51 protein-coding genes and 2 pseudogenes (2 of these 53 cut by a window edge) are annotated in these 57,671 nt (G+C 37.2%); 48 read left to right on the forward strand and 5 right to left on the reverse strand.

Annotated features, from left to right (window positions below; all coding sequences use genetic code 11):
- The 4 genes and pseudogenes from F4694_RS27840 to F4694_RS27855 all read left to right on the forward strand — a co-directional run.
- A protein-coding gene (locus tag F4694_RS27840; RefSeq protein ID WP_179603174.1) for a spore germination protein crosses the window boundary here: on the forward strand, positions 1-734 show its 3' portion. The gene continues 847 nt to the left of window position 1, outside the view; only the last 734 of its 1,581 coding nucleotides appear in the window; the start codon falls outside the window, past its left edge; it ends in the stop codon at positions 732-734.
- Between the two features lie 13 nt (positions 735-747).
- Complete coding sequence (locus F4694_RS27845) at positions 748-1,851, forward strand: GerAB/ArcD/ProY family transporter (RefSeq protein WP_218895873.1); 1,104 nt, start codon at positions 748-750, stop codon at positions 1,849-1,851.
- Positions 1,848-3,023 (forward strand): Ger(x)C family spore germination protein, encoded by a 1,176-nt coding sequence (locus F4694_RS27850; protein WP_179603176.1) that lies wholly within the window; start codon positions 1,848-1,850, stop codon positions 3,021-3,023. The genes F4694_RS27845 and F4694_RS27850 overlap by 4 nt, the downstream gene beginning before the upstream one ends.
- A 429-nt stretch (positions 3,024-3,452) precedes the next feature.
- Positions 3,453-3,824, forward strand: a pseudogene (locus F4694_RS27855) (thiamine biosynthesis protein MoeB); the annotation flags it as partial.
- A 446-nt stretch (positions 3,825-4,270) separates the two neighbouring features.
- On the opposite strand, the gene F4694_RS27860 reads toward F4694_RS27855, so the two are convergent.
- Positions 4,271-5,053, reverse strand: coding sequence for a hypothetical protein (locus tag F4694_RS27860; protein ID WP_218895874.1), 783 nt, complete (start codon positions 5,051-5,053; stop codon positions 4,271-4,273).
- A gap of 54 nt (positions 5,054-5,107) precedes the next feature.
- Positions 5,108-5,341, reverse strand: coding sequence for a hypothetical protein (locus tag F4694_RS27865; RefSeq protein WP_179603179.1), 234 nt, complete (start codon positions 5,339-5,341; stop codon positions 5,108-5,110).
- 473 nt (positions 5,342-5,814) lie between these two features.
- Here F4694_RS27865 and F4694_RS27870 point away from each other — a divergent pair, with 473 nt between their 5' ends.
- From F4694_RS27870 to F4694_RS27940, 15 genes are all read left to right on the forward strand, one after another.
- Positions 5,815-6,705 (forward strand): AraC family transcriptional regulator, encoded by an 891-nt coding sequence (locus F4694_RS27870; RefSeq protein WP_257029435.1) that lies wholly within the window; start codon positions 5,815-5,817, stop codon positions 6,703-6,705.
- Between the two features lie 320 nt (positions 6,706-7,025).
- Complete coding sequence (locus tag F4694_RS27875) at positions 7,026-7,976, forward strand: carbohydrate ABC transporter permease (RefSeq protein ID WP_257029436.1); 951 nt, start codon at positions 7,026-7,028, stop codon at positions 7,974-7,976.
- A gap of 20 nt (positions 7,977-7,996) precedes the next feature.
- Positions 7,997-8,851 carry a carbohydrate ABC transporter permease gene (locus F4694_RS27880; protein ID WP_306458550.1) on the forward strand — a complete coding sequence of 285 codons (855 nt, stop codon included), beginning with the start codon at positions 7,997-7,999 and terminating at the stop codon, positions 8,849-8,851.
- Positions 8,852-8,892: 41 nt separating this feature from the next.
- Positions 8,893-10,263, forward strand: a complete 1,371-nt coding sequence (locus F4694_RS27885) for an extracellular solute-binding protein (RefSeq protein ID WP_179603180.1) — start codon at positions 8,893-8,895, stop codon at positions 10,261-10,263.
- A 185-nt stretch (positions 10,264-10,448) separates the two neighbouring features.
- Positions 10,449-11,468, forward strand: a complete 1,020-nt coding sequence (locus F4694_RS27890; protein ID WP_179603181.1) for a Gfo/Idh/MocA family protein — start codon at positions 10,449-10,451, stop codon at positions 11,466-11,468.
- Positions 11,469-11,570: 102 nt separating this feature from the next.
- Positions 11,571-12,764 carry a Gfo/Idh/MocA family protein gene (locus tag F4694_RS27895; protein WP_179603182.1) on the forward strand — a complete coding sequence of 398 codons (1,194 nt, stop codon included), beginning with the start codon at positions 11,571-11,573 and terminating at the stop codon, positions 12,762-12,764.
- Complete coding sequence (locus tag F4694_RS27900; protein ID WP_179603183.1) at positions 12,733-13,896, forward strand: dihydrodipicolinate synthase family protein; 1,164 nt, start codon at positions 12,733-12,735, stop codon at positions 13,894-13,896. The genes F4694_RS27895 and F4694_RS27900 overlap by 32 nt, the downstream gene beginning before the upstream one ends.
- 9 nt (positions 13,897-13,905) lie before the next feature.
- Positions 13,906-14,727: a sugar phosphate isomerase/epimerase family protein gene (locus F4694_RS27905; RefSeq protein ID WP_179603184.1), complete on the forward strand. Its 822-nt coding sequence runs from the start codon at positions 13,906-13,908 to the stop codon at positions 14,725-14,727.
- A 145-nt stretch (positions 14,728-14,872) separates the two neighbouring features.
- Complete coding sequence (locus F4694_RS27910; protein WP_179603185.1) at positions 14,873-15,631, forward strand: sugar phosphate isomerase/epimerase family protein; 759 nt, start codon at positions 14,873-14,875, stop codon at positions 15,629-15,631.
- Between the two features lie 54 nt (positions 15,632-15,685).
- A complete protein-coding gene (locus F4694_RS27915; RefSeq protein ID WP_179603186.1) occupies positions 15,686-16,849 on the forward strand; it encodes a Gfo/Idh/MocA family protein in 1,164 nt (387 codons plus the stop codon).
- 80 nt (positions 16,850-16,929) lie between these two features.
- Positions 16,930-18,777 (forward strand): hypothetical protein, encoded by a 1,848-nt coding sequence (locus tag F4694_RS27920; protein ID WP_179603187.1) that lies wholly within the window; start codon positions 16,930-16,932, stop codon positions 18,775-18,777.
- A 3-nt stretch (positions 18,778-18,780) separates the two neighbouring features.
- A complete protein-coding gene (locus F4694_RS27925) occupies positions 18,781-19,599 on the forward strand; it encodes a sugar phosphate isomerase/epimerase family protein (RefSeq protein ID WP_179603188.1) in 819 nt (272 codons plus the stop codon).
- A gap of 12 nt (positions 19,600-19,611) precedes the next feature.
- A complete protein-coding gene (locus F4694_RS27930) occupies positions 19,612-20,382 on the forward strand; it encodes a sugar phosphate isomerase/epimerase family protein (protein ID WP_179603189.1) in 771 nt (256 codons plus the stop codon).
- A 28-nt stretch (positions 20,383-20,410) separates the two neighbouring features.
- The gene (locus F4694_RS27935; RefSeq protein WP_179603190.1) at positions 20,411-21,394 is read left to right on the forward strand and encodes a hydroxyacid dehydrogenase; all 984 of its coding nucleotides are present in this window, start codon (positions 20,411-20,413) and stop codon (positions 21,392-21,394) included.
- 111 nt (positions 21,395-21,505) lie between these two features.
- The gene (locus tag F4694_RS27940) at positions 21,506-22,603 is read left to right on the forward strand and encodes a Gfo/Idh/MocA family protein (protein ID WP_179603191.1); all 1,098 of its coding nucleotides are present in this window, start codon (positions 21,506-21,508) and stop codon (positions 22,601-22,603) included.
- A gap of 139 nt (positions 22,604-22,742) precedes the next feature.
- On the opposite strand, the gene F4694_RS27945 is transcribed toward F4694_RS27940, so the two are convergent.
- The gene (locus F4694_RS27945; protein WP_179603192.1) at positions 22,743-22,982 is read right to left on the reverse strand and encodes an Imm59 family immunity protein; all 240 of its coding nucleotides are present in this window, start codon (positions 22,980-22,982) and stop codon (positions 22,743-22,745) included.
- A gap of 760 nt (positions 22,983-23,742) precedes the next feature.
- Here F4694_RS27945 and F4694_RS27950 point away from each other — a divergent pair.
- From F4694_RS27950 to F4694_RS27960, 3 genes are all read left to right on the forward strand, one after another.
- A complete protein-coding gene (locus F4694_RS27950) occupies positions 23,743-24,033 on the forward strand; it encodes a hypothetical protein (RefSeq protein ID WP_179603193.1) in 291 nt (96 codons plus the stop codon).
- Positions 24,034-24,037: 4 nt separating this feature from the next.
- Positions 24,038-24,271: a hypothetical protein gene (locus F4694_RS27955; protein ID WP_179603194.1), complete on the forward strand. Its 234-nt coding sequence runs from the start codon at positions 24,038-24,040 to the stop codon at positions 24,269-24,271.
- 102 nt (positions 24,272-24,373) lie between these two features.
- Positions 24,374-24,652, forward strand: a complete 279-nt coding sequence (locus F4694_RS27960) for a hypothetical protein (RefSeq protein WP_179603195.1) — start codon at positions 24,374-24,376, stop codon at positions 24,650-24,652.
- A 3-nt stretch (positions 24,653-24,655) separates the two neighbouring features.
- Here F4694_RS27960 and F4694_RS33060 read toward each other — a convergent pair whose 3' ends face one another.
- Positions 24,656-24,814 (reverse strand): IS3 family transposase, encoded by a 159-nt coding sequence (locus tag F4694_RS33060; RefSeq protein ID WP_374757450.1) that lies wholly within the window; start codon positions 24,812-24,814, stop codon positions 24,656-24,658.
- Positions 24,815-25,628: 814 nt separating this feature from the next.
- Between F4694_RS33060 and F4694_RS27965 the strand changes: the two genes are divergently transcribed.
- A complete protein-coding gene (locus tag F4694_RS27965) occupies positions 25,629-26,594 on the forward strand; it encodes a hypothetical protein (protein ID WP_179603196.1) in 966 nt (321 codons plus the stop codon).
- A gap of 37 nt (positions 26,595-26,631) precedes the next feature.
- Here the strand turns inward: F4694_RS27965 and F4694_RS27970 are convergent, their stop codons facing one another.
- Positions 26,632-26,889: a hypothetical protein gene (locus F4694_RS27970; protein ID WP_179603197.1), complete on the reverse strand. Its 258-nt coding sequence runs from the start codon at positions 26,887-26,889 to the stop codon at positions 26,632-26,634.
- 226 nt (positions 26,890-27,115) lie between these two features.
- Between F4694_RS27970 and F4694_RS27975 the strand changes: the two genes are divergently transcribed.
- The 25 genes and pseudogenes from F4694_RS27975 to F4694_RS28095 form a co-directional block, all read left to right on the forward strand.
- Entirely contained in the window at positions 27,116-29,023 is a 1,908-nt protein-coding gene (locus F4694_RS27975) for a 3'-5' exonuclease (protein ID WP_179603198.1), read from the forward strand.
- 503 nt (positions 29,024-29,526) lie between these two features.
- Positions 29,527-31,614 (forward strand): BglG family transcription antiterminator, encoded by a 2,088-nt coding sequence (locus F4694_RS27980; RefSeq protein ID WP_179603199.1) that lies wholly within the window; start codon positions 29,527-29,529, stop codon positions 31,612-31,614.
- Positions 31,611-31,889, forward strand: coding sequence for a PTS sugar transporter subunit IIB (locus F4694_RS27985; RefSeq protein WP_179603200.1), 279 nt, complete (start codon positions 31,611-31,613; stop codon positions 31,887-31,889). Before F4694_RS27980 ends, F4694_RS27985 begins: the two co-directional genes overlap by 4 nt.
- A gap of 133 nt (positions 31,890-32,022) precedes the next feature.
- Positions 32,023-33,232: pseudogene (locus F4694_RS27990) on the forward strand (PTS ascorbate transporter subunit IIC).
- A 44-nt stretch (positions 33,233-33,276) separates the two neighbouring features.
- Positions 33,277-35,274, forward strand: a complete 1,998-nt coding sequence (gene tkt, locus F4694_RS27995; RefSeq protein WP_179603239.1) for a transketolase — start codon at positions 33,277-33,279, stop codon at positions 35,272-35,274.
- A 357-nt stretch (positions 35,275-35,631) separates the two neighbouring features.
- Positions 35,632-37,464 (forward strand): cache domain-containing sensor histidine kinase, encoded by a 1,833-nt coding sequence (locus tag F4694_RS28000; protein ID WP_179603201.1) that lies wholly within the window; start codon positions 35,632-35,634, stop codon positions 37,462-37,464.
- Positions 37,439-38,143, forward strand: coding sequence for a response regulator transcription factor (locus F4694_RS28005; protein WP_179603202.1), 705 nt, complete (start codon positions 37,439-37,441; stop codon positions 38,141-38,143). The genes F4694_RS28000 and F4694_RS28005 overlap by 26 nt, the downstream gene beginning before the upstream one ends.
- A gap of 99 nt (positions 38,144-38,242) precedes the next feature.
- Positions 38,243-39,523 carry an ABC transporter substrate-binding protein gene (locus F4694_RS28010; protein WP_179603203.1) on the forward strand — a complete coding sequence of 427 codons (1,281 nt, stop codon included), beginning with the start codon at positions 38,243-38,245 and terminating at the stop codon, positions 39,521-39,523.
- Between the two features lie 63 nt (positions 39,524-39,586).
- Complete coding sequence (locus F4694_RS28015) at positions 39,587-40,279, forward strand: beta/alpha barrel domain-containing protein (protein ID WP_308806810.1); 693 nt, start codon at positions 39,587-39,589, stop codon at positions 40,277-40,279.
- A 13-nt stretch (positions 40,280-40,292) separates the two neighbouring features.
- Positions 40,293-41,228, forward strand: coding sequence for a carbohydrate ABC transporter permease (locus F4694_RS28020; protein ID WP_374757451.1), 936 nt, complete (start codon positions 40,293-40,295; stop codon positions 41,226-41,228).
- Positions 41,218-42,054 (forward strand): carbohydrate ABC transporter permease, encoded by an 837-nt coding sequence (locus F4694_RS28025; RefSeq protein ID WP_374757452.1) that lies wholly within the window; start codon positions 41,218-41,220, stop codon positions 42,052-42,054. Before F4694_RS28020 ends, F4694_RS28025 begins: the two co-directional genes overlap by 11 nt.
- A gap of 13 nt (positions 42,055-42,067) precedes the next feature.
- Complete coding sequence (locus F4694_RS28030) at positions 42,068-43,420, forward strand: FAD-dependent oxidoreductase (RefSeq protein WP_179603204.1); 1,353 nt, start codon at positions 42,068-42,070, stop codon at positions 43,418-43,420.
- Positions 43,421-43,443: 23 nt separating this feature from the next.
- The gene (locus tag F4694_RS28035) at positions 43,444-45,093 is read left to right on the forward strand and encodes a DUF4127 family protein (protein WP_179603205.1); all 1,650 of its coding nucleotides are present in this window, start codon (positions 43,444-43,446) and stop codon (positions 45,091-45,093) included.
- A 532-nt stretch (positions 45,094-45,625) separates the two neighbouring features.
- A complete protein-coding gene (locus F4694_RS28040; protein ID WP_179603206.1) occupies positions 45,626-46,327 on the forward strand; it encodes an N-acetylmannosamine-6-phosphate 2-epimerase in 702 nt (233 codons plus the stop codon).
- A gap of 66 nt (positions 46,328-46,393) precedes the next feature.
- The gene (locus F4694_RS28045) at positions 46,394-47,257 is read left to right on the forward strand and encodes a sugar phosphate isomerase/epimerase family protein (protein ID WP_179603207.1); all 864 of its coding nucleotides are present in this window, start codon (positions 46,394-46,396) and stop codon (positions 47,255-47,257) included.
- Between the two features lie 170 nt (positions 47,258-47,427).
- Positions 47,428-48,714, forward strand: a complete 1,287-nt coding sequence (locus tag F4694_RS28050; RefSeq protein ID WP_179603208.1) for an ABC transporter substrate-binding protein — start codon at positions 47,428-47,430, stop codon at positions 48,712-48,714.
- A gap of 245 nt (positions 48,715-48,959) precedes the next feature.
- The gene (locus F4694_RS28055; RefSeq protein ID WP_257029446.1) at positions 48,960-49,838 is read left to right on the forward strand and encodes a carbohydrate ABC transporter permease; all 879 of its coding nucleotides are present in this window, start codon (positions 48,960-48,962) and stop codon (positions 49,836-49,838) included.
- A gap of 65 nt (positions 49,839-49,903) precedes the next feature.
- A complete protein-coding gene (locus tag F4694_RS28060) occupies positions 49,904-50,731 on the forward strand; it encodes a carbohydrate ABC transporter permease (protein ID WP_179603243.1) in 828 nt (275 codons plus the stop codon).
- A gap of 45 nt (positions 50,732-50,776) precedes the next feature.
- The gene (locus tag F4694_RS28065; RefSeq protein ID WP_179603210.1) at positions 50,777-52,330 is read left to right on the forward strand and encodes a DUF4127 family protein; all 1,554 of its coding nucleotides are present in this window, start codon (positions 50,777-50,779) and stop codon (positions 52,328-52,330) included.
- Between the two features lie 23 nt (positions 52,331-52,353).
- Positions 52,354-53,109 carry an AAC(3) family N-acetyltransferase gene (locus F4694_RS28070; RefSeq protein WP_179603211.1) on the forward strand — a complete coding sequence of 252 codons (756 nt, stop codon included), beginning with the start codon at positions 52,354-52,356 and terminating at the stop codon, positions 53,107-53,109.
- A gap of 44 nt (positions 53,110-53,153) precedes the next feature.
- A complete protein-coding gene (locus F4694_RS28075; RefSeq protein WP_179603212.1) occupies positions 53,154-54,227 on the forward strand; it encodes a Gfo/Idh/MocA family protein in 1,074 nt (357 codons plus the stop codon).
- Positions 54,228-54,343: 116 nt separating this feature from the next.
- Positions 54,344-55,324 carry an ROK family protein gene (locus F4694_RS28080; protein ID WP_179603213.1) on the forward strand — a complete coding sequence of 327 codons (981 nt, stop codon included), beginning with the start codon at positions 54,344-54,346 and terminating at the stop codon, positions 55,322-55,324.
- Positions 55,325-55,418: 94 nt separating this feature from the next.
- The gene (locus F4694_RS28085; RefSeq protein ID WP_179603214.1) at positions 55,419-56,276 is read left to right on the forward strand and encodes a MurR/RpiR family transcriptional regulator; all 858 of its coding nucleotides are present in this window, start codon (positions 55,419-55,421) and stop codon (positions 56,274-56,276) included.
- 36 nt (positions 56,277-56,312) lie between these two features.
- A complete protein-coding gene (locus F4694_RS28090) occupies positions 56,313-57,143 on the forward strand; it encodes a sugar phosphate isomerase/epimerase family protein (protein ID WP_179603215.1) in 831 nt (276 codons plus the stop codon).
- Positions 57,137-57,671: the 5' portion of a Gfo/Idh/MocA family protein gene (locus tag F4694_RS28095; protein WP_179603216.1), read on the forward strand. 464 nt of this gene lie beyond the right edge of the window; 535 of the gene's 999 nt are visible here — the first part of the coding sequence; it begins with the start codon at positions 57,137-57,139; its stop codon lies beyond the right edge, outside the window. Before F4694_RS28090 ends, F4694_RS28095 begins: the two co-directional genes overlap by 7 nt.

Raw genomic sequence — 57,671 nt, forward strand, 5'->3', positions numbered from 1 at the left:
CCTTTTCTTTAATCGCACCAGTCAGTTTTTTTAGTTTATTTCAATCACAAGAGGACTATTATGAGCGGTTTTGGATAGGGACGTTTATTCGGGTTCTTCGTTTTCTTTTCTTAGCAATATCCTTATTCCTCCCTTCTGTATATGTGGCCATTACAACGTTTCATCAGGAAATGGTTCCACCAGATCTGCTCATCAGTATCGCTTCCGCTAGAGAGGGGATTCCTTTTCCTGCTATTGTGGAAGCTTTACTAATGGAAATTGCCTTTGAAGCATTAAGGGAAGCTGGAATCCGTCTTCCAAAACAGGTGGGGTCAGCAGTCAGTATTGTCGGAGCACTTGTCATAGGTCAGGCAGCGGTTCAAGCAGGAATTGTTGGTGCACCCATGATTATTGTGGTGAGTATTACGGGGATTGCTTCCTTTATGGTTCCCCGCTATTCGATTGGTCTAGCGATTCGATTGCTAAGGTTTCCGATCATTATTTTAGGAGGCACATTAGGATTAATTGGCGTGATGCTAGCTCTAATCATACTCATTATCCATTTATCATCACTAAAATCTTTTGGGCTCCCCTATTTGAGTCCAGTCTCTACTGTAGAAAAAAATTCATTAAAGGATACGCTCATTCGTGCTCCATTATGGAAGATGAATCATCGTCCTCAGTTGACAGGAGAATACAAAGCCGTAAGACAAGGACCGAATTTAAAGCCTGGAAGAAATAAAGGCGGTGAATGAGACTAGCTTGGTGGTGAATATAGATATGCTGGAAAAAGGGAAAATTTCAACCATACAAATGGAATTTATGATGGTTCCAACTATTATTGCTACAGGTATCCTTTCCGTCCCATCGATAGCAGGAAGATTTGCTAAGCATGATATGTGGATGACACCCATAATAGGCTCTATCATCGGTTTTATCACGGTATTCATTGTCTGGAAGCTGCATCAATTGTTTCCGAAATTAACACCTATTGAATATAGTGAAAAAATCCTTGGAAAGGCAGTCGGCAAGATTTTTAGTCTTTTTCTTGTTTCCTTTTATATTGATAACACTGCGATTGTGGTTAGACAATATGTTAATTTCATTTCCGGTAATGTCATGTTTGAAACTTCTTCGGTTGTATTTACCATCGGCATCCTTTTTGTTAGCGCACTCGCGGTCCGTGGCGGGATAGAAGTGATTGCTCGATCTGCTGTTATTTGCACAACCATCTACATGAGTACATCATTATTTCTCCTCCTTTCAATAAAGGACATTAATATGGGATTCATGCTTCCCATTCTAGAGAATGGGCTGCTTCCTGTCATAAAGGGGGGATTGGTACATAGTGCATGGTTCAGTGAGTTTTTTCTTTTGTCCTTCTTTTTTCCTTTTCTCCATCATCCAAAAAAGGGGTTAAAGTCTGGGATGAAAGCCTCTCTTTACGTAATGCTAATTTTCACCTATGTTAACTTTTTTGTCCTTACCATATTGGGTGTTTCGTCCGTCAATCAATTTTACCCTGTGTATTCCATTATCCGTGGAATATCGGTCATGGGATTTTTCGAGAACTTTGAAATTATCATTACCGCTTCCTGGGTTTTGGGGAATTTCATTAAAATCTCTGTTTTTTTATATGTAGCGAGTTTGGGTTTAGCGCAGGTGTTTAGGCTCTCTACTTACCGAATTGTTGTGTTTCCTTTAAGTCTTCTTCTGGTCTTACTAAGTTATTGGGACATCCCTAATATTGTGGTCTTGATAGACTACTTAACAAGAATTCAGCCTTTCTACTCCATCCTTGTTCAGACTGTACTGCCATTATTTTTACTCTTCATTGCCCTAGCACGCAGGAAAAGGAGTGGGAGCACTTGAAGAAAATCCTTCCTTTCATCTTGTGCTTATGTTTATTGGCTCTTTCTGGATGCTCAGATCGAGTAGAATTGCAAGATCTAGCCATTATTACAGCTGCAGCGATAGACCGATTAGAGGATGGTAAAACAAGAATCTCCATCCAGATATTTATCCCTCGCTCCATTACAAGTGGACAATCGGGAGAGGACCCAAGTTTAGGGTCTACTTTTGTTCGTGAAGGAATAGGAGATAATCTTGCAAATGCCGTTTCGATGTTACAAATTAATGTTCCAAGAAAACTGTTTTGGGGCCAATGTAAAATCTATATATTTGGAAATAAACAGGCTAAAAGCGGGATACGAGATGCCATCGATTTTTTGGCCCGCCATCCAAGTCCAAGGGGGACTTCCTTTTTATATGTAAGTGAAGGGGAAGCGAAGCAGATTTTGACGTTAGTTCCACCATTAGAACGATATTCAGGGGAAGCGCTGAGAAAATTAACAGTAGATGAGAGGGGATTGATCACTACCTTAAGAGATGTCGATATGGGCCTAATGGGAGAGAGTGAAAGTGTGTCTATGCCCTATATAAAAACATTAGTTTCAAAAGAAAAAGGAAGGAAGCCCCATGAAACGATCCCTGTTATTAATGGGACAGCCATTTTTAAAAAGGATCGAATGGTCGGAGTATTGAATCTAAAAGATACTCGCGGCTTATTGTGGTTAAAGGATGATGTAAGAAGAAGCACCATCTCCATTAAACCTAAAGGTGAGGACGGAGCCATTACCTTGACACCGACGTTAGGAGAAATGAAGGTTAGTCCCCAAATTAAAGATGGTCGTTGGATGATGAATGTAAGTATTGACATTGAAGGCGATATTGTCCAAAACGAAACGCATTTAAATCTAATGAATGTGGAAGTCATGATGAAATTGACGAAAGAATACGAAGCAGCCCTAAAGGAAAGAGTGACACAAACCATTGAAAAGCTCCAACAAGAATTCAAAACGGATGTCATTGATTTCGGGAGGAGATTTCATCAAAAATACCCAAAGGAGTGGAGGAAAGTAAGCGGCAAATGGGATGAAAAATTTCCAGAGATAGAAGTCAAATTCACGGTTAATGCGAAAGTAAGGAGACCCGGTTATATTGGCCCGCCGGCAGCACTTCCAAGAGATGAGGTGAAGAATTAATGCAATGGAATTGGGATACGGTACTTTTAGTGCAACTCCTTATTTGGTTCATTGTTCTTTTCGAGCGGAAGCAGCTAAAAAACGCCTCGAAGGCTGACAGGATAACATTTGCTGTTATCCTGTTTTTGTCGACCTTGTCGTCCTTTCATAACCTAGAAAACTTACAAGGTCCTATTACTTTTCTCAAATACATTCTTGGTCCCTTAGGGAGAATGATGGAGTAACATTCTTAGCGTACTTGCTTTAAATAAAGTGGCTGTCATTAGCCAATTTTAAAAATTAAATTGGACCGGAGTCCCAGGTTCCTCTAAAATTGGTCTTTTTCACTCTTAAGCAGAATTTCAAGAATCGCTGCAACTCCTGCACGATCATTAACACCAAGAATCCCCTCTAGCTTTGAAGAATGGAGTTATCTTCTATTTAAATGGAATCGTAATTTTTGATTTATGGAAAAACCATTATACTTCCATAAATGTAGATAAATTAAAAAATGAGGATTGCCCTACTTGTGGAGTAAAACCCTCTTATCCATTTTTATCCTTTGAAAATCAAACAAAGTCAGCTGTACTTTGTGGAAGAGATTCTGTCCAGATACGACCTTCCGTTCCTGTTGTACGTAATTTGGAAGCTTTAGAAAAACTATTCATGAATCAAGGGGGAACGGTGCAGCGAAATCCTTACCTATTATCGTATACAGTGAATACTCACCGATTAGTCATTTTTAAAGACGGAAGGGTATTAGTGCACGGAACAAAGGATATTACAGAAGCAAAGTCGCTATACCATAAATACTTGGGTTAATTAGAATGAACAACCGCTGACTTTAGATTCGTAGTCCTAAAGGTGCCTGTCACTTGTCAAATGCGACAAATTTCGAATATGACAGGAATTTTTATATAGACTTCCTATTTATAATCAGTGCTATTTTGTTTGTTTGATTTTGGCAAGAGACACTTTTAGATCAAAACTTTTTAGAAGAAAATAAACATAACATTATAAATAGACTGCTAAAGCTTCCAATGCTTTAGCACTCTATTTTTGTTGTTTTATACTATTATACAAGAATTAGCAACGGCATGAGCTTTCCAGAGCCCAAAAATCTCAATAGCACCAACGTTGAATGGATAATTTTGAAAAAACCACATTAATCGTAAAGAACTATTCCTATGTGGGTACTCCAAAAGAGAAAAGCTTAGTTTTAGATAAATGTTTTACGTTTCTTTGAGAATTGGATGACATCAGTGACTTCACTCAGATGAAGCTTCAGAAGACTTTTTAAGAGATTGAATGAGGCTTCTTACAGCCTCTTTGTCTTTATAACGATCTAATTCCACTAACGATAAGTCGTCTCCCGCCGCTGAAATTTCAATATTATCTATATTTAATGGCAAAGACCTAACATAATTTATCAGTTCAAAAATATCATCTATGTCACTTTCCTCAAAATACTCAATGGTTTGGTGTCTATATAAGGAAAATGTATAAGATAAACATTCAGAGTAATCTAATTCACTAATTTCTATTGACTCAGGGAAAGGAGTACATTCTAAAGAAGGACTGCCAAAAAATTCAAAATGAAGTGCTTTTAATCTTTCCTCTTCAACCTTTATTGAATCCCTTGTAGAATAATAATTTAATAGAGCATTATTTTTATTATTAATTTCATTCATTTCTTTATTGAGATATTCTGTTGTTAACACTTCATTTATATTCTTAAATTCAATATCGTTATAATGTTTATCATGCTCGTAATCTTCAAGAATATATTCATCATAATTTTCCAGGCTGCCTATTTTCATATTATGAATGTGATAACCATTGTTTTTAAATTCTTTTAGCCCTTGGTTAATCTTTTCTAAGGAGGCATTCAATTCAGCAAAATCCTTATTTAATAAAAATCCATTTTCCTTCGCTAGATATAGACTTAAATTTTTTTCGTTATCCTCCGGTGAGAATTGTACATGAGATTTGGTATAACCTAAATCTAGCAAAGTCTTATGAAGACTTGATTTTTTATATGTAGCATTCAACTCATACCGTTTCAAATCTTTTTCATAACTATCACCAGTTATTTTAATCGAGGACTAACCCTTTACAAATATTGCGAATTCGACCTTTGGTTCGTCAGCTCTTTGAACTAAATAAGGTGTATTTAGTCCTGTACTCACTTGCGCTTCACTTAATATGTTAATTTCAAAGCCATATTTGTCTCTTATATAATTTTTAACGTCTTCATTTGATTTGACGGTACCTTTACTTGAAATACAACCACCTAACATGATATTAATTAAAAACATGAGACCAAATTTAATTATCATATTATCCCCCTATACAAATAACAAAAAACTGAATAACTTACTATTCTATTATTCCACTTGTAAAATGTTAAATTCATCCTTTCAAGTTTAATCATCCAAAAATTCTAGAAAAATAACAGATTTTAATGGCTCTAAATTGCTTAAGTTTCACTATGATGAAATCAATAACCCGCTGACTGATTTCTGCATCTGTCTAAACATATAATCTATAAATGTCTAGGGCCAGGGGTCCCTGGGCTATTTTTTATTCCTATATTTATCCGTCTATTATCCCGTTTGATAGCTGGAAGAATGTGAGTATAGTCTTAACTTTTTGAATTTTGGGAATTTAAGGAGGTAATTATAAGAAGTTAAGAGAATAAAATTTTAGCTTAACAAGAACGAAGGGCAGTTATATTTTAATGAAATAAGAGAAGTACGCTGCTTTTAAAGTAAAGGAGACCTAATTGTCGTAAAAAGAGGAGGAAGCAGGTTTGGATGAGAAAATAAATGCAAACTATCGGTTGGTCGACACCGTCAACTCGCATGAAGCTTTTAGTTACCACTCACACGAACAATATGAAATTTATTATTTCCATGGTGGTAACTGTAAGTTTTTAATTGGTGACCATATTTATCCTTTACAAGAAGACGATATTATTATCATGAATGGTTTAACATTGCACAGAGCATACCCAGAACCAGGTATCCCATATGAAAGAAGCGTCATTGAGTTTTCATCTGAATGGTTACGGCCAATTTTAATTAACTTAAACGTTCCTGAATTATTAAATCCGTTTAACCAGCTCAGTAATACTTTATTCCGGGGAACAGACAAAGAGAAATTAGTAGAGATTAAGGAGCTAATTAGAAAAATCGCCTGCAAAGATCAGACTACATTGCTTGATAAAGAAAATAGTGTAGAAAGTCGTTTGCGAAATGGTGAAATATCCACTTTATTCGTACAACTTCTATTTAAAATCTATGAATTAAGTAATCAACAGCTCGTAAAAATACCTCCAATCGAAACGGAAAAGAATACTCACGTAAAACGGATTATACCCTGGATTGAAAAGAATTTTAACAGTTCGATTACGTTAGACAGTATTGCAGCCAATTTAAATTTAAGTAAATACCATATGGCTAGGATATTTAAAGAGGTAACAGGTTTTACCATCATGCAGTACTTAATGACTTGTCGGATTAACCGGGCAAAATACTTGCTGGAGATCCACCCGGGAAAATCTATACATGAAGTAGCCTTAGAATCCGGTTTTGAAGATTCATCTCATTTTAGTCGTTTTTTTCGAAAACAAATGAATATTACCCCATCAGAATATCGAAATAGTAGAGCAATCCGGAAACATTCAGCGTATTCAAAATAAAGCATTGCCCCTAAAAAAATAGCAAAACAGCAACAAATGACAAATTAAAGTCAAAATATCACAATTACAAACAAGCGAAATATTCTAAATTTTTATACTATTTAATCAGAAGTTGAAAGTGTATCCGCTAGATTTACTAGAATGATACTTAACAGAAACAGGAGGGCGTTGTTAAAAGGAGATAAAAAAGGCATTGGTAAAAAGCAACGCCTACATATGAAAAAATTTTTTAGGTTAATTTGAAAGCGTTGTCATTCATGAGCGGTTAAATGACCAAAATCAAAACGGTGAAGGAATTTTAATCAAGAAAGGAGATATTTATGGCGAATAACAGCATGGAAGCGGCCAATACAGCCACTCAAAGTGTGAATACAAACACTCACACAGAGTCTAAAACGATGAAACAGAAAAAAAGAAGTTCCCAATGGACATGGTATATTTTCTTAATCCCAAGTTTTCTAGGTATTTTACTGTTCATGGTCTATCCAATCGCAGAATCTCTAAGATTGAGTTTTTTTAAATCAAATGGGACGATTGAGACCTTTACGGGACTGGCTAACTTTCGTACGGTATTAACTTCAGGTCCTTTTTGGAATTCCGTTTGGAATACCTTTTATATCGGTATCTTTCAAATCATTATCACCATTCCACTAGGATTTATTTTTGCAACACTTATCAACTCTGTGTCAAAAGGGAAAAACTTTTTTAAGGTCTTATACTTTCTGCCAAATGTCACTTCCATTGTTGCGGCAGCCATGATCTTTCAATTTGTTTTACACCCTGAAATGGGGATTCTAAATTATATTCTTGGTTCTTTAGGATTACCAACACCAGGCTGGTTTTCAGATCCTGCCACTTCTAAATGGGGTGTAATATTGCTAGCGGTTTGGCATTGGATTGGTTTTGTTATTATTATCTGTCTTGCCAATCTTCAAGCCATTTCATCGGAAATGTATGAGGCGGCTAAAATCGACGGGGCAAGTGGAATCCAACAATGGTTTTTTATCACCATTCCAAACATGACTGGAACGTTTGCCTTCTTATTAATCACTGGTTGGATTGGTGCTCTTCAGCGTTTCAATGAGGTTTACGTCGTTGGCGGACCAAATGGAAGTCCTGCTCGTTCAATCCAAACCATGGGAGCCTTTATTTATGAGCGTGGTTTTACAGGGTTTGAATTTGGTATCGCATCCGCTGCCACATATATCATGTTTATAATCATCTTGATTTTTACCTTTATTAATCTCAAAGTCTCGAAAATGAAAATATAACCTAGAGAGGAGGGACTGTATTGAATAACACCATGTCTATGAAGAAAATGGAAAAGATTACATCTATTATTAAGTTTCTTATTCTATTAATTTTCGGTGTCGTGCTTATGGCTCCATTTATATGGATGGTTAGCGTAGGTTTTGATAGAACAGCCAATATTTCAATGCCTTTTCCACCTCGATTAATACCAGAGGAACCTTCAAAATTCAACTATGGAATCGTATTTGAGAATGGAAGACTTATTAAATCGTATATAAACTCTACCATTGTAACAGTGAGTTCTGTGATTTTGGGAGTTTCTGCCTCCCTTCTGTCAGGATATGCGTTCTCTAAGGGTAAATTCAAGGGAAAGAAAATCTTGTTCATTGTTGTCCTTTGTACGCTCATGATCCCAATGGAGCCGAGGTTAATCCCCTTATATACCTTGTTTAATAAAATGAATCTATTGAACACATATTATCCATTGGTTCTTCCCTCTATTATTAGCGGCATGTTGATTTTCCTTTGTAAACAGTTTTTTGATCAGCTGCCAGATACGCTTCGGGAGGCGGCCCAAATTGATGGAGCCGGTGAGTTTAGAATTTTCTTCACTGTCTATTTGCCGCTTGCCGGACCGATCGCTGCAACAATGGTGATTTTAGCCTTTATTTGGAGCTGGAATGACTTCATGTGGCCATTAGTTGTGCTGAACGATTTAGAACTACAAACCGTTCCTCTTTATCTAGCGAGTTTTTCGCTAGAGAATGGTTCAAGTTTAGGTGGCTTAACGATGGCTCTCGCAACCGTTAGTATTCTACCAATCATCATCTTGTATCTTTTTTTACAACGATACATTATCCAAAGTATTGCACTAAGCGGGGTAAAGGGAGAATAGTTTATTAGTTTTAATTAAAGGAATTAATAGGGGGTAATGAAATGCGTAGAGGTATTTACAAGAAGAAGATCACTTTATTTATTACGATGATGTTGTTATTGAGTTTTGCACTTGTGGGCTGTGTTCCGAAATCAAATAGTTCTTCTTCAACTAGTAAAACAGAAGGAAAATGGGCTGGACAAAAAATTAAGGTCCAGATGATTGGTGACTTTGCGATGGAAGACAAGACAGATCCCGTTACTGGTGAGACAGCAAAAGGCATGAAAGTAGTAAAGGAGGAGTTCGAAAAGCAGCACCCTGGAGCAACGGTTGACTTTGTTTTAATGCCATGGGAAGGATATACAGAGAAAACGCAGGCGATGATCACTTCTGGTGAAGCCGACGTGTACCAAATGCCTGGTGTCGCAGATTTTGCTCCACAAGGTGTACTAGAACCATTACAGCCGTGGATTGAAAAGGACAAAGAATTCAGTCTAGATATCTTCATTGATAACCAAGTAGATGGATGGAAGGCTTTGGGCACAGACAGTAAGGAATTGGATATTTTTGGACTTCCGTTTTTGGGAGATACCCGTTTTATTGCTTACGATAAGAAGATATTTGACGACTGGGGTGTAGAATATCCATCTGAAAACCCAACAATGGAAGAAATTGCAGAAAAAGCAAAACAAATGACAGGAAAGAATCCAAAAACCGGTGAACAAAACTATGGAATTTGGTTCCGTGGGGATTGGTCTTCTGCTTTCACACTTGTGGATCTTGCTGAAGGACAAAACGGTACATGGGGAACAGGTTTTGCATGGGATGAAGTTAAGTTTAACCTTGATTCACCAGAAATGCTCAATGGGTTAAATTGGCTGTTGGAAATGCAAAAATATGCACCAAAGGGAATCGTTAGTAACCAAGGGAATGAAAAATGGTTATCAAAGGATAACAATATTGCCATTATGTTAAACCAAGGACCTGGGGATACCGTTAAACCAGCTTATGCCCAAGGACTTGGAGACCGAATCGGAATTGTTAATGAGTTTAAAAATGATGAAGGTCGTGGAGGATTATTTGCAGGTAGTCCGATTACCATTGCGAAAAGTAGTAAAAATAAAGAATTGGCTTGGGAATGGGTAAAATTTGCTACGAGCGATTTCGTCCAAAAATTTGTTTTTGAAGAATATGGAGCAATCCCAGCAGTGAAATCCGCAACTGAATGGGAAAGTGTGAAAGAAATGCCGTTAATGCTTCCAGTTTTTAAAGCAATGGAAACACCGATGACTCCTAGATACCCATGGGGATCTTCACAGCCGCGCTTTATCTTAACCTCTGAAATTGAGGCTGCATTAACTGGAAATAGAAGTGCGGAAGATGCACTTAAAAAAGCTCAAAAAGAGAGCACGGAATGGGTTGAAAATCGTTAATCTTCGGGGCATAAAACTTGAGAAGACCAGATGATAAACTAGAAGATTGCTAGAGCGGTAGATTGATGAAGAAGTAACTGTAGAGAAATAGTATACAGTTACTTCTTTTCATAATGGTTGTTCATTATTTTCATAGATAGAAAGTATACGCTGTAAAATACGAAAAGGATAAGGGAGTGTGACTTATGCTAAAGGTTGCCGTGATTGGACTTGGAGATGTTTCGAGTGTTCATCTATCCGCAATAAAGGGAAATACGCGTGCAGAGTTGGTGGCAGTTTGTGATATCGATGAAACAAGGAAAGATATCGTGCCAGGTGTGAATTTTTATACTGATTTTCAAGAGATGCTGGAAAAAGAAGTGTTGGATTGCGTACATATTTGTTTGCCGCACTATCTTCATTATCCCGTAACAAAAGCATGTGTTGAAAAGGGTGTGCACGTATTTCAAGAAAAGCCGCTATCATTGAATTCGGAAGAAGGATCTGACCTCGTCAAACTAGAGGAAAAGCATAAAGATAGTAAAATATGTGTTTGCTTCCAAAACCGTTTCAATGAAACCTTTGAAGTGCTGCAGAAAATAGTTGAAAGCGAACAATATGGAAAGGTGTTGGGTATCAAGGGGTTAGTGACATGGGCGAGACCCAAATCTTATTATGACAATAAACCATGGCGGGGGAAATTGGAATTTGCAGGTGGTGGAGTGATGATCAACCAATCCATTCATACTTTGGATCAAATGCAGCTGCTTGGCGGCGAAATTAAATCCATTCGAGGGTCCGTCGATCAGCTTCTAGACTATGGGGTAGAAATCGAAGATACTGCCACAGCGTCTATTCAATTTGAAAATGGGGTGAAAGGATTCTTTTTTGCGACCATTGCCAATGCAAATAATTCCAGTGTCGAGCTTCAGGTTGTTTTTGAAAAACAGAAATTCACCATTAAGGATAGTATTCTAACGAAGCTGGATGAAGAGGGTAAAAAAGTAGAAATGATCGAAGACAGCAAGATGCCAGGCTCAAAATTCTATTACGGTGCAAGTCATATGAAATTAATCAATAAATTCTATGAGTGTATTGTAGAGAATACGGATGAGTACGTACACGTCAAAGATGCCCTTCCGTCAATGAAAATGATTGACAGTATTGTTAAATCATCTGAACAAAAAAGAGAAGTCAAGATGCAAAGTTTAGAAGCTAGCATATAAAACGAGGAAAGCGGAATAAACATACTGTTAGCGAAGAAATACTTGAGGAATGCTTACCCTATATGATCTCAAATAGTAGTTTTTAAGTGAAAGGAGCAAATTATGTCTATTGTTAATGTTGGAATTATTATGAACGGTGTTACCGGCCGTATGGGGACCAATCAACATCTTATTCGATCCATTGTTGCCATTCGGGAACAGGGAGGAGTCGCTTGTAAAAACGGTGTTATCATTATGCCTGATCCCATTTTAGTAGGAAGAAATGAAGAAAAATTAAAAACATTAGCGAGTAAACACAATATTACTCGTTGGAGTACCAATTTAGATGAATGTCTTACCGATGAACAAAATATCATTTATTTTGATGCTCAAAAAACGGTTAGACGTGCTGAGGCGATTCGCAAGGCCATAAAGGCCGGGAAACATATTTATTGTGAAAAGCCAACAGCTGTAGGACTAGAAGAGTCTTTAGAACTTGCGACCTTAGCCTATAAAGCGGGAGTCAAAAATGGAGTAGTCCAGGATAAATTATTTCTCCCAGGGATTTTAAAGTTAAAAAGATTAGTTGATTCTGGTTTCTTTGGTAAAATTCTCTCTGTCCGAATGGAATTTGGTTACTGGGTATTTGAAGGAGATTGGCAGCAAGCACAGCGTCCATCTTGGAACTATCGAAAAGAAGACGGCGGCGGCATAATTTCCGACATGTTTGCCCATTGGCGCTATGTCCTGGACAATCTATTTGGAAACGTCCGTGCTGTTTCTTGTATCGGTGCCACACATATCCAAAAGCGGGTGGATGAAAAAGATGAAATATATACAGCCACTGCAGAGGATGCAGCCTACGCTACATTCGAATTAGATGGAGGGATTATCGTACAAGCAAATTCTTCTTGGGCAGTACGCGTAAACCGAGATGACCTTTTAACCATCCAAGTCGATGGAACGGAAGGCAGTGCAGTTGCGGGATTAAGAGATTGTAAGACACAGCATCGTGTTAACACGCCAAAGCCTGTTTGGAACCCGGATATAGCGAATCCAATCTCTTTCCTAGACCAATGGCAGGAGATGCCGACGAACGATATCTATGATAATGGCTTTAAGGTACAGTGGGAATTATTCCTGAAGCACATTGTTCTTGATGAAGAATTTCCATGGGATTTATTAGAAGGTGCAAAAGGAACACAATTATCTGACCTTGGTCTTCAATCGTGGAAGGAAAGACGATGGGTGGATGTACCGGAACTGACCATTGGAGGGACACTGAATGGTGAAAAAGTTAAAGCTGCTAAGAGCTAATGGGTCTTTTGAATACTATGAACCGGGTAATACTGCTAGTTTTGAAATCCCTGCAAAGAAATTCCATAGCAGGACTGCTTTTTCCGCTGCTCATGTTGTTTGTGACCCATTGGCTGTTGCATGTCCGTTAGGAAATCCCCAGATTCATTGGGAAGATACGTTATCTTATCGGCGTTATCTTTGGTCAATGGGTCTTTCGGTTGCGGAAGCCATGGATACCGCCCAAAGAGGTATGGGCCTTAGCTGGGATGGTGCGAAGGAATTAATCAGACGTTCCAGTGTGGAAGCAAATGCAGTTGGCGGAAGGATAGCCTGTGGTGCAGGAACTGATCATTTGATACCCAATAATAAATACTCTATGGAACAAATCATTGAAGCCTATGAAGAACAGTGTGCTTTTATCGAGGAGCAGGGTAGTCAAATTATTTTAATGGCAAGCCGGGCATTGGCGGCAAATGCGAAGGGCCCGGAGGATTATGCTCGCGTTTATAGACATATCCTGTCCCAAATTTCTCAACCTGTTATCTTACATTGGTTAGGTGATATGTTTGACCCATCCTTAACAGGGTACTGGGGACATAAAAATCTGGATGATGCAATGGAAGTTTGTTTAAACATCATTTGGGAAAATCAGGATAAGGTGGACGGGATTAAAATCTCTCTTCTGGATGCTGATAAGGAAATTGAGATGAGACAGCGATTACCAGAAACTGTCAAGATGTACACGGGCGATGATTTTAACTACCCTGAATTAATTCGAGGAGATCATCACGGGTTTAGCCATGCCCTATTGGGTATTTTTGACGCAATCGCCCCGGCAGCCGCCGCAGCACTAAATGCCCTTGATCAGGATGACGTGAATACCTATGAGTCCATATTAGATAAAACAGTTCCATTATCTAGACATATTTTTCAAACTCCTACTTACTCGTATAAAACTGGAATTGTATTCATGGCATACTTGAATGGTCATCAGAATCATTTTCGAATGATTAACGGTGCTGAGAGTGCCAGATCGATTGCACATTTATCAGAACTTTTTGTACTGGCTGATCAAGCTGGTTTACTTAGGGAGCCAGATTTAGCTGCAGAAAGAATGAAGCTAGTCCTCAAACTGGCCGGGATCGAATAGGAGGAGCAAATGGAACAGTTAACAACCATTGACCGATTAAGCTTAAATCAAATTACGACAGGTAACTGGAATCTACGTCAAGCCGTTGATGGCTGCGTCCGGCAGGAAATTCCTTGGATTGCCCTATGGCGGCACAAAGTTGAGGAAATCGGCCTGGCAGACAGTAAGCGGTTGGTGAAAAATGCTGGACTTAAGGTATCAAGCCTTTGTCGAGGCGGTATGTTTCCGGCAGCAACAGAAAGTGAACGTCAAAAACGAATCGATGATAATAAGCGGGCGATTGAAGAAGCAGCTGAACTGGGGACGGATACCTTGGTACTTGTATGCGGACCTTCATCAGATAAGGATATTGCAACAGCAAGAAAAATGGTTGCAGACGGTATCGAGCAGATTGTCCCATTTGCTGCAGACTATGGGATTAAATTAGGAATTGAACCATTGCACCCGATGTATGCGGCAGAAAGATGTGTCATTGTTACCCTGAATGAAGCAAATACCATTGCCGAACAATATCAGCCTGAACAGGTTGGAGTAGTCGTGGATGTTTTCCATGTGTGGTGGGATCCTGATTTGTACAATCAAATTGCACGTGCAAAGGGACGGATTCTCGGGTTCCATATGTCTGACTGGATTGTACCGACACCCGATTTATTGATGGGGCGAGGGATGATGGGTGATGGGGTCATTGACATAAGAAAAATTAGATATGCCGTTGAGCAGACTGGCTATAAAGGTCCGATAGAAGTAGAGATTTTTAATGAAACGATTTGGAATCAGCCTGGAGATGAAGTATTAAGAGTAATGAAGTCCCGCTATTTAGAACATGTTTAATAGTTGAGTACAAATTTCCTCTTAATATAGCAATATGGGAAAAAAATCAGCCTATACTGAACAACTTTAACCAAGTTTATTCTGAATATTCCGTTTAATATAGACATAAAGCTATTACACTGTAATAAGAAAAGGAGCTAGTGATATGAGAAATAAGTTTGCAGCCCAATTGTATACGCTAAGAGAAGAATTAAAAAGAGGAATTGTACCAGTTTTTAAAGAATTGAAGGAAATGGGCTGGGCCGGAGTTCAGTTGTCGGCGTTACCGCCTGGCTATGATCCAGAAGAAGTCGCAGCAGCTCTAAAGGAAAATCAACTGGGTACGGCCGGGATACATATATCCATTGACAGGCTGGAAAACGATCTTGATAATCTTCTAGATGAAGTCAGCTTATATCAAACAAAAGATATTGTTTGTCCATTCCTTCCTGAGAATTTAAGAAACAGAGAAGGCTATCAAAAAGTAAAGACCTTCTTAAATGAAGTGGCTGAGAAAGCACCCGGATATCGGATTAGCTATCATAACCATGCTTTTGAATTTGACACTGAAATAGAAGGGAAATCTTCTTTAGAATACTTGTTAGAACCAACAGCAGAGAATAAAATTTTGGCGGAAATTGACGTGTTTTGGGTAAAAAAAGGCGGAAGAGACCCGCTGCAATTTCTACAAGCATATGCACAAAGAATGCCTATTATCCATTTAAAAGACATGACAAAGGATGAAAGAAAAACCTTTGCGGAAGTTGGAACAGGCTTGATTGATTTTGCTCCAATCCTAGATTGGTGTGAAAAATCAGGAGTTGAATGGTATGCAGTGGAACAAGATATCTGTCCTGGTAACCCAATGGATAGTCTTCAAACAAGCTTAGAAAACCTAAAAGTACTTGCAAAGCAATTTCAATAAAACAAATCTGAAGCGCTTACTGCAAACCAATTATGAAATAAGGAGAGGGAAAATTTGGAGAATGTCAAAATAGGAATTATCGGTATTGGCAATATGGGAAGTTCCCATTCACTCTATCTTAATAATGGTGAAGTACCAGGGGCAGTATTAACAGCCGTATGTGATCAGAACCCCGAGAGATTAAAATGGACAAAAGAAACATTAGGTGAAAATATACAAATGTTTGACAATACCGAAGCATTTTTCGAATTCGGTGATATTGATGCGGTGATTGTAGCAACCCCGCATTATGATCATCCGCCTTTAGCGATAAAAGCCCTTCAAAAAGGTCTACATGTTTTGGTAGAAAAGCCGGTTGGTGTTTTTACCAAAAACGTTCGTGAATTGAATGAGGTGGCTAAAAAAAGTGGAAAAGTTTTTGGGATTATGTTTAACCAACGAACCAATCCTTTGTATCAAAAGCTAAGAGATCTTGTACAAAGCGGAGAATTAGGAGAAATCAAACGAACAAATTGGATTATAACAGATTGGTATCGGTCTCAAAGCTATTATGATTCAGGCGGTTGGAGAGCAACATGGGCAGGTGAAGGCGGCGGGGTCCTCGCAAATCAAGACCCACACCAGCTTGATTTATGGCAATGGACGAGCGGATTGATGCCGAAACGAGTTCGGGCATTTTGTGGGTTTGGTAAGTTTCATAATATTGAAGTAGAAGATGACGTAACGGCTTATGTTGAATACGAAAATGGTGCAACAGGTGTATTCGTTACTTCAACAGGTGATGCTCCTGGAACCAATCGCTACGAAATATCCGGGGATCGTGGAAAATTGGTAGTCGAAGATGGAAAATTGACATTTTGGAGATTAAGACAATCCGAAAGGGAATTTAACAGAGAATATAAAGGTGGATTTGGAGAACCAGAATGCTGGAAAATTGATATCCCAATTAAAGGAGTAGCAACACAGCATAAAGGAATTACCACCAACTGGGTGAATGCGATTCTTCATGGCACAGAATTATTAGGGCCAGGCGTAGAAGGAATCAAAGGGCTAGAAATTTCGAATGCTATGCATTTATCTGCCTGGACAGACGATTGGGTAGACCTTCCCATAAATGAAGATCTCTTCTATTCAAAATTGCAAGAGAGAATCAAAACCTCTACATTCAAAAAGGAAATCGTTGCTGATCGAACACTTAATATTCAAGGAACACATTAAAGGATTAGCTAAATAACACTTGAAAAGCAGAATATCCCCTATATTCTGCTTTCTTCTTACGATTTGAGAGGAGTAAAGCCTTGTTAGAAAAACCATTTCCGCTTGAAGGTGCAGTATCGAAGTATGTTGAACAATTTGATGAATCACAAATACGTGATTCACAGTACAAAAAAAGCTCATATCTAGACATCATTGAACCTCTTGTTCATTATTTTTATACCTGTATGGATGACGAAGGTCGAATTATCGACCCTTGTATGCATCGTGAGACACAATATTCTACCCCAGCTTTCGCTGCTGCCACAGCACTCTTATATACGCAGCGAATGGAAAATTGGATGTTAGTAAGTGCTAGTAAAGCGTTAGATTCTTCGCTTAAACAAATGGTGGAAGAGAATTGTGCAGATGATCATAGTAATTTTTATACCACCATGGTCACTTTTGCTTATATGAAACTGAAACCTTATGTATCTGACACAAAAGCCAAACAATGGGAAATGTCATTTTCTAGAATGAATCCTGCAAGTTTATATCGAAAAACCATTAACAATTGGAAAGTGGTGGCACTTGCAGGAGAATACTTGCGGGGAGCACATGGGCTTGGAAATCCTATGGATTTAGAAGAGATTGATCAGGAATTAGCCCCCCAAATGGAGCTTTTAACAGAGTATGGTCTCTATGTAGATCCAAATGGCCCAATGGCATATGCCATGTTTACACGAAACTATTTTCGATTAATGTTGCTTGAAGGGTATGACGGCAGGCACAAAGAGAGATTGGTAGAATGCTGTAAGCGTGGAGACTTAACGTCACTGTTTATGCAAAGTCCAACAGGCGAAATGCCGACGGGAGGCCGAAGCTCCCAGCATCAGTGGAATGAAGCCCAACAAGCTTTTCAGTTTGAAGTGGCAGCAAATGAATATGCCAATCGTGGAGATTATATCATGGCAGCGGCCTTTAAACGGGGAGCAGCGTTATCGCTAGAATCTATCAAAAGATGGAAGAGGCCGACAGGCGAGCTGAATGTGGTCAGAAATTATGCTGACCCTATGGCTCGTACCGGTTACGAAACCTACACCTATCATTCTCAATACAATTTGCTTGCAGCGTATTTTTTAGCGCTGGCATTCGAACAGGGTGACGATGAAATAGGAGAACTTCCATGTCCAGCACAAACAGGTGGATTCTATCTTTTGATGGAACCGTATTTTCATAAATTGATTATTAATGCAGGCGGGCATTACATTGAGTATCAGACCAAAGGGGATAAAAACTACACTCCTACAGGAATTGTCCGGATCCAGCGAAAAAATGTATGGCCCACCATTGGTCCAGCAGATGGAACACCATTAACAAGTAATAGAGCTCTATCATTTGCTCCAGCTTGGATCAATGTAAACAATGTGATGACACGATTAAGTGAGATGACATCAAAAGAATCTCCCAATCTGGATGTCTCTGTAATATCCTGTGACCCTAAAAAAGTCGAGGTGAAACTTGTTTTTAGAGGACCTATGAATGGGGCTTTTCTGATTGAGCAAACGCTTACCGTTACACCAGAAATCCTACTTGTGCAAGATTCTATTATAGGTGAGATAGAAAGTGTGGTACAGGAATTTCCTCTGTTTTTATCTGATGGCGAAACCAGCACGAAAATTAGCTGTACAGAAAACAGGATTGACGTTGATTATAAAGGAAATAAGGTTTGTATTAAAGTGCTTGATGATAAGGCTTTTACGGGCATAGAAATGGGACCCCAGGTTGTCCGATACCGTAATGGATTACTGACAAGTGCATCCTATCAGACAAAGCAAACCGTTTCTCACTATATGGTTCATCTCTATCAAGATGATGAATACATTGAGGAGAATACTTTACTAGAAATGATGGAAGTCAGTAAAATTGATTCTTTAGTTGGAAGGAGTTAAAGGATGAAATTAGCTTTTACGACATTAGGTTGTCCCAATTGGGATTTAGATAAAATCATCTCAAATGCAGTGGAAAACGGCTATGATGGAGTTGATTTCCGAGGTTACCTAGGTGAATTGGATCTATTTAAATTTCCAGAGTTCTCAAGTAACGTACGTGAGACTGTTCGCAGATTTCAAGAAGCATCCCTAGAAGTGCCCTGTTTTTCAAGCTCGGTAAGGCTGTTTACAAACTCAAGAGAAGAATTTGAAATTTATCGAGAAGAATTAACGAACTATGCGGCGCTTTGTCAAGAATTTCACACGCCATACATTCGGGTATTTGGCGGTTCCATTAGAGATACAAGCAGAGAAGAAGCATTTTCAATTGTAGAGAGTACCGTCTTAGAATATCTCAAAATTGCGGAGGAGTACGACGTTCACCTCCTTTTTGAAACACATGATGATTGGACCAGCAGCGAATATATGAAAGAAATTTTTACTAGAATTCACTCCTCACATTTTCATGTCCTATGGGATGTGCATCATCCTTATCGAACGATAGGAGAAGAACCTGCCTTCACTTGGGAGACTCTTGGAGACTATGTTAAATATACACACTGGAAGGATTCTTATGTAAAGGAAGGTACACAAAGAGGGTACCAGCTTTGTCTTCTTGGGGAGGGTGATGTCCCCTTAAAAGAAATATACACTCTTTTAAAGAGTAATGGATACGAAGGCTATTGCACATTAGAATGGGAAAAAAAATGGTGTCCTGAGATAGAAGAACCAGAAATTGCATTTAAACAATATAGTTCTTTTATGAAAGAAATACTTAAATAAGGTGGGATTTATATGAAACTAGGTTGTTGTGCAGGTATAGAGAAAGCGTCCATTCTCTATCAAGCTGGTTATGATTTTATTGAATGTACGGTTGTTTCATTACAACCTGAGGCAAGCGAAGCGGAGTTTACATCCATCCTAAGAACTTATGAAGAATCGCCCATTCCGGTTGAAGCCTGTAATATTCTTCTTCCCGGAGATTTAAAAATTGTCGGCGAACAGGTTAATACCGAACGGATAAAAAAATATTTGGCGTCTGCCTTAGAACGAGTAAAACGAATAGGTGCTGACACCATTGTGTTTGGAAGCGGGGGTGCTAGAGCATTGCCAGATGGTTTTTCAAGGATGAAAGGTGAAGAACAAATTGTCCAGTTTTTGCATCTGGCAGCTGACGTGGCGGATCCACTCGATTTGACCATTGTCATAGAGCCTCTTAATAGAAAGGAATCAAATATTATTAACAGTGTTCCAGAAGCAGTCAAATTTGCTGAAATAGTAAACCGTAAATCGATTAAGGCCTTGGCAGATTTTTACCATATGGATGAAGATTCTGAGCCTTTAACTCATATTTACGAACATAAAGATTTTATTAAACATATCCATGTTGCAGACTCTGGCAGACTATCACCTGGTACAGGAAGTTACCCATATTCGGACTTTGTCAACTTGGTGCAGCAATCTAGTTATAATGGCCGGATTTCAATCGAATGTAAGTGGAATGACTTTGAAACAGAGGTTAAACAATCACTACTTTATTTAAAAGAGCAGTTTCGTATTGCATAGTAGTCTCTTATAGGAAAGAAGGGAAAGCATGCTTCGAGGGATTTACTTACTAGACAATTTTGATCTCATATACGGAAGCGCATATAAAGAAATTAACAACCAGGTACACATCTATGCAGAACCACAAACAAAAATATCCATCAAAGAGAATCCCTCCATTTTGTCAGCAGCGGATATTATATTGTCTGGATGGGGTTGTCCAGTCATGGATCAATCTTTTCTAGAATTATCTCCTAATTTGAAAGCTGTATTTTATGGTGCAGGATCTATTAAGAATATTGTAACAGATGAGTTTTGGGATAAAAACATCGTCATAACAAGTGCGTATGAAGCAAATGCGGTACCTGTTGTGGAATATACGTTATCTCAAATTCTCTTTTCATTGAAACGGGGCTGGTACTTTTTCCAACAAGTAAAAAAGAAAGCTTCCTTTCCAGCTAGAGAAAATGTTCCAGGAGCTTATGGATCGACTGTTGGGCTTGTGTCCTTAGGAATGATTGGCCGGAAAGTAGCTGAAATGTTAAAGCAGTTTGATTGTAAGGTCATCGCATATGATCCTTTGGTTTCCGAAATGGAAGAAAAAGCTCTAAATGTTGAAATGTGTTCATTAGAGGATGTGTTTCGAAGAGCAGATGTCGTTTCCTTACATACTCCTTGGATTAAAGAAACGGAAGGTTTAATTACCGGTAGCCATATTTCTTCCATGAAACCTAATGCGACACTTATCAATACAGCAAGAGGTGCTGTGATACGGGAGCAGGAGATGATTGAAACACTGCAGCAACGTCAAGACCTTTATGCGATACTAGATGTAACATACCCAGAACCGCCAGTAAAGGACTCACCATTATACTTCTTAGAAAATGTCATATTGACTCCGCATATCGCTGGGTCCATGTCAGCTGAATGTCAGAGAATGGGTAAATACATGGCACAAGAGCTTGGACGTTATCTAAGGGGTGAACCATTGAAATGGAATATAACGAAAGAAGAATCTATCATAATGGCATAGAAATAGATTACTAAATTAGATGTGTACAGGGATTGCGATGTGATCCTGACGTATAGATTTGTAAAAAAAGCTTAAGAACAATCAAGTCATTTAATGAATGGAGTTTTTACGATGGATAAACAAGATGGAATGAACTACGCACCAAAAGGACTGGTAAATCATATTGTAGAGAAAGGAGAATTCCCTTTTGCTGCCATTGGTTTAGATCATGGTCATATCTATGGAATGTGTAACGGATTAATAGAAGCTGGCGGCGAACTTGTTGCAGTGTATGATCCTGATCCAAATAAGCTTGAAAAATTTTGCACTACTTATCCGAATGTAATCCCTGCTGCATCAGAAGAAGAGATCTTGAAAAATCCTTCCATCAAGCTAATTGCTGCAGCAAATATTCCTGTAGACCGCTGCGATCTAGGATTAAGAGTCCTTGATGCAGGGAAACATTTTTTCGTTGATAAACCAGGGTTTACAAACTTGAATCAAATAGGAAAAGCAAAGAAGAAAACAGCAGAAACTGAGTTGAAATGGGGAATTTATTATAGCGAACGTCTGCATGTAGAGAGTGCGGTCTTTGCTGGACAATTAATTGAAGAAGGAGCCATTGGCCGTGTTATTCAAGTAACTGGAATGGGTCCGCACCGTGCAAATCCTGACAGCAGACCAGATTGGTTCTTTGATCCAAAGTATTATGGTGGTATTTTGTGTGACATCGGAAGTCATCAGGTTGAACAATTTCTATATTATACAGGTGCAAAAGATGCAAAAGTTTTGCATAGTAAAGTAGCGAATTACAACTTCAAAAAATATCCGAAATTTGAGGATTACGGGGATGCCACACTTGTTGCCGACAATGGAGCGACGTTTTACTTCCGTGTGGATTGGTTCACACCAGATGGACTTGGTACATGGGGGGACGGTCGTGTATTTATTCTAGGAACAGATGGATACATCGAGATAAGAAAATACATTGATATTGCCAGGGAAAATCAAGGAGACCATTTATATTTGGTTAATCATCAAGGTGAAAAACAATATCAGCTATCAGGAAAAGTCGGCTGTCCTTTCTTTGGAGAATTTATCTTAGATTGCTTGAATGGAACAGAAAATGCCATGACACAAGAACATGCATTTAAGGCTGCATCTTTATGCATTGAAGCACAAGAAAAAGCGATGAAGATTGAGACTGCTGAAAGGCTATCGGTTAATTAAAAAGATGTAAGAAGAGTGCCATGGATTCAGGTAATTTCCAAGTATTTGAAAGAAAGAACAGAGCTGGAAAGGTAAAGGACTAACCAATCGAGGTTAGTCCTTCATTTCTAGCCTAATTATATTTTCTTCAATAATTTAATTACCTAGAGATTTTGTTCAACGATCTTAATCGTTTAATAAGATTTTCTAATGCTTCACTTTCAGTTTGGAATTCTTTCTCTGAGATCGGATTTGCCCGCTCGTCTGAAGTATATACTATCCATTTATTTGCTTTTTCGCTAATACCGACTTCATTAGGTTTAATTTTATGGTCATCGAACCAATTTAAATTCTGTAATTTCTCATTTTGGATGATTTCTAAAGCACCCTCTCTTGTCAACGTAATCACACCTTATTTCATTTTTTCTATTAAGCCTAAACCTTTCAATTGGTAATGGCATTTCATACTGAATCCCGCCGCCGGTTGAACCTAAAAATGGCTGCATCTGCCTTAAGATGATACCAAGATTTATCCCTTTCTATTTTAGAAGGGAACTTTTTTGTTGAGTATCATTAAAGTTGTATAAATATCCGTGCAGGATTGCTTAAAATATAGACTTTGATGTGCTATAAAATAGTCGAAAAAAATAAGAATCTATTCTTTATAGAAGCGACCCTCGAAAGAAATTCTCTATTAAATATGTAAACACATTTCCAGAATTTATACTACTCAAAAACTATTTTTGAAAACGAGGCTTAAAATTGGATAAGTTGAGATGTAATTGGATCCAAGATTGGTCTATTTTTGTTCAGAAACTGTCCTTTGTGTTAGTACAATAGGGGAGAGGGAATTGAGTCATTAGATAAAAACATTAATAATCATATAAATGCAAGTAAACTTGTTAAGCTTAGTTGATATGATAGTTTGTTTTGACTTGTATTCCCTATCGAAAAGAGGCCAATATTGCTGATTAGACAGAAATATAAACAATCCATATAGACGGCATTTTAGGTCAGAACTTCCCTTGGATGTTCTATTTTTTATGTAAATCCTTGTTCGAAAAAGTCAAATTTTAAAAAATAAAGGAAGAAATTGATCGTTTATCGAATTTATAAACTATAGGTCTTAATGCTCAATAATAAAGTTAGGGAGTGAACTCATGCTTACACTGGATGAAAAAAGAAAAATTTTAAATTCATTTGAGGAATTAAGGGAAAAAGAAGACAAGTTGGGACGATTCTTTTATTACTACGATAAGTCGCCTTCAAGAAAGAAAATATTCGCAAGAGAATTTGTTAATTCAGGAAATGGCTATGTATTTAGGAAATTCCTACCAGAATATAAGGAAGTTTTGTATCAAGATGGATCAGTATGTGTGAAAGATTTTTCCTCAAAGGAGCTACAGGATATTGTTAGAAAATCAATAAACTCACTAAATAATAGGAGGTAAGGGAATGGCCTTAATGTGTAGAAAGAAAGATCCAATATGGATAAATATAGACGACCCAACAAAGAAATTCACACTACACCATCAATGTCGATTCACTGAAAATATAAAAGAGACACCTTATAAAAGCGTCAATACTTTAAAAAGAGATGGTGGGTGGCTACAAGTTGATAGTTTAAGAGTTGCAGAAAAGCTTTATGAAAATAGTTATTCTAACTATTCCTTTGCTAACCATTGCTAAGATTATCAAAATCGTATTATGGAAGTTTCTAAACTACTAAAGTCTTATTAATATTTTAATGAAAAATATATATATGATGTTTATTCGTAGGGAGGCATAAACATGAGTCAGGTGTTAAAAAGGACTAAATACTGCAATTTATTAGTCCAAGGTTTATCACAAGAGGGTGAGGACATTTCAGCAGTTGAGAGAATCTTTGTCAAAGCTCTTAATCGTGAGGAAATTAGGTTCGCATGGTATAAGGAAAAGAATGGATCAAAACATTTCCAGCTAAGACCACTGGACCTCACAGAAGAGGAACTTTTAGAACTGTTAAAAGATGGTGTTAACAAAGGGGTTTTTACAAGTGATTTTAGGAAAAAACTTAAAGAAATACTTTAGGAACTATATAAAAAGTAGGAACTTGCACTTAACCCTGACAAGGTAGACAGTGAATAAAAGAGAACATTTAGCTGCGGCAGCCTTTTCTCGGTATTGAATCGGGGAAAGGCATTTTAATTTTTCTTGGAATCGATCATTATTATATGTTGGTAATGTACTCAAGCTAACGGGTAAGATTAATAGTAGAGTACTAATATCCTATACCATCTAAGTGTTGGATCAATATAGGTGGGGAACTAAAGTGAACAAGAGTATAAAATATGTAATTAATTCTATTCTATTGCTTTGTATTTTAATCTCAGGTTATTTTACATCCGTTTCCAAATGTTCCCTATATATAAGATTGAGTATAATGCTGGAGAAGAAATGATTGAGGGAAAACCATATGCACTCCATTACGTTTATTTCAAACCCATTCCTTTATTTAGTTCATTATCCTCTAGGTAAATAGATTGGGAAGACGGTGAAGGATATGGAGAGAGTTTTTTTTGCGGTGAAAGGAAATAAAGGTTTGATAGCCCTAAGGGGTTTTATGAGTGGACCTACATATATTAATTAAATTAAGGACCCCGAATAGGGTCCTTAATTTAAGGTCATTTTTCAACATAATTATTAAACAAAGCTTATACCAATAAAAGTGTCAGGCACCTTCCAATTTTGGTTGGTATAACACTTTTTTATGTAGATGTAAGAATTTAAGAATTCCCTTATAAAAAGGAAATATTGGGATAAAAGACTGTATTCTCTATGATAGAATATGACATATATACTAAAAAAATAAATTTTTCTGTTTCTTTAGGGGAATAAAGCTCACTATGTTCATTTAAAGATGGGCTTCTTAGCTAGAATCTAAAAGGGGTGAATAATATTACCTATGTTTATTAGACTATTAAATAGTTATTTTTACGTTATTCAAAACTAATAAGATAAAAGTCTTCAGATTATATTACTTCATTATTTTAGGAGGAAAGAAACAGTGATAGATATTCTACTAGCGATTGTGTCTACACTTGCTATTGTGTTAGGTATAGGCGGTTTAATAAAACCTAAATGGACATTAATGTGGGGGGAGAAAACTAGGAAAAAAATATTGATTACATATTTGCCAATCTGCCTTGTTACATTATTTTTACTATGGACGACAATTGAAACTAAGGGGAAAACATATAAAAGAACAAGTGATATATCTCAAGAAGAGATGTTTAACAAGCAAAAAGAGTCTATTAGAGTTATAGAAACTGAACTTGATAAGTTAGCAGAAAACTATGTATACTACCAGGTTACTTCTGAACTTTTACTTAAACAAACGAATTGGATTAATGAAAAAGTAGTTCCTTATTTTGAGAATATTGAAGGAATCAAAAATATTACAGATAAAGCAGAGAATTTAAGTAAGCTATCTATGGTAAAACAGGTTTCCAAAGTTAGTCCTATAGGAGATCTATCAGCAACTATTAGTGAAACCATAATCTACATAAAAAAATTACGTGAATTTTTGGAATTAAATAAGGAAATAAACAGTTCAATAAACAAAATTAAAACTTTACATGAGGAATACGATAAAACAAAAGATATAGTAGTTCTTCAAGAAATCAATAAAGAGTTAACTACAAACTATATATACTTAATTGGGGACTTAGAGAAATTTACTAATGAATCGATAGATATTTTTGATACATTCGCTACATTAATTTATCAAAAACAAAACATTAAAATGTTCGCTTCTGATGCAATTGATGTGGTTAAGATATGGGACAATTCAAAAGAGCAGACTTCAGAGGAAGAAAATACCTTGGAACAGTTAGAGGAAAATAAAAAAGATATAGAAAATGCTCCCGAAGAAATACAAAATAGGATGAAGTTAGATTATGAGTATATTCTAAAGATACAATCGGAGACTGAGGTTATTAGTGCCTTTAATGAGATTCTTTCTAAGAATTAATTCTTCATGTGTCTTAATCTATTAAGGTCTTTAATCGTTAAATGGGATGGTTCGATTGCCAGATCACCGATAGCGCATACTCAATCTGCTTTGCTGATAGGGTGTAATCTTCTTCAAGGCTACTGCCTCTCCCGTGTGATAATTGTTCTGTTTGGTTAATTTCTATTGCAGCTACATGCTCTTTTAGTTTTGCCTCAACGATGGACTCAACCTCTGCCTGGCTGATGGATTGGTTTTGCTGCGGGCTGTTGGTTTGAGGTGTTTTAAATAGTTTTTCTATTATTCCTTTTAACATCTTTTCACTCCGGTCTCTTTAAGACTTCCACTTTAGTCTTATTTTCCTATAATACTATTATTAATAGAAAATATTGCAAAATACAATACTTTTGGGAGAATTTTGTTATTTTTGGATGATGTTAGTCAAAAAACGCCTATAATTCAAGAAGATATTGTAATATTTTTAGGATGATTGTCCTAAATGTAGTATAATGGAGAAAATTGCAATTTTTGGAGCGGTTGTTATGGCTATTACGATTCCTGAGACAATTCGATCATCTGCGACAACAGGGGAGAGGCTGTTTTTTCGAACGCTTAAGACCTTTTTACCAGACGATTACATAGTATATTTTGAACCTGATATACAAGGAAGAAGACCTGATTTTGTGATTATTGGGCCCGACCTTGGCATTGTCGTATTAGAAGTGAAGGACTATACGAAGAATACCCTTTTTCAAATAAATCATGATGAATGGCATATTGTTACTACTTCTGGAGATCAAGCGGTTATTAAGAGTCCAATGAAGCAGGCGAGAGACAATATGTTTCATGTAGTTGATACCTTGAAGAAAGATAAAAGTCTGATTCAATTAGACGGAAAATATAAATTTCAATTAAAGTTCCCTTATGGCCATGGGGTTGTTTTTACTAGATTGTATTCTAAGGATTTTGTACAAGAAGGACTTTACTCCGTCATTGAACCGAATCTTTGTTTTACCAGGGATGAAATTGACCCGGACAAAGAGGGATTTTCAGAAGAAATATTAATGGAAAAGATCCTCAATATGTTTGTCGTTCCATTCCGATTAAAGGAATCGCTATCCATAGAGGACATCAATGCGATTCGTTATCACTTATTTCCGGAGGTACGCATTAGTGCTGAATACAAACCACCAGTACCTTATCAGGACCAGCTTCTGTTATCCTTGCATGATATTAAAACCATGGATCTACACCAGGAGAATCTAGCTAAACAAATTGGAGATAAGAACCGCTTAATACGTGGAGTTGCTGGAAGTGGCAAAACGATTATATTAGCAAGTCGAGCAAAGATGTTATCAAAACAAAATCCAGACTGGAAGATTCTTATTCTCTGCTACAATATTTCTCTTTCAAATGCGATCCAGCAAATGATTCATCATATGCTCAATGAGCCTGAGGATTTATTTGATTTTGATCCTAATGCGAAGTCTGTGCAAAATGAGAATATTATAGTGAGGAATTTTCACTCTTGGTTAAAGAATGATTTAAGAATAAGGGAGCAGCAACTTCCGGATATTATAGAAAAACTAGAAAGAAATGAAGCGATTCTACCTACATATGACGCTGTATTGATTGATGAAGGGCAAGACTTTGAGGCTGACTGGCTTCGACTAGTTAGTTTATTAATTAATGCAGATACACAGTCTCTATTATTAGTAGAAGACCGAGCTCAGACGATTTATCAGAGGAAGCGTTCCTACCTTGAAGATACAGGCCTAAGTTTTCGTGGAAGATCAAAAGTTCTTTCTATAAACTATCGGAACACCCAACAGATTGTAAAATTTGCATGGGAATTTTACCGTAAGCATTCGATGTTTAAGAATAAAGTGGTAAATCGTGAACTAGAAGGTGAGATAATTGCACCGCAGAGCACAAAGCGGAAAGGTCCAGAGCCAGGTATTGTAAAGGCAGCTAATTTTTTCGAGGAAATGAGAATTGTTGCTCGCTCTATTAAGAAACTTCATATGGAGAAAAAAGTCCCGCTGGAGGACATGCTTATTCTTTACCGTGTTAAAAGGACTCATAAATTCCCTGTTATTGATATAATTCAGCGTTCTTTGAAAGATGAAGGATTACCTTACTTTTGGATCACGGAGAACGACGTTTCAAAACGATCATTTGCAAAAGATGATGGGAAAGTTAAAATCAGTACTATTGATAGCAGTAAAGGATTAGATTTCAGAGCAGTTTTTATCGTTAATTTGGATTCGATGCCTTTTACACTTGAGGAGAATAAGGAAAGGGAAGTTTCATTGCTATATATAGGGATGACGAGAGCTAAAGAATACCTATGCTTGTCTTATTCAGGGGAATCAGAGTTCACTCATTATTTGGATAGCCTCAAACAAGTGAAAAAAGAAATAAAACCTGGAGTAAAGAAAATTAATTAAATTTTTTTATAAAACAAGCCTATAATTGCTTTTATAGGCTTATTCGATTTTACTACTTTTAAAGATTGAAACTTTTAAGGTGACTTAAATTAGAGATAACAAAAATCAACTAGTCGCGCGAAACCGAATTTAATGAAGATCTTGATAGTATTACTTATAGAGGAAAAAATGAGTGATATATAGAATGAGTAATTAAATAAAATAATGTTATTACAGAGCCTATAAATAATTTTTATAGGTTCTGTTAAATTTGTCTCCCTTCAGGTATTGTTCATCAAATTGTATTTCTTGGTGGTGCACACCAAAAAAATATAGTTGATTACATTGGAGTAATAATATGAAATCTTTGATTGTCTTTTCTGTCTTAATAGTATTATTGTCTACTGTCGGTGTGAGTTTTCGCCAATTAAGATAATGGATGTAAATTGTATTTACATTTTATAATCCCAATCAACGTTGTTATGAATGCGTTTTCACCATAAGATTGAATCAGGAGGTAGGGAATGGTGCTTGAACAGAGAAGTTTGCAATTATTAGATTTACTCATTCGAAATGAATCCATTACTATAGGAGAAATTGAGAAGAGGTTGAAATTAACTCGGCGTCAAATTGATTATGATTTAGTGAAGATTAATAATTGGTTAGTAGAGTCAAAAGTTCCACAACTTGAAAAGCTAAGGCAAAAGGGTATTATTATTCCCTCTGCAACAAAGCGGTATTTTATCGAGCATTTATCAGCGAAAGGAGAGAATCATTCAAAAACGGCTTATGTATTTAGTGAAAAAGAAAGAAAGGCATTCATTTTTTTACTTCTATTTAATCATCATGATTATATTTCATTAAACCACTTTATTTATTCATTAAACATTAGTAAGAGTACTGTATTGAAGGACATAAAGAAGCTAGATAAAGACTTAAAACAATATGATGTAAGTATCATGTATGACCGTTCGCGAGGCTACTCTATAGGAGGTGATGAACAAAACCTTCGTTATTGTATGATGCGTTTTATCATTAAACTATTATCCAATCCAAATGGAACAATACTATTAGACCGGTTTATTAGTAATAATCAATTTGTTCAAGTGAAGGATATTCAACCCATTATTCAAGAAGCTTCTCAAAAATGGTCAATTAAATTTGTTGAAAACAGAATGCAAGAATTTATCTATAGTTTCATTTTTATTATTTCGAGGATAAAAGGAACCAATCATAGGTTGACGATGGAGCTAAGTAAATCTGTATTTAAGAATACCAATGAATTTCAGTTTTCAGAAGATATATTAAGTGGTTTTACTATTAATTCTACTGAAGAAACAGCTTACATGTGTGGTTGGATTTTAGGATTATCAATGGGGAACTTAGATAAAAACACAAATGATCGAACTATTTTAGTGGAATTACTAAAAGGTATAATTGATCGATTTGAGAGTTTAGCGGGTATCCGTTTTGTTGAACAAAACCAGGATATTTCACAGCTGTATACTCATTTTAGGCCTGCCTATTATCGTCTATTATTTAAGCTCCCTATTGTAAACGCATTGCTGCCTAGGATTCAAAACGAATATAAAGAAATGTATAAATTAGTCGAGGAAACCATGAAACCTTTTAATGCTGTATTTGGCGGTCAGGTTCCCAACGAAGAAATAGCCTATTTAACGATCCATTTTGCTTCCATTATCAAAAATAGCGATGAGGAATTTATAGAAAGAAAGACTGCTCTTATCGTTTGTCCAAGTGGAGTAGGAACCTCAGCCATTTTATATAAAGAATTAAGTACGCTGTTTCCAGAATTTAAATTTATAAAGCCTATTAATATAGAAGAGTTAGATTCCATTCATGAAGAAATTGATATCTTATTTTCTACTGTGCCCACAGCAAAGATGATCTCAAAAAAAACACCACTTGTGATTGTAAATCCCATCATGTCCAGTCTTGAGAAGATACATGTCATTCAAAATGTATATGCACAAATGGGAAAACCAGTGTATAATCCTCCATCTATACAAAACATCCTGGGAATAATAGAAGAGTTTGCAGACATAAAGGATAGGTTTGGCTTAGAAAAAAGCCTTTATCACTTATTTTCTACCAATAACAAAATAGAGCCACAGGAAGTGAAAGAACCATTGCTAAGTGAAATTACAAATGAGAAATTAATTCAATTGAACATTGAAGTAGCTAATTGGCAGGAAGCAATTGTTAAAGCGGGTCAGCCATTAGTTGATGAAGAAAAGGTATCACCAGAATATATCAAGGCGATGATAGAATCTGCAATTGAGTCAGGGCCGTATATTGTGATTGCAAAGCATGTAGCACTTCCACATGCTAGACCTGAAGCAGGTTCTAAAGAAATCGCTATCAGTATGACAAGGTTGAAACATCCCGTACATTTTGGAAACCCAGAAAATGATCCTGTAAGATATATTTTTTGCTTAAGTGCCATTGACAACAAAACACACTTGACAGCAATGGCAGAATTAGTGGAATTGTTAGATTGCCGTAATTTTTATAATAAATTTGATGAAGCTAGTGATTCTAAAGAAGTTTATGAGTTTATTTTAAAGTATGAACAGGAGGCTAATCTATGAAAACAGCATTAATTGCTTGTCGTACCGGAATGGGTTCTAGTATGATGTTGAAAATTAAAGTAGACCAAGTTATCAGGGAAAATAAATTTCCTATTAAAGCCGAACATAATTCCATTGACGCCGTTAGTCAATTTAGGGGGGATTTACTGATAACAATGGCAGATTTGGTGCCCGACCTTAAAAATAAGGTGAAATATATCATTGGAATTCAAAATCTTATGGACAAAAAGGAGATTAAGGAAAAGCTTTTAAAGTTTTTAGAGGATACACAATAAAACTGCTATAAAAGCAGATGAAAGGATCTAGTTTCTAGCAGACTATTACTATTAGGGGGAGAATAGTTATATGGAACTTATTAAGGTCATAGTATTTGATTTATTAAGCTCTGCTGCCATTTTAGTTGGTCTTATGGCTTTTATTGGGCTGATTTTACAAAAGCAAACAGCTGAAAATATTGTCTCTGGCACCTTAAAGACGATCGTCGGATTTCTTGTTTTTGGAGTTGGTTCTGGGGCTGCCGTTGTCGCACTTAGTAGTTTTCAGGATTTGTTTGCCGTAGGTTTTGGCTTAAAAGGAGTCCTCCCATTAGCAGAAGCCGTAACAGCTTTAGCACAGCAAAAGTTTGGAACCACTGTATCCTTAGTAATGGTATTCGGATTTGTAATGAATTTAGTAGTAGCCAGGTTCACTCCTTTAAAATATATCTTCTTAACTGGGCAGCACAATCTTTACCTTGCTGCACTATTAACCGTTATGTTAAAGGCTTTGGGTGTTAGTACTACATTAATCGTTATTATCGGCGGTATACTTCTAGGAATATGCAGCTATGTTCCCAGCCATCTGTCAGCCATATATGAGGAAAGTAACTGGCGATGATGAATTAGCACTAGGACATTATGTAACAGTAGGTTATGCGTTGTCAGGCTGGATTGGATCGAAAGTCGGAAAGCCGGAAGATAGTACAGAGAACTTAAAACTTCCTGTTTGGTTATCTATTTTTAAAGACTATGTCGTAGGAGTCAGTATTACTATTATTATCTTCTTCTATATAGCAGCTATTGCAGCTGGGAAGGCAAAAGTAGAAGCATTATCGGGAGGAGTCAATTGGCTAGTTTATCCATTGTTTCAAGGCTTAAGCTTTGCAGCATCGTTATTCGTTATTATTACGGGTGTTCGTATGCTTTTAGGGGAAATTGTAAATGCATTTGTGGGTATTTCTGAACGCTTAATTCCAAATGCAAAGCCGGCATTAGATTGTCCAATTGTATTTCCATTTGCACCTACTGCAACAGTCATCGGATTTTTAAGTGCATATGTGGGCGGACTCCTATGCATGTTTGCATTCGGCGCTTTCAATATGGCAGTTATTATTCCTGTTGCTGTTCCTTACTTCTTTATTGGGGCAACAGCTGGTGTTTTTGGTAATGCAACAGGAGGCTGGAAGGGTGCAATTGCAGGTTCATTTGTGGTAGGAGTTTTAATTGCGATTGGGCCATCAACTATTTATCCAATTATGGCGAATTTAGGGCTTGAAGGTACTGCTTTCCCTGAAACAGATTTTAATATTGTAGGTTTACTTGTTTACTATATTGGTAAGTTTCTTCAGTTTATTTTCTAATTTAATTTTTGTAAATAAGATTACTCTGGGGGTTTTAAATTGTGATGGTTAATGTAACGAATAATAGTGTAGCTGAGATGTCAGTAACTACCCTAAGGACCTTGTGTTTAGATAGTGTTGAACATGTAAAACATGGTCATCTAGGCATGCCGTTAGGTGCTGCACCCATGGCCTATGTTCTTTGGAAAGAGAAAATGAGGCACAATCCAAAAAATCCCAACTGGTTTAATCGTGATCGATTCGTCTTAACATCCGGCCATGGTTCCATTTTACTTTATTCGCTGCTGCATTTATCAGGGTATGATTTGACAATAGATGATCTAAAGGGTTTTCGTAAATTAAACAGCCGTACCCCTGGACATCCAGAGGTGCATGTTACCCCAGGTGTTGAAGCCACTACTGGTCCACTTGGGCAAGGGCTATCTCTAACTGTAGGGATGGCGATTGCAGAAGCACACTTGGCTGCAAAGTTTAATCGAGATGGTTTTAACATTATTGACCATTACACCTATACGATTTGCGGTGATGGTGATTTAATGGAAGGTGTTGCTCAGGAAGCAGTATCACTTGCTGGACAATTAGGATTAGGACGTTTGATTGTATTGTATGATTCGAACGATGTTACGTCCGACGGACCAGTTGAAGTTTCTAATACTGAGGATATAAAAGGGAAGTTTGAAGCAATGGGATGGCAGGTTTTACGAGTCGAGGATGGCAATGATTTAAATAGGATAGCAGCCACGATTGATAAAGCAAGGGCTTGTCATGATCAACCGACACTTATTGAGGTCAAAAATGTGATTGGTTTTGGTTCCCCAAATCTACAGGGAACGGAAAAAATCCATAGTAATCCGGTTGGTGCCGATGAATCGAAAAGAATTAAACAATCATACGGCTGGCAGTATGAAGAATTGATTTATGTTCCAGATGAAGTCCGTTCCTCATTTTCAGAAATTATTGAAAATGGGAGGAAGGAAGAAGAGAAATGGAATCATCTATTTGACTCCTATAAACAGACTTATCCGAAATTAGCAGAAGAATTATATAGAACGATTCATGATGGCTTCTCACTTTCTGAGAAGGCGATAAGAAAGTTTAAGCCAAGTAAAATGGCTACAAGAACGGCATCAGGTGAGATGTTAAACAGTATATATCAGGATATTCCTACGTTGCTAGGGGGTTCTGCAGATCTTGCATCATCGAATAAAACCACAATTAATCAATTGCCATTTATGAAAAAAGGAGACTATTTGGGTCCAAATATCCACTTTGGTGTTCGAGAATTTGCGATGGCCTCCATTTTAACAGGTGCTGTTCTTCACGGTGGTATTAAGGGCTATTGTGGTACATTCTTGGTTTTTGCTGATTATATGAGATCTGCTATCCGTCACTCAGCATTAATGGAAATACCTATGACCTATATTTTTACACATGATAGTATCTTACTTGGTCAGGATGGACCGACCCATCAGCCGATTGAGCATTTGATATCATTACGTGCGATGCCGAATTTAATTGTCATACGACCTGCTGATGCCAATGAAACTGCAGCAGCTTGGAAAATTGCTATTGAATCTAAAAAGACACCTGTTGTTCTTGCGTTAGGACGTCATGATGTTCCGGTTTTAGAGAATGCCTCATTTGAAGGTGTGAGAAGAGGAGCCTACGTTATTTCGCCTTCTACAGCCGAACCAGTGGGAATTATTATTGCAACCGGTTCAGATGTGGAACTTGCTTTAGAAGCTCAGGATATCTTACGAGAAAAAGGGATAGAAGTGAATGTTGTCAGTATGCCTAGTTGGGAATTGTTTGAAGCTCAAGATAATGATTATAAACAACAAGTTCTCCCACCTAGACTTAAAAAGAGATTGTCGGTTGAAATGGGTTCAAGTTACGGGTGGGAGAGGTATGTTGGACCTGAAGGAACCGTGATGAGCATCGACCAATTCGGTGCATCTGGACCAGGAGATGACTTAGCTAGGAGTCTCAATTTTACTGTTGAGCATATCGTTAAAAAAATGGAGAGGTTGATAGGAATGTAGTTTAGCTTTAAATTGCAATATATCAACTTTACATTTGTTGTTAGTGATAAAGAATACGTATGTATTTCTAAAATTGGAGAATCAGAATTTAAGCAGTATTATGATACTCTAAACCAATGTGGTTCAGTGTTGTTTTTGAAAAATGCTATTACCCTTAACCCTTGCCCCATACAGCAAGGGTTTTTACCTGTACATGTAACATTGCCAGAAGCTAAGACAGGGATTTTTATATTTACGCGATTTTAGTCTCTATTTATTAATAAGTCATGTCAAATAGTTTATTTAACAAAATATATTAAAAAATCTGACAAAAAAGTAGTAAGCTATAGGTATTACATAACAAAGTAGGTGATGTCGATGAATAGTAGGAAAAACAATCAAATGATCAAAAAATACATATTTTCCCTCCCATACAGGGCCAAGCTAATACTTGTTTTTTCTCTACTTATTTTACTTACTGCTACAATTCTCGGAACTATTACATACTACCAATTTTCTAAATCTAGCAGAGAGCGAACAGAGGAATACCAGATTCAATTGGCGGATCAAATTAATCAGAATTTAAATCGTTATCTAAGAGAAATGCAAATTATGTCATTGTCACCCTTGTATGACCAAGAAATATTAGATATCTTAAAGTCTCATAAAGAACAGGGAGAGAGTACTTCTTTTCCTCCTGCAGGTGAAAGAGTCCCTATGTGGAGATATATTTCTGGTTTGATCCATATGAGAAATGAGATTAAAGGAATACATATTATGGCCAATGACGGTACCATATTTAGTAATTTGGATTCGAATACGGTCATGTTGAAGGCATTCGAATCCGATAATGACTGGATTAAACAGATTAAAAAGGCAGATGGGAATTGGGTATTACTGCCACTGCATAAACCATTTTATTACTTAAACAAAGATACCTCTGTTTTTTCTGTTTCAAGACTCATACGTGACCCTTCCTCCTTTGAACCCTTAGGGATTATCAAAATTGATTTAAAGCAAGAATTAATCCAAGAGATTGTCAGCAATCCAAATGAGAAGAGTCATATTTTTATCTTAGATCATAATAACCAATTCATTTACCCAAATAAGGAAGATAAAATTATTGAATCTTCCTTTCTAGAAGACCTGGGAGATATAAAGGTAAATAATTATACCAATATTCCCATTGATGGAACAGAATACATGATGGTCTATAATCAATCGAACTATTCAGGTGTCAAAACCATTATGCTAACGCCGCAATCGACTGTATTTAGTGAAGTGAATAATTTGCGGAGAGTGATGATACTAGTTGTTTTCATGGGAATTCTAATCTCGTTTTTATTAGGATTTTTGCTCTCGAAGCCGCTGGTGGAATCGATACACCAACTAAGGCGAGCGATGAAAAATGTTGAAAAAGGGAATCTAGGACAGCGAGTTTCGATTACATCCAATGACGAAATTGGAGAACTTGGAAAAGGCTTTAATCATATGATCAATGAAATTGATCGTCTCGTTTCGGAGGTTTATAAAACTAGTTTGCGAGAAAAAGAGGCAGAAATCAGAGCACTGCAAAGTCAAATGAACCCCCACTTTCTGTATAACACTTTGGAATCAATCAATATGCTGGCAATCACAAAGGGGAATTTTGATGTTTCAGATATGGTCTCCTCACTGGGCAAGCTGCTTCGATATACCATTGATAATACATCAAAAATTGTCACATTAGAGTCTGAGTTATCTTTTATCCGCTCCTATGTGGCCATTCAAAAGGTAAGGATTGGGGAGGATCTTCAGTATCATGAGAACATTGAACCTGCAGTACTGCATGTATATCTGCCAAAACTGATTTTGCAGCCATTCGTTGAGAATGCCATCGTCCATGGGGGTATTCTGCAAGGCAGAACGATTACAATCAATGCTCATAAGGTAGGACCTATTCTTAAAATTACAATTTGTGATAACGGAAAAGGTGTTAGCTCACAGCAATTAGCAAAGCTGAAGAATCTTATAAAAAACCACGATACTACCTCTTCCGATAAACATAATGGGATTGCACTATCAAATGTGCATGAGCGTCTTCAGCTATTATATGGAAAACAATATGGAATTAAGATTGATAGTCAAGAACAATATGGATTCTCTGTTACGTTAACATTACCCATTCAAACGAAGGAGGAAGCTGATGATGAAAGAAATATTAATGGTTGAGGATGAAGCGATTATCAGACAAGGTCTTAAGGTATTACTAGAGCAGGTTATTGGGGGATTTCAGGTTATCGAAGCAAAAAGCGGCGAGGAGGGGGTCTCCCTTTTTCACCAAAGAATTCCTCATTTAATCATTACAGATATTCGCATGGGAGGAATGGACGGACTTACTTTTGTCTCAAAAGTAAGACAAGTTTCTAAAGATGTTCCCGTTATTATCCTAAGCGGTCATAGTGATTTTGAATATGCACGGGCTGCGATGCGATATGGTGTCACTGACTATCTCTTAAAACCGATTAATCGAGTTGAGTTATCGCAGACGATATCAAAATTATTTAAAGCTGATTCTGAAGAAAGAATAGACACATCCAAACAATTCCAGAAAATTCTTCAGTACATAGATGACCAGTTAAGTCATGAAATTACCCTCAAACATATAGCAGATTACGTATATTTGAATCCTCAATATGTGGGGCAATTATTTAAGTCTGAACTTAACAAAACCTTTACGGAGTATATTACTGAGGAACGATTAAAGCGAGCAAAGCAATTATTAACAGGGACGAATTTAAAAGTATACGAGGTGGCGCAGCTTTCCGGATATAAAAGCCCCAAGCATTTTATGATGGTTTTTAAGCAGGAGACCGGAATGACGCCAATGTACTATCGAAAGTATTCATAATATTTTAAAGAATCTATGATTAACGAACTATTTCTCTGTTTGAAGGGATATTTTTAACATGGTATGTCCCTTAAAATAAAGGTCAAAGGAGGGTTATACATGAAGAAAAAGTTAAAACTGCTATTTTTAACACTTATTTTGTTAGCGTTTACAGCTGCTTGTAGCAATGACGCTGGCACGGAACCAAAGGATAAGGATTCCAAAGATGAAGAAGTTGAGTTGACCTTTATGATGTGGGGAAATGAAGCACATCAGGAAGTGTACAACAATTTAATCAAAAAGTTTAATGAAACTCACCCGAATATAAAGGTGAAAATGGAGAGCGTGCCTTTTCCAGATTATCAGCAAAAAATTACCGTGTTAGCTGCCGGCAGGGAACTGCCTGATGTCGGTTGGGTTGCCGAGCGGATGGCTCCTCAATTTATGGAAAATGGACTTTTAGAAGACGTTTCTTCGTTTAAAGAAGATAAAGACTATAACATGGATGACTTTTTCCCATCCACACTAGATTTATTCGAGAAGGATAGTAAATTATATGGCATTCCATTCTCCACTCCGCCAATGGTTATGTTCTATAACGAAGACCTATTTAAAAAAGCGGGTGAAAAAACTCCTAATGAACATGTAGCTGCTGGAACATGGAATTGGGAACAGTTTGAAAAGTCAGCAAAGGCAATTTCAGCTGACGGTGTCTATGGTGCTAACTTCTTCCGCGATTGGAATACGTGGATATCTTTACTTTCACATACCTGGAGCTATGGCGGGGACTTATTTAATAAAGACCAAAGTAAATTTACTTGGAACAGCCCTGAGGGTGTAGAAACATTAAATATGCTTGATCGCATGATGTTTAAGGATTCTTCACATCCAAAAGCGGGTGAGCAAGTGAGCTTTGACTCAGGAAAAATCGGTATGTTCTTTGATGTATATAGTTATGTTTCAGCTGCTCGTAATGTAAAAGATTTCAAGTGGGATATTGCACCACTTCCAGAAGGTTCGGAAGGCAGATATCCAATGCTTGGTCAAGCAGGATATGGATTATTTAAGGATTCAAAACATCCGGAAGAAGCAAAAGAACTTCTTAAATTCTTTACAAGTCAAGAGGGAATCACAGCTACTTCAACATTCTTCGTGCCGCCACGGGAATCAGTACTAAGCTCTGATGCGTTTGTAAATCAGCCTAATAACCCGCCGGTAGAGAGTATTAAGCGTGCAGTTATTGATGAAATGGAAAATGCTCGCTTGCAAGCCGGACACATAGAATGGCAAAAAATTGATACGGCTATTCAATTTGGTTTCGACGAATTATTTGGTCAATTGAAAAAGCCTGAAGATATCTTAAAAGGCATGGAAGAAAAAATTAATCCTATTTTAAAATAATCAAGAAGATGCGGTTAACCCTCAATAGGATTAACCGCATCCCTTTTACAGGGGTGAAAGACAGTGACCACATCAATTGTACAAATGCTCAAAGAAAACAAAATGACATTAATCGTGAGTTTACCAGAAAACCGAGTAGAACTGGCAAAGGCGGCGATCCATGCTGGAGTGGACGCTATTAAGTTGCATGTGAATGTAGAGCACCGTGCATCCGGGAATCATTTTACCTCCGTTGAATCCTATTTTGATGTATTCCGCAAAATTAGAGATGAATTTTCTGGACCACTAGGCATCGTCCCAGGTGGGTCATTTGAAGATATAAAACAAAGGGAGATGGAGGAATTAATTGGCTTAGGCTTCAATTTTTATTCCATCTATGCGCACCATCACCCAAGTTGGATGCTCAGTCTAAAAAGAATCGATAAAACGTTCGCGATTTCAAGTGATTATAACTTTAGCTCCATTGGTAATGTAGGTCACCTAGGTGTGTCGGCATTAGAAGCTTCAATCATTCCAGGCGAGGAATATGGGACGCCACTGACCCTAAAGGATGTACTTGCCTATCAATCACTTGTCCAACATGTAGATGTGCCAGTTCTCGTTCCTTCACAACGAAAACTAGTACCATCTGATATTCCTTTATTAGCGAAAGCTGGAGTAAAAGCAGTCATGCTCGGTGCTATTGTAATAGGACACACCAAGAATAGTATTCAATCAGAAATCACTTCATTTAGAAAAGCAATCGATTTATTGTAGAGGGGGTTGGAAGGTGGAAGCAAAGGTTGAAGCAGCGAAACGTCCGCCCTTAAAGGGTGTTAAACAGCGAAAAAAATTTATTGGCAGTGAAGCCTTTTACGGCTACTTATTTGTCAGCCCCATGGTGATAGGTTTTCTATTGGTAATGCTTTTTCCGCTTATCTACTCGATTTATATGAGTTTAACAGATTGGCAGTTGCTCGGAGATCCCAATTTTATTGGGACAGAGAACTATCAACGATTAGTAAATGATCCTGATTTTTGGGTGGTACTGAAAAATACACTTATTTTCGCAGCCGGATTAGTGCCGATCAATATCATTCTTGCTCTTTTGTTGGCACTTTTACTTCAGAAGAATTTACCTGGCATTGGATTTTTTCGAACAGCAATCTTTATTCCTGTTATGACATCCATTGTTGTTTGGTCGATTATTTGGAAATATATGTTTGGAACTGAAGAAGGCTTTATTAATCAAGTACTTGCTGCTATTGGGATTGACGGGCCAGCCTGGCTATATGATCCTGATCTTGCTATGGGGGCAGTTATTGTCGTCAGTGCCTTGAAAAATGTAGGGTTAAATATGGTTCTGTTCCTAGCGGCCCTTCAGCAGGTAGACAAGAATCTTTATGAAGCCTCCTATTTAGATGGTGCTAATAAGCTTAGACAATTTTGGAATGTAACCCTTCCAATGATTACACCTACGGTATTTTTAACCTTAATCTTAACTATTATTGGTTCCATGAAGGTTTTTGGTCAAATCTATGTCATGACCAACGGAGGTCCGGGAAATCATACGAAGGTATTAGTTTACTATATTTGGGAAAATGCATTTAAACTTTTCGATTTTGGGTATGCATCAGCCATTGCACTCGTTTTATTTGTGATTATCTTAGTTTTTACTATCATTCAATGGACTGCTAGAAAAAGGTGGGTTTTCCATGAAGAATAAAAAGAAAAATGGAATGTTTACGAAAGTATTATTTTATGGTGTGCTGTCATTTATTTCTATCGTGATGATTGTGCCGTTTTTATGGATGATTAATACCTCATTCAAGGATTCAACGAAAATATTTGTTTTTCAATTCATCCCTAATCCGTTTAAGTGGGAAAATTATCTACAGGTATTAGAATCAACACCATTTCACCTTTTCTATTTTAATAGCTTATATATTGCCATTCTAGTAACAGCTGGAACCATATTTCTTGGTTCATTAGCAGGCTATGCCTTTGCAAAGCTAAAATTCAGAGGGAGTTCCATCCTATTCCTTTGCCTATTAAGCACGATGATGATTCCAGTTGAAGTTATCACCATCCCTCTTTTCTTATTTATGAGAGATTTAGGGTTAATCAATACACATGTACCGTTAATTGCGATACCCATTTTAGGACCTGCAGGTGTTTTTGGTGTTTTCGTTATGCGGCAGTTTTTCTTATTAGTACCAACAGAACTAGAAGAGGCTGCAAAATTAGATGGATGCTCGTATTTCCGTATTTATTGGAATATCATGCTTCCACTAGCAAAACCAGCCGTTGCCACACTCACAATCTTCACCTTTTTAACAAGCTGGAATGAATTCTATGAACCGCTTATTTACATTAATTCAAAAGAACTTATGACGCTGCCACTTGCATTGGCTTTATTCACAGATGAGGTAGGGACCAAATGGGAGCTGCTAATGAGTGCATCGGTAATGGCAACACTTCCATTATTAATTATCTTTTTCTTCGCACAAAAGCAATTTATTGAAGGAGTAGCCATGACAGGTGGAAAGTAACAACTAAAAAAGGATGTGTCTATTTTTGAAAAGAGAACTTGAATTTGATGTTGTTGTTACAGGAGGTGGTCCTGCTGGGATTAATGCAGCAATTGCTTCAGGGAGAACAGGAGCAAAAACACTTCTGATTGAAAGATATGGATTTTTAGGCGGGATGTCAACGGTTGCACTTGTTTATCCATGGATGACCTTCCATACAGAATCAGGAAAACAAGTAATAAAAGGGATTGCACAGGAAATCGTTGATAGATTAATGGACCAAGGTGGTTCCCCAGGCCATTTGCGCGATACTGTAGGATTTACCAATACGCTCACTCCCTATCATCCAGAAAAATATAAGCTATTAGCATTAGAAATGCTAGAAGAAGCGGGGGTAGAAGTCCTTGTTCATAGCTTTGTAGATAATGTCGAGGTAGTGGGGAATCAGATTACAACTATCAATCTAACAACTAAATCGGGGCCAATCCGAGTATCGGCTAAACGATTTGTTGATACAACTGGTGATGCTGATATTGCCTTTTTAGCGGGTGCTCCTTGCTTAAAAGGGAGGGACAGCGATCAAAATACCCAGCCGATGACGATGAAATTCCGAATGAGGGGCGTTGATCTTTCAAAGGTTAAAGAAGCGATGAAGACAAATCCATGCAATTTCTACAAAAAAACACCCATTGCGGAATTGGACGATTTACCACTCACAGGAGTACAAGGATTTTATAAAGAATGGAACGAGTCTGGTGTACCTATCAATCGGGATCAAGTTCTCTTTTTTGCTGGTCCCGAAGAGGATGAGGTTCTTGTAAATTGTACCCGGGTGCAGGGTCTAGATGGAACAGATGTTTTCGATTTAACAAAAGGTGAAAAAGAAGGCAGAAAACAAGTGCTCATGATGGCAGAATTTTTACAACAGAAGATACCAGGTTTTGAAAAGGCATCTATCTCAGCGGTAGGAACACAAATTGGGATACGTGAAACAAGAAGGATTGATGGGCAATATGCTCTTACCATTGAGGATGTAGTTGCTGGAAAAAAATTCGATGATAGTATTGCTCTCAGTGGTTACCCAATCGATATTCATGACCCAACTGGTAAAGGTGTTCAAGCAAATGATATCGAGGGAGATGGAAGCTATGGTATCCCTTATCGCTGTCTCATTCCTAAACATATTGATAACCTATTAGTCGCAGGTCGTTGTATTTCCACTACTCATGAAGCATTGGCTACAACACGGTTAACTCCAAGTGCAATGGCAACAGGACAGGCAGCTGGAACCGCCGCAGCACTCTCGATTGCCGATAATGTTGCGCCTAAGGATTTGAATATCAAAAAGCTCCAGGAAATTTTGGTAGAGAACGGTGTCGTCATTTAAGGTTACTTTAAAGGAGGATAATCATGAATCGATTGAGGAAATTCTTTACTGTTTGCCTTGCTGTGCTCCTTTTATTTAGCACGGTAGGGATGGTGAATGCAGAAGGAAACAAGAAAGATTTAGCTACCATTCTACTAGTTCCATTGGATGATCGGCCAGCAAATGTATATTTTCCTACTGAAGTTGGTGCAGCTGCAGGTGTAGATGTGGTTACACCTCCGAAAGAAATGATCGGAATGTTCACTCAGCCAGGGAATGGGAAGGAAATTAGTAAATGGCTGCTAGAGAATGGTGATCAAGCGGATGGATTTGTTATTTCAACAAGTATGCTTGCATATGGTGGCTTGGTAGCATCACGGACGGGTGTCAAATCTCTTGAAGATGCAATCGAAGATATTCAGGTGATAAAACAATTAAAACAATTGTACCCTGAAAAACCTGTATATGTTTTTGATACGATTCAAAGATTAGCCGTCACGGCAATCAGTGATGAGTATTTAAAATATTACTCACAGATTAGTGAATGGGCCGTCTTATATGATAAGGTCGTTAATTTAGGCATGGAGGGAAAAGCGAGACTTGATGAATTAGAATCGATTATCCCTGATGCTGTATTACAAGATTACAAAAATGCTAGAGCGAGAAATCATAGTGTTAATAACCTAATGATTGATTGGGTTAATGAAGGATATATCGACCATTTAATCTTGGCACAAGATGATGCGGCCCCTTATGGACTTCACCGTGCTGAAAGGGAGCTTTTACTTGATAAAGTAAACAAGCTCAGGGTAGAGGATCAAGTAGCCGTCTTTCCTGGGGCAGATGAAGTGGGAGTTGTGTTGGTATCTCGCTTTGTCAATAAATTGTTCCATACATCCCCAGCCTTTTTTATTGAATATGGAGGGATTCATGGGGATGATTGGACTGCTCCATTTGAAGATACAACCTTCGATTATAATGTTCAAAAGCATATCGTTTCGGCCGGAGGAAGGGTTGTTGACAACGAAAAAGAGGCTGACATCCACCTATTATTAAATACTCCATCTTCAGCTGGAACAGATAGGTCAGTTGATATTACTAGGCTCGTTACGCGGACAAATGAATTACTATCGAACGGAAAACAAGTAGCCATTGGTGATGTCTTGATCGTCAATAAAGCGGATGAGGCGTTTGTGACTGAGCTAGCTGAAAACGTCGATTTAACGAAAATCTTATCCTATAGTGGGTGGAATACCGCAGGAAATGCACTGGGAATTACAGTCGGGCATGCTGCAGCACGAACCGCATTTTTAGAGCAAAAGTCAGGAATCGGCGTGCCTTTATATGAGCAAGCAGCTGAAACCCACTATGAATTTTTACTCCATCGATACGCAAAGGATCAAGGATATAAAAATGTTGTTCATCCAGCCGCAAGACAATATATTCAGCAAATTGGTGCAAGTGAATGGGATTTAGGTTCTAAATACACACTAGTAAACAACTTTGTAAAGGAAAAGTTAACAGCAGAAACAGAAAAGTGGTATCAATATTTTGATGGAAAAGAAGTTTACATTGGTTCAAGAGGAAACAAGGATTTCTTCAAAACTATTTCATCTTTAGAAAGTGTTCATGTGAACCTGCCTTGGCCAAGAATTTTTGAGGCAGAATTAGAACCAGATTTAGAACTTAAGTAATAGATAAAACGGTAAAAAGGTAACCTGATTACAAACATTACGAAAAGAGATTTAGCATAAATGTCCTATTAAATAGACAAGCCTATTTATCTTTTATAGGCTTGTTTATTTTTTGTTTTCTTTAAATTTTGATATTGGTCTCTCTTAATTTGTAAGAAATATGGTGACTATGCAAGTCTATATTTTAACTTTGATTGTAGAAGAACATCTGTTTTAACTTAACTTCCCCTATGGTTCTTTTCGTAACACTTCTGCTAATTTTAAATTTTAGAAAATTCTAAAAATACAATTGACAGCTTTGCTCGGGTAATATAGAATAAAAAATGAAGAAATAATCCTTTAATTATAAAAAAAATGGAGTAAAAATCCTACGTGTATTTTTTATCCTTTTTGGAGTTCAAACTTAACTAACCAATGCTTGTTGTATAAAAGAGAAGGTTAGGTTTTTTTTGCACACTAATGGGGAAAATATCCTCCTAATTTTATAATTTTGGATATATTTTTCTAAAAAATGAACAGAGGGGGGGAAATGATGGATAAGGAAACCTTTTTAAATATTATCAAAGGGGAATTAATTGTATCATGTCAAGCGCTAGAGGATGAGCCTTTACATGGACCTGAAATTATGGCCAAAATGGGCCTTGCTGCCAAAATTGGTGGAGCAGTAGCTATACGTGCTAATAGCAAAGAGGATATCATTGCCATTCGTAAAGAGACTGGGCTTCCGACAATTGGTATCGTTAAAAGAGAATATAGGGATAGTGATGTATATATTACACCGACCTTTAAAGAGGTCCAAGAATTAATAGAATCCGGAACAGACGTCATTACGTTAGATGCTACCTTAAGGAAAAGACCACAAGGAATTAATTTTCGAGAGTTGGTTTCTTTCATAAGAAAAAATAGTAATTGTTTAATTATGGGTGATGTTTCGACGGTAGAAGAAGGAAAGAAAGCCGTTTTAGATGGATGCGATTTAATTTCAACCACTATGTCAGGCTATACGCCTTATAGCCGTCATTTAGATGGCCCTGATTTTGAGCTGATAAAAGAACTCACTTCTTCTATTAATATCCCAGTTATCGCGGAAGGTAGAATTTCTACTCCTGAAGATGCAGTGAAGGCTTTATTGTTTGGTTCTCATTCCGTTGTTGTAGGCACAGCCATTACAAGACCCCAAGAGATAACAAAATCGTTTGTGAAAAAGATTCATCACGCAAGAAAGATTGTCTAGTTGGGTACGAGGTAAGAATACAACTTTGGTGATACCATACGAACAAATATAAAAGGGGTGTATGAAATGAAGGTTGCATTAAGTATGTGGAGTGTTCACAAGTATTGGTATGAAGGGAAATGGAGTATTTTAGATTTTATTGATTTTGCGGGTACGACGAAAGCGCAGGGAGTAGAACTGCTAAGTATTTTTTGGAGTGATAAAGAAATAGAATTACCGAAGGTAGAAGAAGCATTAAAACGGAACAAGCTCGAAGTATCTAGTTATGCAGCTTGCAATAATTTTGTCGTTTCTGATCCTGAACAACGTAAGGCTCAGTTGAAAGAAGTAACAGATGCAGTAGATATGGCTGTTCACTTCGGTACAAATATCGTTAGAGTATTTTCCGGGGATCTCCCACATGATAATTCCATTACATATGAAGTGGGGATGGGCTATGTTTTGGAAGGATTGGCTGCGGCAGCAAAATATGCTGAAGAAAAGGGTGTCCTCCTTTGTATCGAAAATCATGGATTATTTGCCGGAAGAAGTGATCAAGTACTAAGTATTATAAAAAATGTTGGTTCACCATCATTAAGAAGTACATTTGATACAGGTAACTTTTTATTGGTAGGTCAAAATCCTAAAGATGCAGTTGTAGATCTAAAAGGCTATATTAGCCATGTTCATGTTAAAGACTTCTTACCTACGGATGTAGAACAAAAGGGAAATACTTATAAAGCGCTGTCAGGAGATTTGTTTTTAGGAAAAATCCCAGGTGATGGCGAAGTAGATTTATCCTATATTTTTACAGAATTAATTAAAAATAAGTATGATGGCTGGCTTGCAGTTGAATTTGAAGGTAGCGAAGAACCAACTATGGGATCGATTATATCTATCGATTATGTCGATGGTTTAGTTCAGTCTTGTATTGAAAGCGCTACCTTTTAACTGAAATATATATTTTGTGAAATTTAAAAGCTAACAAACTATTATAATATCAACATGTTTCTACCTCAACCACTATTCCTCTCTTGTACATTCACCTTTGATAGCATTTTATTCTCAGTAATAGATTGAGAATTTTGGATTATTTTAAAACATTTAAAGGAGGAGAAAGGATGAAAAAGAAGTTTATATTTTCTCTGTTATTATCAATTCTTTTAATTGGTTCCATTTTGGCTGGTTGTTCTAATGAAAAGTCAGGAACTACAAAGAGTGATAAAGTAGTTGTGGATTTCTGGTATGGTTGGACAGGGCCTGAAGGGGAAGCCATGGAAGAACTAATTAAGGAGTTTAATAATAGTCAGGATAAAATTGAGGTAAAAGGGCTAAGTCAAAGTGATTATCAAAAACAATTGACCGCCATTACTGGAGGTAATCCACCTGACATCGCTTCCCAGTTCGGTAATAATGTTGTACCGTGGGGAACGAAAGCAGCCATGCAACCTTTAGATAGTTATATTAAAAAGAGTGGCATGGATATGAATGACTTTATTCCAGCTGCGTTAGATACTGTTACCTATGATGATAAAACGTTTGCCATTCCGATTGCGATGCACGTATCCATGCTGTTCTATAATAAAGATATTTTGTCTGAGGCTGGTTTTGATGGTCCACCTAAAACGATTGCCGAGCTGAAAGAAGTCATTGAGAAAACGAGTGTTGTAAAAAGTGACGGACGTTTAGATAGACTTGGGTTATGGCCAGGAGTCGACCCGTATACATTTGCATATACATTTGGTGGAGATTTCTGGGACCCTTCAAAGAAAGAAGTAACTCCAGATGATCCTGGTGTTGTGAAATCTATCCAATTAGCGAAAGATATTTGGAGTGAGTATGGCTCTGATAACCTAGATCGTTTTTCTTCTGGACTTGGAAAGTATATGTCTGCACAAAACCCATTCTTTATTGGTAAATATGCAATGACCATTGATGGAGAATGGCTGCCTACCTTTATAAAACAATATGCACCAAACTTAAATTATGGCATTGCTCCAATTCCATATGACGAAAATCAGCCTGAATTTGCCAATGCAGGTAATATTAATACAAGTGTATTTTATATTCCAAAAGGCGCTAAACACCCTGATGAAGCATGGGAATTCCTAAATTGGTTTGCGAAAAAGGAGAATATGGTAAAGTTTACTGCAAAACTTGGAAACCTGCCTACACTGAATAGTGCATTAACTGATTCCGCATATGCAGATGTTCCTGGATTCAAAGAATTTTTAGAATATGCCGGAGGGGAAAATATGCGTTCCTTCCCAGCTTTACCGTTTATGAACGAATATACAGCTGAAATTACTAAGCAATATGACCTCATCTTAAGAGGAAAAATTTCGATTGAAGATGCTACGAAAAAAATAAAAGAAACTGTGCAGCCATTGGCCACTAGTACAAAATAAGAGGTAGTAAATTAGATCCTTATAATTGGGTGGAGGCAGATAAAACCATTCCATCCTAATTATAAGGACTAATGTTTGAAATTGCTTTATCGATAAGAGCCTGTCCATTCATTGAGTAAAATAATTCACCTAAGAACGTTTTAACACTATTGGTTCCAGCAGTATATTTTTATCGTTTCTCAGCAATTGGTAGGAGGAGGACTATGGGGAAAGTTGCGTTAGGTGTAAATAATCGAAAATATCGAATGACGAATAAACGCTGGACATTAATCGGATTGGCATTTGCTTCACCATGGATTATTGGATTCCTATGTTTTACTGCTTATCCGTTCATTGTATCTTTTTATTACAGTTTGACTAGCTATGATTTGATTAATTCGCCAAAATGGGTTGGTTTTGAAAATTATGCAGAAGTTATGAAAGACACCAACTTTTATAAGGCTATTAAAAACACATTTTTTATGGCGATAATTGCAGTTCCTATCAATCTTTTTTCCAGTTTAATGATTGCGCTTATTCTTAATTTAAAAGTGAAGGGTATTGCTATATACCGAACTATTTATTATTTACCATCGGTTATTCCTGCTGTTGCTGGTGCGATGCTTTGGAGTTGGTTATTAAATCCCGAGTATGGAATTATCGATATTGTTTTAAGAGCATTGGGCCTCCCAGATCCCGCATGGCTATCGGATCCGAGTTTTACAAAGCCTGCTTTAATTTTAATGGGGTTATGGGGCTCAGGAGCTGGAGCAATCATTTATTTAGCCGCACTGCAAGGAATTCCACAACACTATTATGAGGCTGCTTCATTAGATGGAGCTAATGTATGGCAAAAGTTTCGTTATATTACTCTTCCTGCCTTATCTCCAGTAACTCTCTTTCAACTAATTATGGGCTTAATTGGCGCATTTCAAATATTTACAGAATCATTTATATTAATGGGTGGTGCAGAAGGTGGGCCGGATATGCTATTCTATGCAGTTTATTTGTACCAGCAAGCTTTTGTTTTCTTGAAAATGGGATATGCATCTGCATTGGCTTGGGTATTATTTGTAATTGTTATACTTATCACGATAGGAGTATTTAAATCTTCTATTCGTTGGGTTTACTACGGAGGTGAATAAATTTGGCTAAACTTAAACATTCTAATCTATCAACTATCCAAGTATCAGAAAAAGAAAATAAAGATATTGGATTACTAGTAAAACAAAAAATATTACCTCATCTACTACTTATTATAGTAGGAAGTATCTTTTTATTTCCGTTTCTTTGGCTTCTTTCTTCCTCTTTAAAATCACCGGAGGAAATTTTTAAATTACCACCTGACATTTTTCCAAAGGATATGCAATTCATAAATTACGAAAATGCGATCTCTGCCATACCTTTTTTTCGCTATATTTTAAATACACTTTTTCTTTGTGCCGTTAATATTCTAGGACAGGTAATTTCTGCTCCTCTCATTGCCTATTCACTGGCAAAGATCCCATGGAAAGGCAGGAATATCATCTTTGCCATTGTAGTTGCCACTATGATTTTACCTCCACAAGTCACGATGATACCCATATATATCATATTTGCCAAGCTTGGATGGGTGAATACCTATTTACCTTTAACGATCGGCGCATTCTTTGGAGCACCTTTTTTTATCTTTTTAATAAGACAATTCATAATGGGTATTCCAGATGACCTGCTAGATGCAGCGCGAATTGATGGGGCATCGGAATTTAGAATATACTGGCAAATCGTCTTACCACTGTTAAAACCGGTACTAGCAACGGTTGTGTTATTTACCTTTATGTGGACGTGGACAGACTTTTTAGGACCACTCATTTACTTAAATGATACGGATAAATGGACCATTACGGTTGGATTACAAGGTTTCTTGCAGGATCACGGTGCACAGTGGGAATTATTAATGGCCGCTGCTGCTATTTTTACCATCCCAATGATTATCATCTATTTCTTTGGACAGAAGTATTTTATGAAAGCCGGTTCCACCATGTCAGGCTTTAAATAATCAAAATGGAAACATAAGTGAATGTGAATTCAGGAGGGTAAGAATATGAAGAAGATTGTTTATTTACCGCTGGATGAAAGACCGGTTAACCTGGTTTTTCCACAACAACTAGCGAATATCACCGATTTAACCATGTGTGTTCCACACCCATCGATCTTGGGTAGAAAAAAGAAACCTGCAGACTTTCATGCCATTAAGGAATGGCTTTTTCACGAAACGAAACATGCCCATTATTTAGTTGTTTCCATTGATATGCTTATTTACGGCGGTATTGTCCCTTCAAGATTACATTCTTTATCTAAAGAAGAATGTAATGCTCGACTGCAAATCCTAAATCTAGTAAAAAAACAAAATCCAAAAATAAAAATATTGGCATTTAATTTGATTATGCGAGCACCTGCCTATAGTAGCAGCGAAGAAGAACCCGACTATTATCAATTACATGGCCGAGAGATTTTTCGCTTCGGATGGTTAACAGACAAAATGGATAAGGAAAAGCTTGATCGTCCTGAAGAAACCGAACTGATATCCATTCAAGAGAAGGTTCCGGCAGAAATTTTATCAGATTTTCTCAACCGTAGGGAAGTAAACTTCTTTGTGAATCAACAAGTAATTCGCTTAACGAATGAGGAATTGATCGATTTCTTAATTATTCCACTTGATGATAATTCCAAATATGGTTTTTCACCGAAAGAACAGCGCCAGCTTATCCTTCAGGTAGAAGAACAAAATCTGTTTGATCGAGTGTCCATCTATCCAGGTGCAGATGAAATTGGCTGTACACTATTTGCTAAAGTTTTTTGTGAAGTAAAGAATTATGTCCCAAGAATCTTTGTTAGATATTCATCTACTAAAGGGCCTGAGATTATCCCAAAATATGAAGATAGAAGTTTAAATGAAAGTATTAAATCCCATATAACAGCATCTGGCGGTATCATGTTAGATTATTCTAAGGATGCGGATATATTACTCATGGTCAATTCACCAGCGGTAGGAGAATTTAATGTTGCAGAACAAGGTACATATAAGGAAAGACATCGGTCCTATTTCTCTGAAGTACATCAACAAGAATTTGTAAGAGTCATGGAGTATTATCTCAATGAAAAAAAGTTTATTGCTTTGGCTGATGTTGCTACCTGTAACGGAAGTGATAATGTTTTAATGAAATTACTGGCTAAAAAAGGACTGCTATCTAAAATAAATTGTTATGCAGGCTGGAATACATCAGGTAATACAATAGGAACGGTAAATGCCCATGCGATTGTTGCATCTTATTACAATGAGTCAGGTAATGAGGAGAAATTAGGCAGAAGCAAAGAGTTTTATTATTCAAGATTAGTAGAAGACTGGGGTTACCAAGCTTTGGTTCGTCAAAATGTGTGTTCCGAGGATTTGCCGAAGTTTGGTGTCGATTACTTTCATTTAGGCGAATATCAAGAGGAAATTCAAAATATTATTCAAAATAAACTTAAAGATTTTATTGAACAGTATCTTACTGATCATGAAGTGACTCTGAAAAATGTTGTTTTACCATGGGACAGAATGTTTGAAGTGGGGTTTGACTTATCTATTAAAACTGCTCGAATTTCTGCAATATAATCAACTTATTGGAGGGGGGTTCATTGCCAGTAAATGAGTATAAAAAATTAATAAGTAAGCAGCTTAAGGAGCTCGGGGTAGCGAAAGGGGATGTCATCTTCGTTCATTCCTCGTTAAGCTCGTTTGGATATGTCCCGGGTGGAGAACGAACGATTATCGAGAGTCTGTATCAAGCCGTTGGAGAAACCGGAACGCTGCTTTTTCCAAGCCTTTCATATGAAATTGTTACACCTGAAAACCCTTATTTTGATGTAGTACGAACGCCATCCAATGTAGGGAAAATTCCTGAATATTTTCGGAAGCATATCGCAGTAAAGCGTAGTCTAAACCCCACGCATTCTGTCAGCGGTATGGGGAAATTGGTAAAAGAACTGTTATCGGATCATTCCTTGGATGAAACTCCATGTGGTGAGCATTCGCCCTATCGAAAACTCCCGGAACGAAATGGGAAAATATTATTTCTAGGTTGTGGCATAGAACCGAATACATCCATGCATGCGATTGAAGAATTGGTAAATCCTCCTTATTTATTTGGTAACTTTTATACGTACAAAGTGATAGATGAACATAGAAGAACGCACATGTTAAAGTGCAGAAGACATGATTTTAATGGATGGAAGCAGAGATATGACCGTATTGAAGCGATATTAGAAGAAAAACAACTTCATAGTGGAAAAGTCCTGAAAGCTAACGCACATTTAATAGAGGCTAAACCCCTTTGGGATAGAGCACTTAATATCTTAAAAAAGGATCCTTTCTATTTTGTTGAACGGGTGTGAAAAGAGTTAAAGCGATTATATTTGGATATAAGGAGTGATTCAGAATGGGCAAAGTAAAAGTAGGGATTATTGGTGCAGGTACCATAGCCGAATATGGCCATCTGCCTTATTATCAGGAAAATGAAGATGTTGAAATCACTGCGATTGTTGATATGAATTTAGAGAGAGCACATAAAATGGCAGTTAAATTTAATGTTGCGAATATCTATAGCGATGCGGAGGAAATGTTCAAAAGCTCGGATATTGACGCGGTCAGTATCTGTACTTCCAATCATGCACATATTCCTTTAGCCAAATTAGCCATTCGTAACGGTGTTGATGTTTTAGTAGAAAAGCCAATAGGGACATCTTATCAGGATTCCCTAGAATTAGTTCGACTTGCTGAAACCCATAATAGAATTTGTATGGTGGGTATGACTCATCGTTTCAGAAACGATTCTCAAGCGTTAAAGGAATTTGTTGAAGCCAATAGTCTTGGTGAAATCTATTATACAAAAGTGAAAATTCTCAGTAGAAGAGGTACTCCTACAGGTTGGTTTACTGATCATTCCAAGTCAGGTGGCGGTCCGCTAATGGATATTGGTGTACACGCCCTAGATTTGGCCTGGTGGATTCTTGGAAAGCCTGAACCTGAACGAATTTCAGGATTTTTAAAGAACGGAATCGGTAGTTTTGCTACAAAAATGACCTCACGCTGGCAATCTTCAAGTAATTATAACGATAATAATGAAGTGTTTGATGTAGAAGATTTTGCAGCCGCCTTTATTCGTTTTAAATCAGGTATGGTTATGAACCTAGAAGTAAGCTGGGCTTTAAATGGCGCTAAAGATGATGCCATATGTGTAGATATTTATGGAACCAAAGGTGGCCTTTCTTTAGAACCACTTCGATTTTATACAGAAATCAATCAATTTTTCACTGAATCTAAACTTGATATTATAAAAAATGATCAAATGAAAGAAGAAATCAATCACTTTGTACATTGTGTCCATAATAGAACGAAGCCGCTGATTCCAGCTGATGAAGGTGCTGAAGTTCTAAGAATGTTAGAAGCAATAGCCGAATCATCCAGGATTAATAAAGAAGTCTTACTTGAAACTTTCTATCAAAAAAAATAATAATACTGATTCCTACTGCTCCTATATTAAGTTAAGGGATGTTTTTAGTTAGGTGCAGTAACATACATATTCTTTTATCTTTCGTACCGAAGATAAAGCGAGAGTAGGTGATACTGATGGAAGAAGCGAAATATTCAATCGGTGTTGATATTGGAGGAACAAAGATTTCTTTTGGGATTGTTAGTCATGATGGAAAGATACTAGAAAAAGCGACCTATTCAACCCCTCAGGAAACACGTGAATCCATTATTGACTTAATGAAAGAGAAGATAACCATTTTTCTGGAAAGAGCCAAGTTGCTTAAAATTCAAATTGTCGGTATTGGAATTGGAACGGCAGGACAAATCGATTTTGAAAAGGGAAGAGTACTTTCGGGAACAACCAATATTAAGGATTGGAATGACGTCCCACTAAGGGATATCTTCACAAAAAAATTTGATTTGCCTGTCTGGGTAGACAATGATGTAAATGCCTTAACCCTTGCAGAACAACAACTTGGTGTAGGAAAAAACGTCAAGGATTTAATTTGTCTTGCCTTAGGAACCGGGGTTGGAGGGGGCGTTATATCCGGTGGGAATATGATTCGTGGCGCTTGGGGCGGTGCTGCTGAACTGGGACATATTACAGTAGATATGAATGGTCCTGTCTGTAATTGTGGATTAAATGGCTGTTTAGAAGTCTACTCATCTGGAACTGGGATAGCAAATAGGATGCGTGAAAAATTGAAAGAATATCATCCAGTTCAAGATAGCAAACTCTCTTACTATCAAGGACATCTTGATCAAGTCACAAGTAAAGTTGTTTTTGATTTAATGAATGAAGGTAATCATCTTGCAATCGAAGTGGTAGAGAAAGCGTTAGAAGCTTTTGCCTATGCGATTGTTAGTATTATTCATACTTTTAATCCTTCATTAATCATTTTAGCCGGTGGAGTCCTTAATGATGGGAATTGGTTTATTAAAAGAGTGAAAGATAAGGTTGGGGGGCTTGGAATGCAGTCACTTGTATCCCCAGTCGAGTTCAAAATGGCAGAACTTGGTCCGGATGCCGGACTAATTGGTGCAGCCCTGCAGCCATGGGTGTATGATGAGGTCTAAATGTAAATAATGCAAGCCTTAGGACTGTTTTTAAAACGAGAAGTTCTTACTAATAATGTCGTCCGAACTGTCTCTGATTTCGAAGGGAGAAAAAATGAATATACTTAAACAATCAAGCCCACTGGTGTTAATTTCAAGTATGTATAAATCATTAACAAAAGCCGAACAAAAGGTAGCTGATTTAGTTACAAGAGATACACATGATGCCGTTTATTCATCCGTAACAGATCTTGCTGAAAAGGCCAATGTGGGTGAAACAACGGTCATTCGCTTTTGCCGGAAACTTGGCTATCGTGGATTTCAAGATTTTAAATTAGCTGTAGCGCAAAATTTAGTGAGTCCATCTGAACAAGTTCACGGAAAAATTGAGGATGGAGATAGTTTAGCTGTTGTATCTAAAAAAATTACTTCTCAAATTATTGATTCACTTGATAATACCCTTAACCTGTTACAGCCTTCTAGTGTTGAGAAAGTAGTAGATAGGATTACAACAGCCAGAAAACTATATTTTTTTGGCGTTGGTTCATCTGGCATTTTAGCAAAAGACGCAAAACATCGATTTATGCGCTTAGGATATCATGTTGAGCAATCATCAGATACACATATTATGGCGATGAATGCCGCACTTGCTACGAATGAAGATATTGTATTTGGGATTTCTACATCTGGCAGCACAAAGGATGTAGTGGATACCATGCGAATTGCAAAGGAAAATCATGCATTTATTGTCTGTCTTACCAGTCATTCCAAATCACCGATTACGCAATATGCAGATGTAATTTTATTAGCAGCTTCGAAGGAGACACCACTGCAAGGAGGCTCATTTTCCTCTAAAATTGCCCAATTACAATTATTGGATATTTTAACAACAGCGGTTGCCCTTAAAAGAAAAGACTATACGTTTAAATCAATTGAAAAAACAGCAAAAGCAGTTTTAGATAAGATGTATTAAAATGGCTGAACTATAAAGCAAAAAGAGAGGTTAGGAATGAAAAAAGGCGTAAACCATTGGTGTTTCCCTGAAACATGGAGTTTTGAGAGAGTAATAGAAACAACAGCTAAGGCGCATTTTGATGGTATCGAATTGAATATGGCTGAATCCGGTATGTTTTCGTTAACAAGTTCGGACGCTGAACTCATTACTATTAGGGATAAAGTGAGAAATGCAAATCTCGAGATCCCAAGTCTCTCCACAAGTCTTTTATGGAAATATAGTTTGACAAGTAATAATAAGAAGGAACGGGAAAAGGGAAAATCAATTGTTCAAAAAATGATTGATGCTGCGGCGTTGCTTCAAATCAAAACCATCTTAGTTGTTCCAGGTGTTGTAAACCAGGATGTATCATATGATGCAGCCTACTCACGGGCTCTGGAAGCCCTTGGCGAATTAAGTGCCTATGCAGAAGAGGCTAAGGTTGAAATTGGCGTTGAAAATGTTTGGAATAAATTTCTATTAAGTCCAATCGAAATGAAGAATTTTATTCATGAAATAGGTTCTGAAGCGGTTGGTGTATATTTTGATGTAGGAAATGTCCTGAATTATGGATATCCGGAACAGTGGATTTCTATCTTAAATGGACATATAAAAAAAGTTCATGTAAAAGATTTTATAACTGCAGCTGGAAACCATTCGGGGTTTACTTCCTTACTGCAGGGTGATGTGAATTGGAAGAATGTTATAGAAGCATTAAAGAATATTGGATATGAGGATTATTTAACAGCAGAGATTCCACCACATCTACATTTTCCTGAAAAGTTGCTAAACGATATATCAGATTCTATCAATTTTATGATCAAGGAGGGATGGACATCATGTTGAAGGTGGCAGTAATAGGAGCAGGAACAATGGGCTCGGCACACTCAGAGGCGTACGTGAACATGAGTGATACAGTACTGGTTGGGATTGTCGATATAAGGGAAGATGTTGGAAGAAACCTAGCTGAGAGTCAAAGGACTAACTATTATAAGAGCTTTGAAGATTTAATAGCTTCTGAGAGTCCGGATCTTATAGATGTCTGCGTCCCGACATCTCTACATCGAGAGTATGTAGAAAAGGCAGCAAAGTCAAAAAAACATGTCATCTGTGAAAAACCCCTTGCCAGAAACTTAGAAGATGCACGTGCGATGATTAAGATTTGTAAGGAAGAAGGTGTGAAGCTTTTTGTTGCCCAGGTGGTTCGCTTTTTTCCTGACTACCAAAAAATTTATCGTTTAGTTGCTGAACAAAAGTTAGGCAAAATTGGGACCGTTCGAACAATGAGAGGCGGCGTTTTTCCAACAGCCTGGGATGATTGGTATGCGAATGTTGAGAAAAGCGGTACATTAATTGTCGATATGATTATTCATG

The organism is Neobacillus driksii, from assembly GCF_013409995.1.
In the GTDB taxonomy this organism is placed as follows: domain Bacteria; phylum Bacillota; class Bacilli; order Bacillales; family Cytobacillaceae; genus Neobacillus; species Neobacillus driksii.

What these genes read in the sequence shown, in the direction of transcription:
- F4694_RS27865 (WP_179603179.1), bottom strand. Translation starts at nt 5,341, where the DNA reads ATGATAATTAAATTTGGTCTCATGTTTTTAATTAATATCATGTTAGGT.
- F4694_RS27875 (WP_257029436.1), top strand. Translation starts at nt 7,026, where the DNA reads ATGGCGAATAACAGCATGGAAGCGGCCAATACAGCCACTCAAAGTGTG.
- F4694_RS27885 (WP_179603180.1), top strand. Translation starts at nt 8,893, where the DNA reads ATGCGTAGAGGTATTTACAAGAAGAAGATCACTTTATTTATTACGATG.
- F4694_RS27890 (WP_179603181.1), top strand. Translation starts at nt 10,449, where the DNA reads ATGCTAAAGGTTGCCGTGATTGGACTTGGAGATGTTTCGAGTGTTCAT.
- F4694_RS27895 (WP_179603182.1), top strand. Translation starts at nt 11,571, where the DNA reads ATGTCTATTGTTAATGTTGGAATTATTATGAACGGTGTTACCGGCCGT.
- F4694_RS27900 (WP_179603183.1), top strand. Translation starts at nt 12,733, where the DNA reads ATGGTGAAAAAGTTAAAGCTGCTAAGAGCTAATGGGTCTTTTGAATAC.
- F4694_RS27905 (WP_179603184.1), top strand. Translation starts at nt 13,906, where the DNA reads ATGGAACAGTTAACAACCATTGACCGATTAAGCTTAAATCAAATTACG.
- F4694_RS27910 (WP_179603185.1), top strand. Translation starts at nt 14,873, where the DNA reads ATGAGAAATAAGTTTGCAGCCCAATTGTATACGCTAAGAGAAGAATTA.
- F4694_RS27925 (WP_179603188.1), top strand. Translation starts at nt 18,781, where the DNA reads ATGAAATTAGCTTTTACGACATTAGGTTGTCCCAATTGGGATTTAGAT.
- F4694_RS27930 (WP_179603189.1), top strand. Translation starts at nt 19,612, where the DNA reads ATGAAACTAGGTTGTTGTGCAGGTATAGAGAAAGCGTCCATTCTCTAT.
- F4694_RS27935 (WP_179603190.1), top strand. Translation starts at nt 20,411, where the DNA reads ATGCTTCGAGGGATTTACTTACTAGACAATTTTGATCTCATATACGGA.
- F4694_RS27940 (WP_179603191.1), top strand. Translation starts at nt 21,506, where the DNA reads ATGGATAAACAAGATGGAATGAACTACGCACCAAAAGGACTGGTAAAT.
- F4694_RS27950 (WP_179603193.1), top strand. Translation starts at nt 23,743, where the DNA reads ATGCTTACACTGGATGAAAAAAGAAAAATTTTAAATTCATTTGAGGAA.
- F4694_RS27955 (WP_179603194.1), top strand. Translation starts at nt 24,038, where the DNA reads ATGGCCTTAATGTGTAGAAAGAAAGATCCAATATGGATAAATATAGAC.
- F4694_RS27960 (WP_179603195.1), top strand. Translation starts at nt 24,374, where the DNA reads ATGAGTCAGGTGTTAAAAAGGACTAAATACTGCAATTTATTAGTCCAA.
- F4694_RS27970 (WP_179603197.1), bottom strand. Translation starts at nt 26,889, where the DNA reads ATGTTAAAAGGAATAATAGAAAAACTATTTAAAACACCTCAAACCAAC.
- F4694_RS27975 (WP_179603198.1), top strand. Translation starts at nt 27,116, where the DNA reads ATGGCTATTACGATTCCTGAGACAATTCGATCATCTGCGACAACAGGG.
- F4694_RS27980 (WP_179603199.1), top strand. Translation starts at nt 29,527, where the DNA reads ATGGTGCTTGAACAGAGAAGTTTGCAATTATTAGATTTACTCATTCGA.
- F4694_RS27985 (WP_179603200.1), top strand. Translation starts at nt 31,611, where the DNA reads ATGAAAACAGCATTAATTGCTTGTCGTACCGGAATGGGTTCTAGTATG.
- tkt (WP_179603239.1), top strand. Translation starts at nt 33,277, where the DNA reads ATGGTTAATGTAACGAATAATAGTGTAGCTGAGATGTCAGTAACTACC.
- F4694_RS28000 (WP_179603201.1), top strand. Translation starts at nt 35,632, where the DNA reads ATGAATAGTAGGAAAAACAATCAAATGATCAAAAAATACATATTTTCC.
- F4694_RS28005 (WP_179603202.1), top strand. Translation starts at nt 37,439, where the DNA reads ATGATGAAAGAAATATTAATGGTTGAGGATGAAGCGATTATCAGACAA.
- F4694_RS28010 (WP_179603203.1), top strand. Translation starts at nt 38,243, where the DNA reads ATGAAGAAAAAGTTAAAACTGCTATTTTTAACACTTATTTTGTTAGCG.
- F4694_RS28025 (WP_374757452.1), top strand. Translation starts at nt 41,218, where the DNA reads ATGAAGAATAAAAAGAAAAATGGAATGTTTACGAAAGTATTATTTTAT.
- F4694_RS28030 (WP_179603204.1), top strand. Translation starts at nt 42,068, where the DNA reads ATGTGTCTATTTTTGAAAAGAGAACTTGAATTTGATGTTGTTGTTACA.
- F4694_RS28035 (WP_179603205.1), top strand. Translation starts at nt 43,444, where the DNA reads ATGAATCGATTGAGGAAATTCTTTACTGTTTGCCTTGCTGTGCTCCTT.
- F4694_RS28040 (WP_179603206.1), top strand. Translation starts at nt 45,626, where the DNA reads ATGGATAAGGAAACCTTTTTAAATATTATCAAAGGGGAATTAATTGTA.
- F4694_RS28045 (WP_179603207.1), top strand. Translation starts at nt 46,394, where the DNA reads ATGAAGGTTGCATTAAGTATGTGGAGTGTTCACAAGTATTGGTATGAA.
- F4694_RS28050 (WP_179603208.1), top strand. Translation starts at nt 47,428, where the DNA reads ATGAAAAAGAAGTTTATATTTTCTCTGTTATTATCAATTCTTTTAATT.
- F4694_RS28055 (WP_257029446.1), top strand. Translation starts at nt 48,960, where the DNA reads ATGACGAATAAACGCTGGACATTAATCGGATTGGCATTTGCTTCACCA.
- F4694_RS28065 (WP_179603210.1), top strand. Translation starts at nt 50,777, where the DNA reads ATGAAGAAGATTGTTTATTTACCGCTGGATGAAAGACCGGTTAACCTG.
- F4694_RS28075 (WP_179603212.1), top strand. Translation starts at nt 53,154, where the DNA reads ATGGGCAAAGTAAAAGTAGGGATTATTGGTGCAGGTACCATAGCCGAA.
- F4694_RS28080 (WP_179603213.1), top strand. Translation starts at nt 54,344, where the DNA reads ATGGAAGAAGCGAAATATTCAATCGGTGTTGATATTGGAGGAACAAAG.
- F4694_RS28085 (WP_179603214.1), top strand. Translation starts at nt 55,419, where the DNA reads ATGAATATACTTAAACAATCAAGCCCACTGGTGTTAATTTCAAGTATG.
- F4694_RS28090 (WP_179603215.1), top strand. Translation starts at nt 56,313, where the DNA reads ATGAAAAAAGGCGTAAACCATTGGTGTTTCCCTGAAACATGGAGTTTT.